The organism is Streptomyces sp. NPDC019396, assembly GCF_040632375.1.
Lineage (GTDB): Bacteria > Actinomycetota > Actinomycetes > Streptomycetales > Streptomycetaceae > Streptomyces.
The window spans coordinates 1-57671 of record NZ_JBEYBS010000027.1 but is presented as its reverse complement, the minus strand read 5'-3'; the positions used below and the strand labels follow the sequence as shown (position 1 = coordinate 57671).

Here is a 57671-nt window from a genome sequence, read left to right as displayed (position 1 = left end):
CCGGCCTCGGTGGCGTACGGGGTGTCGTGGCCGGTGCGCAGTACGTCGCCGGTGAACCGCTCGGCCTGGTCGCTGTAGTCGACCGCGTATGACCGGATGCGCTCGCCCGGGCCCTCGCGCCTGCGCAGTTCACCGGCGAGCAGCGCGGTCAGCACCGTGGAGTCGATGCCGCCGGAGAGCAGGCTGCACAGTGGGACGTCCGCCTCCAGCTGGCTGTGCGCCGCCGCCGCGACCAGATGGCGGACCCTGTCGACAGTGGTGTCCCGGTCGTCCTCGCTAGGGTGGGGCCTGGCCGCGAGCTGCCAGTAGCGGCGCTCGCGGACACCGTCGCGGTCCAGCACGAGGGTCCCGCCCGGCTCGACCTCCCTGACGCCCGACCACACCGTGGGGCCGGTGTTGAACAGCAGGCTGAACGCCTCCCGCAGTCCGTCCGCGTCGACGCGGGGCCGGATCCCTGGGTGGGCGAAGAGGGCCTTGGGCTCGGACGCGAAGGCCAGGCCGCCGTCGACGGCGGCCCAGAAGAGGGGCTTGACGCCGAGCCGGTCGCGGACCAGGAGCAGGCGCCGGGCACGTACGTCCCAGACGGCGAAGGCGAACATCCCGTCCAGGTGCTCGGCGACGTCCTCACCCCACTGCTGGTAGGCACGCAGAACCACCTCGGTGTCGCTGCGGGTGCGGAAGGCCTGGCCGAGGTTCCTGAGCCGGGCGCGCAGCTCGTGGTGGTTGTAGACCTCGCCGCTGTAACTGAGCACCACGGCCGGATCCTCGGGCTGGTCGGGCATCGGCTGGGCCCCGCCGGGCAGGTCGATGACGGCCAGCCTGCGGTGGCCGATCGCCGCGTGCTCGCCGAGCCAGACGCCGCCCGCGTCGGGGCCGCGCGGGGTGAGCGTGGACGTCATGGCCTCGATGACGGGGGCCTGGGTGCGGGGGTCGTGGTGAAAGGACACCCAGCCGGTGATTCCGCACATGGGCAAGCTCCTCGGTCGGTGCGGGGCGGTCAGTGGGGGCGGTCGGCGCGAGCCGGTCAGCGCGGGGCGGAGGTGGGCGCGGCGACCGCGGTCGCGGGCGCCCCGGTGGTACGGCTCGACGCGGGCAGGGCGAGCAGGGGTATGGAGAACGCGGCGGCGGTGGCGGCCAGTACGAGTCCGGCCCGGGCACCCTGAGCGGCCCCGGCCAGGCCCCAGACCGCCGTGGCGAGCACCGGGCCGAGGGTGAATCCGAGGCTGCGGGCGAGCTGCACCGTCGAACCGGTGGTCGCGGCCCGCTCCGGTGGCGCCGCGCTCATGACCAGGGCCTGGGTGGGGCCACCGTTCAGCCCCATGCCGGCACCGGCGAGCGCGAGGCGCCAGGCCACGTCGCCAGGTGACCAGCCGCCGTCCAGCGGGACCAGCAGGAAGAGCCCCGTCGCCGTGACCACGGCTCCGCTGAGAGCGACCGGTCTGGCACCGAACCGGTCGGCCAGGCGTCCGCCGAGCGGTCCGGCGACGCCCATGCCGAGCGGGAATGCGAGCACGGTCAGACCGGTGGCCGTCGCGCTGACACCGTCGTCACGCTGGAGGTGGAAGGCGATGACGTAGTGCACCGCGGCGAACCCGGTCGCCAGTGCCAGTACGGCGCCGTGCGCCGATGCCAGTCCCGGCACCCGCAGCACCCCCGCAACGGGCCTGCCGCCCTGACCGCGCAGCCACAGCCACAGCGGCGGTACGGCGGCCACGGCGAGGGCCAGCCACATGGTGTGGCCCGCCGCCAGGGTCAGCGCGACCAGCAGAACCGTTACTCCTGCGGCGGCGAGCAAAGCGTCCAGCAGCGCCCTCGGCCGCGGCAGCCGCAGCCTCGCCCCGTCGCCCGGCATCGCCCTCCACGCCACCACCAGCGCCAGCACACAGAAGGGGATCTTGACGAGGAACACCGCACGCCAGCCCATCGCGTCCAGCAGCAGCCCGCCGACAGCGGGACCGGTCACCGCGCCGAGCGGACCGAGTGTCGCGGGCACACTCATCGCCCGGCCCCGCAGCGCGGGCCGTACCGAGCCCATGGCCAGCACGGGCATCAGCACGAAGAGCACCGCGCCGAACGCCCCCTGCGCCACCCGGGCGGCGATGAGCAGCCCGGCCCAGGGCGCCGCGGCGGCCAGGGCGCTGCACAGAGCGAACCCGGTGATCGCGACCAGCACGGCGGGCCGCCGGCCCGAGCCGTCCAGCCAGCGGCCGACGGGCAGCAGCAGTGCCACGACGGGCAGCTGATAGCCGAGCACCACCCACTGGACCGTGGCGGCGGGCACCCGCAGGTCCCCGGAGATCGCGGCCAGCGCCACGTTGACGATGTTCATGTCGAGCATCGCCACGAACGCCAGCAGTCCCGCCACACCCACCAGGATCCAGCGGTCCCGGCCGTGATCCCGGCCGTTGGGTATGCCGTTGGATATGCCACCGGCCCCTGCCGGTCCCTGGCCGTGGTGCGTCACCCTTCCGCCCCGCCCTTCGTCGCCGGACGGCTGCCGGACGGCAGCCTCGTCCCACATGTCGGCGGCATGGCGCGTTGAGTTCCCGGCCGATGGCAGGAACCCCGGCCCACGCCGCTCATCCGGTGCGCGGCACTCCCATGGCGTGCGCCTCGACCACGGAAGACGCCACACCGTCCACCGGTGCCCTGTGGTCGAAGGCGATCAGCGGATCCCCCGTCAGCGGGTGCTCCACCACGGCCGCCCTGACCCCGAACACCTCCGCCATCAGCTCGGGCGTGATCACCTCACGCGGCGGCCCGGAAGCGACCACCCGCCCTGCAAGCAGCACATGCAGCCGGTCGCACACCGACGCGGCGGCGTTGAGGTCGTGCAGGGACACCAGGGTGGTGCGACGCCGCACCCGGAGCAGGGCGAGCAGCTCCACCTGGTGCCGTACGTCCAGATGGTTGGTCGGCTCGTCCAGCACCAGGACCTCAGGGTTCTGGGCGAACGCCCTGGCCAACAGCACCCGTTGGCGTTCACCGCCCGACAGGGCCGTGAAGCGGCGGCCGGCCGCGTCGTGCATTCCGACATCCCGTAGTGCCCGTTCGACCAGGTCCCGGTCGGTGGCGTCGTCGCCGGCGAACGCCCGCTTGTACGGCGTACGCCCCATCGCCACCACCTCCCGTACCGTCAGCTCGAAATCGCTGCCCCGCTCCTGCGGCAGCGCCGCCACATGGCGGGCCGCACGGGCCGGGGCCAGCTCCCGGATGTCCGTCCCCGCGAGCAGCACACGGCCCGCTACCGGGCGCAGATGCCGGTAGACCGTACGCAGGAGCGTGGACTTGCCGCTGCCGTTCGGGCCGACAAGGCCGGTGATCTCCCCCTCCTCGGCGATCAGCCCGGCCCCTGACACCACCGTCCGACCCGCGTAGGCCACCTGCAGGTCCTCGATGTCGATCCTCAACTGCCGCTCCCCAGCCTTCGGTCCAGCAGATACAGCAGGGCCGGAGCCCCGATCAGCGAGGTGACCACGCCCACCGGCAGCTCCTGGGTGTCCATGGCCGTGCGGCACACGATGTCCACGACCACCATGAGCAGCGCCCCGAACAGCGCCGAGACCGGCAGCAGCCGGCGGTGGTCACCGCCGATGACCAGCCGGCAGACATGCGGCACCATGAGCGCGACGAAGGCGATCGCACCGGACACGGCGACCAGTACCCCGGTCAGCACACTGGTGACCGTGAACAGCTCCCGGCGCAGCCGGGTGACGTCCACACCGAGCCCGGCCGCCGTCTCGTCCCCCATCAGCAGCGCGTTCAGACCCCGGGCACGCGCCTGGAGCCACAGCAGCGCGACGGGCACGGCGACCGCCGGTACGGCGAGCATCGGCCAACTCGCCCCGCCCAGACTGCCCATGAGCCAGAACAGCACACTGCGGGTCTGCTGCTCATCGCCCGCCTGGAGCACCAGATAGCTGGTGAAGCCGGACAGGAACTGCCCGATCGCCACACCAGCGAGCACCAGCCGCAGCGGAGCGAACCCACCGCCGCGCCGTGCCACCGCCCACACCAGCGCGAACGTCCCCAGGGCCCCGGCGAACGCGGCACCGGAAAGGCCGAGACCCAGCGCACCGCCCGTACCGGCGCCCAGCACGATCGCGGCGACCGCGCCCAAGGACGCTCCGTTGGAGATCCCCAGCAGATACGGGTCGGCGAGTGGGTTGCGTACCAGGGCCTGCACCGCCGTGCCGACCAGGCCGAGACCCGCGCCGATGAGCGCGGCGAGCAGGGCACGGGGCACCCGCAGCTGCCAGACGATCAGGTCACTCGTGCCGGGTCTCGGGGCCTTGCCGGTGAGGTGCCTGCCCACGGCGCCCCATACGTCGGCGGGCGGGATGGAGGTCGACCCCCAGGAGACCGCCGCCGTCAGCGCCGCCAGCAGTGCGACACCGATGCCGATCGCGAGCACCCCGGCGGGCACGCTGCGGGACTCCTCCGGAGCCGCGGAACCAGCGGCTTTGGTGCGGGACCCGGACAGCGTGTCCAGCACGGCTACTTGACCTTCCCGGGGTGGATGGTCCTGGCGATCTCCTGCACGACGGCGGCGTTCTCCACCCCCGCGATGGTGGTGCGCTCCGAGCCGATACGCAGGAAGCGGCCCTCCTTCACGGCCTTCAGCCCGCCGGTGGCGGGGTTGCCCTCCAGCCACTTCCGCGCCTCGTCGAAGGCCTTCGCGTTGGCGTCGCCGCTGCCCCGGTTCCGTACCCCGAGCTGGATCCAGTCCGGGTTCCTGGCCACCACGTCCTCCCAGCTCACCTGCTTGAAGTCGCCGTCGCAGTCGGCGAACACGTTGCGGGCCCCGGCCAGCGTGATCACGGCGTGGGCGACCTGGCGGTTGCACACGGCCATCGGCTGCTTGGTGCCCGCGTCGAAGTCGAAGAAGAAGTACGTCGGCCTGGCCGCCTCCGCCGTACCGCCGACCGCCTTCCGTACGCCGTCCACCTTCTCCCGCATGCCGGCGACGAGTTCCTTCGCCTTCGCGCTCGTACCGGTGACGGCCCCGAGCGCGGTGATGTCCTCCTCGACCGCGGTGAGGTCCTTCAGGGGGCTCTTGCTCTGCGCCGCGCATGCCGTGGACTTCAGGAAGACGTGTTTGATCCCGGCCGCCTCGAACTCCTCCGCGGTCGGCGCGTCGCCCATCCCGCCGCCGCCCATGTTGCCCATGGCGGCGAAGGTGTCGATGTACAGGTCGGCTCCGGAACCGAGGAGCTTCTCCTTCGGGATGACGGTCTCGCCGAGCACCGGGACCTTCTGCGCCATGGCGTCCAGCCCAGCCGGAAGAGTTCCCTCGCCGGGCGGGAATCCGGTGCCGGCCACCTTGTCGCCGGCGCCCAGACGGAGCAGCAGTTCCAGACTGGACGCGTTACTGGTGACGATCCTCCTCGGGGTGGTGTCGAAGGTGGTCTTGGCGCCCATGCAGTCGGTGACGGTCACCGGCGCCCCGCCGGCGGAGGCGTCCGAGCCCTCGTCCCCCTCTTCGTCGGTTCCGCCGCCACATCCCGCCGCGAGGAGTCCGAGCAGGGCGACCGCCGTACCGCACCACACACGAGAACGCATTCAACTCTCCAGAACTGTTCGGCACGGGGGCAGCACATCGCCCCCGGTCCACAAGTCGGGTTGAGCACGGTGTGAGTTCCCGTACCGGTGTGCGGGTTCCGGCGCGCGCTCGGGGCACGCGCCGGAACCCGGTCAGGGCGCGGCCTTCAGGCCACCAGCGCGGACGCGGCCACCGGCTCCTCGGCCTGCTCGATCAGCTCCGTCAGCGTCGCACGGGCACGCGCCACGCGGGACCGCACCGTGCCGATCGGACAGCCGCTCAGCTCAGCGGCCTCCGCATAGGGCAGGCCCAGCATCTGGGTGAGCACGAAGGCCTCCCTGCGTTCGGGCGGCAGTGACGCCAGCAGTTCGAGCAGCGCGACCCCGTCGTCGAAGCCCGGCAGGTCGCGGGGCTGGGCGAGTTCGACGGTGAGCTGCCAGTCGGGTACGTCGTGCAGCCGGGGCCTGGCGGCCGCGTACCGATAGCTGTCGATCACCGCGCGCCGGGCGATGGACAGCAGCCAGGCACGGGCCGACGACCGGCCCTCGAAACGGTGCAGGCTGCCGAGCGCACGCAGGAACGTGTCCTGGACGAGGTCGTCGGCCGACTGCGGATCACCGCACAAGTGGGCGACATAGCGCAGTACGTCGCGGTGCAGGGCGCGGACGAACCGCTCCACGGCGTCGGCGTCACCGCCGCGGGCGGCGAGCGCCCAGGAGGTGATCGACTCGTCGGCCGGATTCACCTTGTCCGTCGTGTCCCATGAAGCGGGCAGGGCGGAAGAGATCACCTGGTGTCCTTCTCGGGTCGTCCGGAACCAGGACCGGGGTGCACAGCGGGCGCCGCAGAGCCCTGGTGCCGGCGTGTGGGGGCCGGCCGCTCCCCACGCGCTCGCGGGTCTGCGGCCGGTGCCCGAGGGGCACTTGGGCCACCTCGGGATTCCGGCTGTCGTCAGGCGACAGCGGACCCCACGGGCGGCCCCCGGGAGACGATGACGTGGACCAGCGGGAGCAGCCGCGATGCACTCGACGGGCGGCGACGGCCACGCAGCCGCGGCCGGTGCCCAGGTGCCGGCAGGGCGAGCAGAAGCCGCAACGGCGCGGTCAGCCACCCGGCGACCGCGCGGAGGATCCGGAAGGCGGCTCGCTCTCCATGGGCGAGCCAGAGTCCGGTGAGCAGCGCCGCCAGCAGGTGGGCGGCGAGCATGCCGAGCGACCACGAGTCGCCGGCCAGCACGTCCGAGAAGCCCGAGTGGCCCATGTCGCTGGGGCCGGGACCCATGTCGGCGGAGGCCATGTGGTGCCCGGGGTGCTCTGGATACGCGGAGTGATCAATGTGTTCCGTGTGCTCAGGGTTCAGCGACTGCACGAGCGTGAACCCCGAGTGCAGCGCCGCCTGTGCGGCGACCACCACGGCCACCACAACCCCGCGCCCCCGCTCCCTGCCCGCCAGGCACCAGCCCAGCCCACCGGTCGCGCCGAACCCCCCGGCCAGCGTCCACCACGGGACGGACTCCCCTGACATCATGACGTGGCCGAGGGCGGCGAGCACCACGCATACGGCCGCGAACACCGCGGCCCGTAGCGTGCGTGAACACCACCCAGCAGTCATGGCGTCTCATCCTCGCATCCCGGGTCGGCGTCCCGGCAGACCGCCTTGCCGCGCGCACCTGTGTCGGCTCCCCACCGCCGCGACCGGTCCACACTTCCGACGGTCAAGGAATCCGGCGCTGGTGATGGAGGATCAGCGGTGGCGTCGGCCCCTGGACGTCGAGCCCGATGTTCGGCTGCGCTTTCGTCGGCACGCTCGCAGGGCCGCTCCCCAGAGCCAGCGGTCGCCGTGAGGTGCTGATGCTCGCGGTCCACGGCCGCTGTCCGCTGCCAGGTCACCCCGCAAGCCCGCCCGGCGGTTGAGGGCGGACACTGCCGTCGCCGCTGCGGCGTGCGGCACCACGCGAATCCAGCCGCCCCGCTGTGCCGCGACCCCTCACAACCCGGAGGGCTCCTCGGCGCGGGCTGAGGGGCCCGGCCGGATTCCGGACAGTGTTCGCCCGCAGCCGCGTGCCGCCCCGTAGGGTGGCCGGTGCAGCTGGTTCGCCCCGCCCTCCAGGCGGGAGGCGTCGTAAGAGGGAACCCGGTGGGAATCCGGGACTGCCCCGCAGCGGTGAGCGGGAACGACCGCCGTCATACGCACTGGACCCGCCAGGGTTCGGGAAGCGACGGCCAGTAGGTGTCCTCCCCCATGAGGACGTGCCCGCGAGTCCGAAGACCTGCCCGCTGCCCGCGCGCGAACAGCTCGCACGCGGACATCCCGGTGACCTCGTGGGTGGGTCGGCGCACATATCGGACGGCCGGACACCCGCGCGGCACCGCGCGCGGCACCGCGCGCGGACCCGCACCCGTCCGGTCCTTCGCCCTTCGCACCCGCCCGCGTTCCGTTCCGGGATCCCAGGGAACCATCTCGCGAAGGAGATTTCCGTGACCACCGAATCCGCGGCAGCACGGGCCACCGTGCACGGCTACCCGCGCCAGGGACAGCAGCGCGAACTCAAGAAGGCGATCGAGGGCTACTGGAAGGGCCGTGTCACCCCGGACGCCCTCAACGCCACGGCAGGGGATCTGCGCAGGACGCACTGGCGCCAGCTGGCCGATGCCGGTGTCCATGAGGTCCCGACCGGGGACTTCTCGTACTACGACCACGTGCTCGACACCACCGTCATGGTCGGCGCGATCCCCGGACGCCACCGCGCGGCCGTCGCCGCCGACGCCCTGGACGGCTACTTCGCCATGGCCCGCGGCACCCAGGAGGTGGCGCCGCTGGAGATGACCAAGTGGTTCGACACCAACTACCACTACCTGGTGCCGGAGCTCGGACCTGACACCGTGTTCGCCGCCGACTCGACCAAGCAGGTCACGGAGCTGAAGGAGGCGCTGGCGCTCGGGCTTTCCGCCCGTCCGGTGCTCGTCGGTCCCGTCACCTACCTGCTGCTCGCCAAGCCCGCGCCCGGCGTCACCGCGGGATTCGACCCGCTCACGCTGCTCGACCGGCTGCTGCCCGTGTACGCTGAGGTGCTCGCCGACCTGCGGGCGGCGGGTGCCGAGTGGGTGCAGCTCGACGAGCCCGCCCTCGTCCAGGACCGAACGCCCGCCGAGCTGGGCGCCGCCGAGCGCGCCTGCCGCGGGCTCGGTGTGCTCACCGACCGGCCGAAGCTGCTCGTCGCCGGCTACTTCGACCGACTCGGCGACGCCCTGCCGGTGCTGGCCAAGGCCCCGATCGAGGGCCTCGCCATCGACTTCACGGAGACCGCCGCCGCCAACCTCGACGCCCTCGCGGCCGTCGGCGGGCTGCCGGGCAAGCGGCTGGTCGCCGGGGTCGTCAACGGCCGCAACGTCTGGGTCAACGACCTGGAGAAGTCCCTGGCCACCCTCGGCACCCTGCTGGGGCTGGCGGACCGGGTCGACGTGTCCACGTCGTGCTCCCTGCTGCATGTGCCGCTCGACGCGGCCGCAGAACACGACATCGAACCCCAGATCCTGCGCTGGCTGTCCTTCGCACGGCAGAAGACCGCCGAAGTCGTCACACTCGCCCGGGGCCTGACCCACGGCACCGAGGCGATCGCCCCCAGCCTCGCCGCCAACCGGGCCGACCTGGCGTCCCGAGCCGCCTCCCCGCTCACTCACGACGCCGCCGTCCGGGCCCGTACCAGCACCGTCACGGACTCCGACGCCCGCCGCTCCAAGCCCTACGCCGAGCGGACCACCGCGCAACAAGCCCGCCTCGCACTGCCGTTGCTCCCCACCACCACCGTCGGTTCCTTCCCCCAGACGACCGAACTGCGCACCGCGCGCGCCGATCTGAGGGCGGCCAGGATCGACACGGCCGGATACGAGGAGCGCGTCAGGAACGAGATCCGGGAGGTGGTCGCCTTCCAGGAGAAGACCGGACTCGATGTGCTGGTGCACGGCGAGGCCGAACGCAACGACATGGTCCAGTACTTCGCCGAGCAGCTCACCGGCTGTCTGGTCACACAGCACGGCTGGGTCCAGTCCTACGGAACCCGGTACGTGCGCCCGCCGATCCTCGCCGGTGACATCTCACGCCCCGAACCGATGACGGTGCGCTGGACCACGTACGCCCAGTCACTCACCTCACGCCCGGTCAAGGGCATGCTCACCGGTCCGGTGACCATGCTCGCCTGGTCCTTCGTACGCGACGACCAGCCCCTCCCCGACACCGCCCGCCAGATGGCCCTCGCCCTGCGCGACGAGGTCGCCGACCTGGAAGCCGCGGGCACCTCCGTGATCCAGGTGGACGAGCCCGCCCTGCGGGAAACCCTGCCGCTACGCGCTGCCGATCGCGCCGCATACCTGGAGTGGGCAACGGAGGCCTTCCGGCTCACTACGAGCGGGGTGCGCCCGGACACGCAGATCCACACCCACATGTGCTACGCCGAGTTCGGGGACATCGTCGAGGCCATCGACGACCTCGACGCCGATGTGATCAGCCTCGAGGCGGCCCGCTCCCATATGCAGGTCGCCCGGGAGCTGGCCGCTCACGGCTACCCGCGCGAGGCGGGCCCCGGTGTGTACGACATCCACTCGCCGCGTGTTCCGAGCGCGGCGGAGACCGCGGAGCTGCTGCGCACCGGGCTCGGAGCCATCCCGCCCGAGCGGCTGTGGGTCAACCCCGACTGCGGGCTGAAGACCCGCGGCTGGCCCGAGACCCGCTCCGCGCTGGAGAACATGGTCGCCGCCGCCCGCACGGTTCGCCGGGAGGTGTCCGCGTCCTGACGGACTGACCGACCCGTCCCGGGCCGGGGGGCTGGAACAGACCCTCCCGGCCCGGGACGGGAAACCCGGAAAATCCCCCTGCACCGGCCGGCGAAGTGGGACATTCGACCCGGCACTGCCCACCTCGGCGCGTCGTCGTACGCGCCCCCGATGAAGGCGAGGCGATGTGAGGGGACTCTTCGGCCGCGTACGCATGACCGAGGCGAAGATCTCGGACGCCGAGCAGGAGTTGTTCGGCGGGCCCCTGAGGTACGACACGGGATGGGCCGAACACGAGCATTCCTGGCTGGACTTGACGATGGTCACGGCGCTCAAGGCCATGCCTCGTCTGGTACTGGGCACCTTACGCAGGGCCTGGGGCGCTGACCGGGGCTCGTTGCTGGGCGTAGGGGTGAGCGAGGTCGGGCAGGGCATCGTGGCGGCGGGGAACCTGCTCGCGGTGAACGTGGTCATGCATGCCCTGCTGGGGTCGGGGGAGCCCGCGGTGCGGCTGCGTGCCGCACTTCCCGCACTGGTGGTCATCGCGGCTCTGGCAGTGCTCAACGCGGGTCTCGCGGGCTGGTCCACCTCGCGGGCCGGGCGGCTTGAGCCGCTGGTGGAGCGGCTGGCGACCACCGAGTACCTCTCGGCGGCCACCGCGGTGGAGCTGGAGGCGATCGACGATCCGGCGTTCCGCCGCCTCATCGACGTCGCGCAGTACGGTGCGGCATCGGCCCGGCGCATGATCGGGGTCTGTGTCGCCGCGCTCAACGGCATCATCGCCCTGATCGCCACCGCCGGAGTCCTCACCGTGCTGCATCCGGCGCTGCTGCCGATGCTGCTGCTGATCGCCGCGCCACGGGGCTGGGGGGCGATGCGGGTGGCGCAGGAGCGATACGTGTCCGTGATGACCTGGGTCGAGCACGTACGGGCCAGCCGGCTCATCGGCAATCTGCTCACCGAACGCACCGCCGCACAGGAGGTGCGCATCCATGCCGTGGGAACCTTCCTGCTCGACCGGTACCGGAACATGGCCGAGAACGCCGAGAACGAGCAGAAGCGCCTCGCCAACGACAAGGCGCTCACCGAGCTGGTGGCCGCCGCGCTGTCGGGTCTGGCCATGGCCTTCACGTACGGGGTGATGGCCTGGCTGATCCTCGCCGGTCATATGGAGCTCGCCGTCGCCGGCACGGCGGTGATCGCGGTCAGGTCGGGCTCGGCGAGTCTCGGGGCGCTGGTGATGAACGTCAACCAGATGCACGAGGAGTCGCTGTACGTCCAGGACCACGACCGGTTCCTCAGCGAGGCGGCCCGGCACACCATCCCCCGGGACGGTGCCGACGTGCCGGTCAGGGTCGGCGAGGTGACGCTGGACAAGGTCAGCTACCACTACCCCGACCGGCTCGAACCCGCGCTGGACGAGGTGTCGCTGACCGTACCGATGGGCTCCGTGATCGCGGTGGTCGGCGAGAACGGCTCCGGAAAGAGCACCCTGATGAAGGTGCTCGCCGGGCTGCTGCTGCCCCAGGGAGGCAGTGTCCGCTGGGGTGGCGAGGAGCTGAACGGACTGGACCGGTCCCAGGTGTTCGAGCGAGTTGCCCTGCTCACCCAGGACTTCCAGCGGTGGCCGATGACCGCCGCGATGAACATCCGGATCGGGCGGCCGCACCGGGTCGCTTCCCAGGAGGAGCTCGAGCCCTCCGCCGACCACGCCGGGGCGGGCCCGGTCATCGCCAAGCTGCCGCAGGGACTCGCGACCCTGCTGGCCCGGATGTTCCGGGGGGCTTCCGAGATCTCGGGCGGTGAGTGGCAGAAGATCGGTCTGGCCCGTACCCACTGGCGGGCGTCGACCAGCCCGGCCGACAGCATCCTGATCGTGGACGAGCCCACCTCGGCACTGGACCCCGAGGCGGAGATCGAGGCGTTCGACCGCATCCGCCGGCTCGCCGGGCGGCACCGCGCCGTCGTCCTCGTCACGCATCGCATGTCCGGTGTGCGCTATGCGGACAGCATCCACGTCCTCAGCCAGGGGCGCCTGGTCGAGTCCGGCAGCCACGAGGAGCTGATCGCGGCGGACGGCCGCTACGCGGCGATGTTCCACACCCAGGCCGCCCAGTACGCGCCGGTCCCGGCAGCGGCAACCGCCCCGGCGCCTAAGCCGACCTCAGTCCCGGCTCCGGCTCCGGCCACGCTGCCGAAGCCGGCCTCCGCCCCTGCCGCCGAACCCTCGTGAGCGCGGGAAACCCGCAGGAAGGGCGCACCCCCGGTTCGATACGATGACGGCGGTCCACCCACCCCCTCCCGTCACCCAGCGTGACAGGAATTCGCACAACGCCACGAAATGGAGCATCCGAGGATGGCTCGACACCTGATCACCAGCGCGCTTCCCTATATCAACGGGATCAAGCACCTGGGCAACATGGTCGGGTCGATGCTTCCGGCGGATGTCTACTCCCGCTACCTCCGCCAGCGTGGTCACGACGTCCTCTACATCTGCGCCACCGACGAGCACGGCACCCCGGCCGAGCTCGCCGCCAAGGCGGCAGGGCTCTCCGTGGACGAGTTCTGCGCCCAGGCGCATGACGCGCAGAAGGCCGTGTACGACGGCTTCGAGCTGGCCTTCGACTACTTCGGGCGCAGTTCCTCGCAGCAGAACAGGGAGATCACCCAGCACTTCGCGCGCAAGCTCCACGAGAACGGGTTCATCGAGGAGCGCGCGATCCGCCAGGTCTACTCCCCCGTCGACGGGCGCTTCCTGCCCGACCGCTATGTCGAGGGCACCTGCCCGCACTGCGGTTACGACAAGGCGCGCGGCGACCAGTGCGAGAACTGCACCAGGGTCCTGGACCCGACGGACCTGATCGACCCGCGCTCCGCGATCAGCGGCTCCACGGAGCTGGAGGTGCGTGAGACCAAGCACCTCTTCCTGCTCCAGTCCAAGCTCCAGCACGAGGTCGAGGAGTGGGTGGCCCGGCACGAGGCGCAGTGGCCGCAGCTTTCCTCGTCCATCGCCCGCAAGTGGCTGACCGAGGGCCTGCACGACCGCGCGATCACCCGTGACCTGGACTGGGGTGTCCCGGTACCGGCCGACACCTGGCCTGAACTGGCCGCCGAGGGCAAGGTCTTCTACGTCTGGTTCGACGCGCCGATCGAGTACATCGGCGCGACGCGGGAGTGGGCCGACTCCGCGCAGGGCGGCGATGTCCGCGACTGGAAGTCATGGTGGTACGAGGCCGACGACACCGTCCGCTACACCCAGTTCATGGCGAAGGACAACGTCCCCTTCCACACGGTGATGTTCCCGGCCACCGAGCTCGGTGTACGCGAGCCGTGGAAGAAGGTCGACGTCGTCAAGGGCTTCAACTGGCTGACGTACTACGGCGGCAAGTTCTCCACCTCGCAGCGACGCGGTGTCTTCACGGACGCGGCCCTCGAGATCCTCCCCGCTGACTACTGGCGCTACTTCCTGATCGCCAACGCCCCCGAGTCCGACGACTCCTCCTTCACCTGGGAGCACTTCACCGCCACGGTGAACAAGGATCTCGCCGACACCCTCGGCAACTTCGTCAACCGCGTGCTGTCCTTCTCGCGCAAGCGGTTCGGTGACGAGGTGCCGGCCGGGCACGACGCCGGTGAGGCAGAGGCCAGGCTCGGTGAGGAGATCGCCCGGCTGCTCGCCGAGTACGAGGAGCAGCTGGAGGCCCTCCAGTTCCGCAAGGCCGCCACGGCGCTGCGTGCCCTGTGGTCCGCGGGCAACTCCTACTTGGAGGAGAAGGCCCCCTGGCTGGAGATCAAGACCGACCCGGACGGCGCCGCGCTGACGCTGCGTGCGGCGATGAACCTGATCCACCTGTACGCGGTGGTCTCCGAGCCCTTCATCCCCGCCACGGCCGCCGCCATGCGCGGAGCCTTCGCGCTGGAGAACGACACCGCGACCTGGGTGAGCCCCGAGCAGGCCAGGGCCCTGGCCGGTGTCCCGGCCGGAACGGCGTTCACCGTCCCGGCGGTGCTGTTCGCGAAGATCACGGAGGAGGACCTGGAGTCCTACCGCGCCCGCTTCGGCGGCGCCGAGGAGGCGTGACGGTCTACTCCGTGTCCCTGGGCGACGACGGCGCCGAGCTGCGTCCGCTCGAACCGTGGCAGGCCGAGGAGTTCCTGGCCCATGTCGACCGGGGACGGGAGTTCATCGGGCAGCACAACGGATTCCGGACGTCGCGAAGGACCTGGAGTCGAGCCGGGCCTCCTCCAGTCGCATGTGGTGGGTCTCGACGGAGAACACGCCCAGCATCGCGGTGGCCCGCAGGCTCGGGATGACCAAGGACGGTGTCCTGCGGGAGAGTTACCCGCACCAGGGCCAGCGGCACGACGAGAGATCTGGTCGCTACTGGCGCCCGAATGGCGAGCGGCGAGGTCCGGTCCGGGCGGGCTGTGAGCAGCGGCCCGCGGCGTCGGATGTACGAAGTCGCCCAGGGCTCCCAAGGGCGAGGGTCAGCGTCGCAACCTGCGAGCCCCTCCTTTGCGTGATGACGATCAATGGTGGATCGACCTGTCAGACCTCGCCGACACACTTCTGAGCTGACACCACCGTGAGCCGTGCGCGCCCCCCGGGATGACATGGATCCCGGTGCGCCGTCCCGTTGTCTGAAGAGGACCTTTCCGGATGCTTCACGCTGTTCTGCACGACCAGTTAACGTTTCTGCTCGTACTCACCGCCGCCACCGCGCTGGCCGGGGCGGCAGCCTTGGTCCTCGCGCGCCGCAGAGGGGCACGAGGGCCGTGGTGGGGGCTGACGGCGGCGTCCGCGGTGCCGGTGCTGGGTGCCACGCTCTTCTTTCCCGGCAGACAAACGGGAGCCTCAGCCCGCTGGTGCACCATCAACAAGCAGTTGCTGGAACCGATGGTCACCGATCAGGGCGTGCTGAACGCTGTCCTGTTCGTTCCGTTCGCGTTCTTCGGCGTGCTGGCCACGCGTCGGCCGGTGCCGGTGGCCGTGGCCGGCGCCGGAGCGTCTTTGGTGATCGAGGTCGGCCAGAGCCTGTCCGGCTGGATGGGCGGTGCTTGCGACAGCGGCGACGTGCAGATGAACACCCTCGGCACACTCCTGGGCGTCGGATTCGCGGCGGTGCTCGGCCGGGTCCGGGGTGTCCGTGTGGCCTGGAGAGCCGGGGCGCGCCATGCCGGGATGGCGGCGGTGGGAGTCCTGCTGGTGTGCGGCAGTGCGTTCGCCCTCTTCATCCGCCCGCAGGTGATGGATGGTACGGAACTGCGTATGGCTCTCAGCGGCGAGCGTGCGGCGGCCGAGCAAGCCGTACGGGAAGCCTTCGGCGACCGGTACCGGATCTCGGCGGTGCAGCATGCGCCCGGCATGGAGGGCTACGGAGCGTGGCTTCATATCACCTTTGCCGAGCCGGTGACGGCGATGCTGACATGGCCCGACAAGCAGGTGTTCACAGCGGAGTTGGACGAGTCGAGCATCACCGGGCCCACTGCCTTTCCCGTGAGCGCCCCCGAAGTGACACCGCTGACGCAGGGAGAGGCAGGGCGTCTGGCGAAGGCCTATGCGGCGCAGCACTATCCGTGGTCGGCCCGGGGGGTTACGCAGGTGGAGACCACCGCGGTAGGTGAATCGGCGGAGCAGGGGTGGATCACATCGTGGCGGTGGGCCGAGGACGGCGTGCTGATGCCGCGGGCCCTGGACGTCCGGATCAACCGGGCCGGCCGGGTGACACAGCTGGTGGTGAACAACGGGCCGGATCATGTGGACGGCCTGGGGGAGATGAAAGTGACGCGGGGAGCGGCCGAGGCGAAGGTCGCCGAGAAGCTGCGGGGAAGCGCGGACACGGTGGTGGCGCAGACGTGCAGGGTGTACCGGGTGGACGGGGAATGGCGCGCGCTGTGGCTGGTGAAGGTACAGGCGGCAGCGGCGAGTGATTCGATGGTGATGACCGTGGACGCGGTGAGCGGTCACGTGGGACACGGGCAACCGCTCGGCTGAGGTGCCCTCGGTGGGACACCCCGTTCCGCGTCATGAGGTACGCCGCTGTCATGAGGTACGCCGCTAGGCGCCGGGCCGCCCGGCCCGGGCACCCGGTGGCGTCCCTGATCGCCGCCACGGGTCCGCGGGCACTTCCGGTGGCCGCGGCCGGGCTCGCCGTCGTACTGCTCGGTGGTGTCCGGCCCTGCCGGGGCTTGTCCTGCGGCACGATGGCGTCCGGCAGCCAGGCCGTCCAGGACAAGGGAGTCACGGTGACGCGCTTTCTCACAGCGGCAGTTGACGGGGTACCGCAAGTCACCGCTCCGGACGGTGCGGCGGTGCGACCGCTCTGCGTGCTGCCGGGGGCCGCGAGCTTCGCGCAGTTCTCGCTGGCGCCGGAGCAGGTGTCGCGGGCGGTGTCACACGCCAGCGTCCAGGAGATCTGGTACGTCGTCTCGGGAAGCGGCGAGATGTGGCGCCGGCAGGACGGCCATGAGGAGATCACCGCGCTGGTCCCGGGCGTCTGTCTGACCATTCCGCTGGGCACGGCGTTTCAGTTCAGAGGCGGCCCGGAAGGGCTGTGCGTGGTGGCGGCGACCGTGCCGCCGTGGCCGGACGACCCGGGCGAGGCCAGGGCCGGGCAGGGGCCTTGGTGAACGACGTCGACCTCGTCACCAGGGCGGGCATGATAGGCCGGTTCCACCGGACCGGCCACCCGGCGCCCCAAGGTGATCGGAGCGGGGAGACGAGGGAGCCTGGAGTCATAGACAGAAAGGCGTGATCCGACCATGACCGATTCCGCCCCCACCCATCCCACGCCGGGCGACCGGGGAGTCCCGTCCGCACCACCCGTCGGCCGCGCGGGACTTCGCGTGTTCGTGCTGTCCGGATCTTCCCGTACCGGCTCCGTCAACGAGCTGCTGGCCGGGCTGGTCGCCCGGATCATCGGGCAGGCCGGCGCCACGGTCGACCTCGCCGGGCTGCGCGAGTTCGGCGTCCCCACGTACGACGGGGACGACGAGGAGGCCTCGGGTCCGCCCCCGGGGTCCCTGGCGCTGCGCGACCGTATCGAGGCGGCACACGCCCTCGTCATCTCCTCGCCCGAGTACAACGCCTCGGTGCCTGGCACGGTGAAGAACGCCGTGGACTGGGTCTCCCGCTTCCGGCCGCAGCCGTTCAAGGACAAGCAGACGCTGTTGCTCTCGGCGTCCCCCTCGATGGTGGGCGGCAATCGGGGCCTGTGGGCGCTGCGTGTGCCGCTTGAGCACCTCGGAGCTCGTGTCTACCCGGGCATGTTCAGTCTCGCCGCCGCCCACCAGGCCTTCACCGAGGAGGGCGAGCTGACCGACGGCGAGCTCCAGGAGCGGCTGGGGGCCACGGTGGACTCCTTCCTGGATCTGGTCGAGGCCGATGTCAAGTACCCGTGCGTCCAGCACCGCTGGTACGAGTTCCTCGGCGACCGCAGCAGCGCACCCGTCACCGACCGCGCCGAGGCCTGAGCGCAGCACGCTCAGGCGCGGCGCACCGACTCTGCTGGCGGACGCTCCCGCAGCGCCCCGTAGGCGAGGAAGTACGCCGGGACCCTGTTCAGCCAGCGGGAGGTGGTGATCAGCTCCGTCGCGTGCTTGGCGGCCGTGGCGCCGCCGAGGGGCGGGCGTCCCGCCAGCACCGGTTCGATCACCCGGCCGTGGGCGAGCCGCTGGAGGTCCTGGGTCAGGGCCGTGGTCGGCCATCGGCGGCGCTGGACGGCCCGCACGTCCCGGAGGCCGACCGCGCCTGCGCGCAGCGGGTCCACGAGATGGCGTGCGGCGGCGACGGCGTCCTCGACTGCAAGGTTGATCCCGATGCCGAAGACCGGTGACATCGCGTGTGCCGCGTCCCCGATGCAGAGCAGGCCAGGGCGGTGCCAGCGCCGCAGCCGGTCGAGTCGTACGTCGAGCAGCTTCACCTCGTCCCAGGACTTCAGCGTGTCCACGCGGTCGGCGAGCCAGGGCACGGCCGCGGCGAACTCGGCCATGAAGCGATCGAGACCCGCGGCGCGGCGCGGGGCGTCGGTGCCCTTGGGGATCAGCCCGGCGCACTGCCAGTAGTCACCGCGGTCGATCAGGGCGCACAGGAACCGGTCTCCGGCGCCGCCCACCAGTCCGTGCGGGTCGTCTTCGCGTCGGGGCAGACGGAACCACCAGGCGTCCATCGGACAGGTGAAGCGCCGCAGCCCCAGTTCTGGGAGTGACCGGGCCAGCGAGCCCCGGCCGTCGCAGGCGACGGTGAGCGTGGCACGCAGCTCGCCGGTGCGGCCGTCCGCGGTGCGGTAGCGCACCCCGGTGATCCGGCCGTTTTCCTGGAGAAACGCGGTGGCCGCGGTGCTCATCCGCAGGGAGAAGCAGGCTTCACGCCCGGCCTCGTCCACCAGCAGGTCGAGGAGGTCCCATTGCGGGACCATCGCGATGTAGTTGTACGCGCCCGGTAGCGCGCCGATGTCACCCACGGTGACCAGCGAACCCCCGGGTCCGAGCGGTAGCTGGACCGTGGACACCCGGCGCTGCGGCAGCCGGGCGAACCGCTCGGCGAGTCCGAGGTCGTCCAGCAGGGCCAGTGTGGACGGGTGCACGGTGTCGCCTCGGAAGTCGCGCAGGAAGTCGCCGTGCTTCTCCAGCACCGTGACCTGCACTCCCGCTCTGGCCAGCAGAAGGGCGAGGACCATCCCGGCGGGACCGCCGCCCACGACACAGCATGTGGTCCGCTCCATGGCCACCGTCCCCGTTCCTGTCGGCTTCTTCCCGGTCGACGCGGTCTTCGTACGGTCTCTCCGGTGCGAGCCGGTATCAGCCCGCACTGGCACATATACCCCGGGAGCCACCTGCCCCTCATGGACCATTCCGGACATTCGGAATATTCTGAAAGTCCATACCCATCAGGAGGCACCGATGAGCCAGCAGCCCGTCCTTCTGCCCTACGCCGATCCGGCCTTCGTCGCCGACCCCTTCCCGCTCTACCGCGAGCTGCGAGAGGACGGCCCGGTGCGCCGCGCCGTCATCGCGGGTGGCGTGGAGGCCTGGCTGGTCACGCGGTACGAGGACGGACTCGCGGCCCTGTCGGACCCGAGGCTGAGCAGTGACGTACGCGATGCATCCGACCCCCGCCTGATGGAGCAACTTCCGTCCACCGAACGGGAGTCCATGCTGAGCAACATGCTCCGCAGCGACCCGCCCGACCACACCCGGCTGCGCAGGCTGGTGTCCAAGGCATTCACCGCGCGTCGGGTGGCCGAGCTACGGCCCCGGGTCCAGGAGCTCACCGACCGGTTGATCGACGGCATCGCCCCGGCCGGCCATGCCGACCTGGTCGCGGATTTCGCCCTGCCCCTCCCGGTCACGGTGATCAGTGAACTGCTCGGGGTGCCCGTATCCGACCGGCATGACTTCCAGCGCTGGACCGACGACATGATCCTGCGCAGGGCCGAGATGCCCGATCCGGCCGTGGTGGACGGGGCATGGCAGCAGATGCACGCGTATCTCGCCAAACTCATGGAGTCCAAGCGGGCACGACCCGGAGACGACCTGCTCAGTGCGCTGATCACCGCCCGGGACGAGGAGCAGCGGCTGAACGAGGACGAGCTGATCGCCATGTCGTTCCTGCTGCTGGCCGCCGGATACATCACCACCGTCAATCTGATCGGCAGCGGGGTGGCCGCGCTCCTCGCCAACCCCGACCAGCTCGCACTGCTGCGAGAGGACCCCGAGCTGCTGCCGGGCGCGATCGAGGAGTTCCTGCGCTACGACGGTCCGGTGAACCCCGGCATCGCTCGGTTCGCGCGCGAGGACGTCGTCATCGGAGGTGTGAGCGTCCCGCGCGGCGCGACCGTGGTGATCGCGTCGGCCATCGCCGACCGCGATCCCGGGCGGTTCCCCGAACCGGACCGGCTGGACATCACCCGGCGCGACAACACCCATCTCGCCTTCGGGCACGGCATCCACTACTGCCTGGGTGCGCCGCTCGCCCGCCTCGAGGGCCAGATCGCCATCGGCACGGTGCTGCGCCGGCTCCCCGGCCTCGCCCTGGCGGTTCCGCCCGGCGAGCTGCGCTGGCGGCCCGGTGGGCTGCGCGGACCCCAGACCCTGCCGGTGACCTTCCGCCCCGGTGGACGCAGGTGAAAGCGCATCGCACCGCGTAACTGCTGGCAGCTGCGGGGAAGTTCGTGGTGGCGGCTCGGGCAGTCCACTCGCGTGGCGCCCGAGCCACCCCCTCCCCCGTGCACCGGCTGGACCAAGCCCCCGTTCGTCAGCCGGTTCTGCCGGGCCGCGGAGGTGGTGCGGCCTGGCACTCCGTACGCTAAAACCTCCCGTGCACTGGAGGTTCAAGGGGTTGTGAAGCGAATCACATGGTCCATCGGGGAGTTGGCACGTCACACCGGTCTTTCGGTGAAGACGATCCGGTACTACTCCGACATCGGGCTGCTGCCCATGGGGGAGCGCAGCAGCGGCGGCCATCGCCGCTACGCGCCGGAGGCGCTCGAACAACTGCGGCTGGTTCAGCGGCTGCGCGCCCTGGACACACCGATCGCCACCGTCGCCGAGGTGGCCACCGGCGAGCGCAGCATCAGCGACCTGGTGACGGACGAACTCAACCTCGTTCAGAGGAGGTTGACAGAGCTGCGCTGGCGTGAGGCCACGCTGAAGGCGCTTGACGACTGCTCAGGATCCGAGCGACTGAGACGCCTTGAGGTGCTGGCCCGGGTACAGCAGCTACCCGAGGCGCATGACCACCTCATCCGCTCCTGGGAGCGGACGATCCCGTCGTCCATACCTGCCCGGCTGGTCGACACCATCACCGCGCAGGCCGTGCCGGATCCGCCCGCCGACCCGACCGCGGAGGCCGTGCTCGCCTACGCCGAACTGCACTCACTGACCGCGCACCCGCAGTTCCCGCTGTACTGGGAGTGCCCGAACGTCCGCGACAAGGCCTCGCTGTACGCGGAGTTGCTCGACGCGTCCGAGCTGGCCGACTCGCTGGTCACCGAGGGGGTGCCGCCCCAGGCCGGTGCGGCGCTCGACCACTTCTCGGGTGCGTGTGCCCGGTCCCGGTACGAGGAGGACACACCGGGCTTCCGGGCCTTCATGGGAGCCCAACTGCACAGCACGATCCCGCTGTTCCAGCGCTACTGGCAGCATGTCGCCACACTGTCCGGGAATGCGGGGCCCAATCTGGGGCTCACACACTGCTGGCTGGTCGAGGCGCTCGCCGCTTCGCCGGGGGCTCTTTCCGGTCAGACCGCCGCAGCGTCGGGCACCAGGCCGGACACGGCCCCTTAGGCTCTGTCCGAGCCGGAGGGCCCCCGGTAGGGGAGGGTCACGCGCCCGGGTCGGCGACGCCGGACCGGCGGAACGCTCCGGACCGGGTACGCAGCAGGACGAGTGTGCTGCGTGCCTCGACCGTGACCCGGGCGCCGGCCTTGATCTCCGTCTCGTCGGTGTCGCCGGCCGGTGCCCCGGTGTCCACCTCGACGGACCAGCTCTCGCCGTGCGTGTGGTCCGGCACCCGGAAGTCGACCGGCTCGTGATGGCTGTTCAGCAGGATGAGGAAGGTGTCGTCGGTCACCGGCTCGCCGAAGGCGTCCGGCTCCGTGATGGCGTCGCCGTTGAGGAACACCCCCACGGCACGGGAGTCCGGCCGCGCCCAGTCCTCCTCCCGCATCTCCTCGCCGTCCGGGCGCAGCCACAGCAGGTCGGCGATGCCGTTGCCGTCGTTCCCGCCGTGGAAATAGCGCCGCCGGCGCAGGACGGGGTGGGCGGCTCGCAGCCGCAGCAGGCGCTGGGTGAAGCGCAGCAGTTCCCGCCGCTCCCCGTCCAGCTCCCAGTCGACCCACGACAGCGGGCTGTCCTGGCAGTAGGCGTTGTTGTTGCCCTGCTGGCTGCGGCCCAGTTCATCGCCGTGGGCCAGCATCGGCACGCCCTGGGAGACCAGCAGGGTGGTCAGCAGATTGCGCTGCTGCCGTGCCCGCAGTTCGCGTACGGACACGTCGTCGGTGGGGCCTTCGGCGCCGCAGTTCCATGAACGGTTGTGGCTTTCGCCGTCGTTGCCGTCCTCGCCGTTGGCTTCGTTGTGCTTCTCGTCGTAGGAGACCAGGTCGCGCAGGGTGAAACCGTCGTGCGCGGTGACGAAGTTGACGCTCGCCCGGGGTCTGCGGCGTCCGTCCTGGTAGAGGTCGGCCGAGCCCGTCAGCCGGGAGGCGAACTCGGCGAGGGATGACGGCTCGCCGCGCCAGAAGTCCCTGACCGTGTCGCGGTAGCGCCCGTTCCATTCCGACCACAGCGGTGGGAAGTTGCCCACCTGGTAGCCGCCCTCGCCGAGGTCCCACGGCTCGGCGATCAGCTTCACCCTGCTGATCACCGGATCCTGCTGGACCAGGTCGAAGAAGGCGGAGAGCCGGTCGACCTCGTGGAACTGGCGGGCGAGGGTGGCCGCGAGGTCGAAGCGGAAGCCGTCCACGTGCATCTCGGTGACCCAGTAGCGCAGCGAGTCCATGATGAGCTGCAGGACGTTGGGGTGCCGCATCAGCAGGCTGTTGCCGGTGCCGGTGGTGTCGTAGTAGTGGCGGCGGTCGCCGTCCACCAGCCGGTAGTAGGCGGTGTTGTCGATGCCCTTGAAGGACAGCGTCGGACCCCGGTCGTTGCCTTCGGCTGTGTGGTTGTAGACGACGTCGAGGATGACCTCGATTCCGGCCTCGTGGAGGGCTTTGACCATGCTCTTGAACTCGGTCACCTGCTGGCCGCGGCTGCCGGTGGAGGCGTAGGCGTTGTGCGGGGCGAAGAAGCCGATGGTGTTGTAGCCCCAGTAGTTGGACAGTCCGCGCTGCCGCAGGTGGCCGTCCTGGACGAACTGGTGCACCGGCATCAGCTCGATCGCCGTCACGCCCAAGCCGGTGAGGTGCTCGATGACCGCCGGGTGCCCGATTCCCGCGTAGGTACCGCGGATGGCTTCGGGCAGTTCGGGGTGGGTCCGGGTGAGGCCCTTGACGTGGGCCTCGTAGATGACGGACTCGTGGTACGGACGGCTGGGCGGGCGGTCGTTGCCCCAGTCGAAGAAGGCATTGGTGACCACGGACAGCGGGGTGTGGCCGAGGTTGTCGCTGCTGTCGGGCTCGTCGGGGCGGTCGTGCCGGTGGCCGGACAGCGAGGGATGCCCGTCGATCTGGCCGTCGACGGCCTTGGCGTAGGGATCGAGGAGGAGCTTGGCGGGATTGCAGCGGTGGCCGTCGGCGGGGCGGAAGGGCCCGTACACCCGGAAGCCGTAGCGCCGGCCCGGCTCCACGCGCGGCAGGTAGGCGTGCCAGACGAAGCCGTCGACTTCGGTCAGTGCGACACGTTCCTCTTCGGCGCCATCGTCGTCGATGAGACAGAGCTCGACCTTCTCGGCCACTTCCGAGAACAGGGCGAAGTTGGTGCCGGTGCCGTCATAGGTGGCGCCGAGGGGGCAGGGACGACCGGGGCGAGTCTTCACCTCGGGACCGTAGCCCGGTTTCCCGCCGGGGGCGGCTCACCGCCTCAGCGTGTCATAGAGGGGATGCCGCGAGCTGTACGGCCCGGCGGCCCGGCCCAGGGGTTGACCGGGGCCACCGGGTCGGGGCACTCCGAGGGGAGCGGAGTACCCGAAACAGAACACCGTGGGTCCGACGAGGAGGAGTGCCGTCCGGGGTGCCAAGGACAGTAAATAAATATACTGCCAAGTAAGCAAGCGTATGAAAAATTTCATGCTGCTCGGTGGCTGAAAACACCCATGCCCCGGCACGTCCCGACCGGTCAGTACTCGAGGAAGAAGTCGTGCTGCTCCGCCGCCTGCTCGTACTGCTCAAGCCGCGTTTGCGTGCGCTCGGGGTCGGCGTCCGCCATGGCCTGGAGCACGGCCGCGGACAGCACACCCGGCGCCGCGTACGAATCGAAAACAAGGCGTGATCCAGTCGCCGCGGTGAGGGTCACATCGGCCTCGTCGACCAGCGGCCCCAGCGTGAGATCGGTGATCAGGGCGGTACGCAGCCCCGTCCGGCGGGCCGCCCGCACCGCCGCAAGGGTCTCCTTCGCATGCCTCGGCATGGCGAAGGCGAGCACCCAGGTGCCGCCCGCCTCCCGGGACTGGAGCAGCGCGTCGAAGGCCACGCTGCCGCCACGCGAGACCAGGCGCACATCAGGGTGGATGCGCCTGGCGGCGTACGCGAAGTACTCGGCGAGAGAGGCGGAGATACGCAGCCCCAGGATCGTCAAGGGGACCGAATGGGCCAGTGCGCGCCCCAGCGCCAGCACCTGGTCGGTGTCGGCGAGGACGCGGCGCAGGCTCTCAAGATTGGCGATCTCGGCGTCCACGGCCGCCTGGAGCTCATTGCTGCGGTGTTCCTCGCCCGTGTCCTGGGCGCCGGCCACGGCACTCAGGGCGATGGGCTGGAGGGCCTCACGGAGCGCGGGATAGCCGCTGAAGCCCAGCGAGGACGCGAAGCGGGTGACCGAGGGCTGGCTCACGCCCACGCGCTCGGCCAGATCCGTGATGGACAGGAAAGCGGCCTCGGTCAGATGGTCGGTGATGTACTGCGCGATACGACGCTGCCCCGGAGACAGGCGGTGACCGCCGAACAGCGCACGGACCTTGTCCGCCGGCGAGAGTTCCGCGTCCGGGGTCTGGCGTCCCGGTGTGATCGCGGAGGCCTGTGCCCGCGCCTGCTGCTGCCCTGATGGCACCCTGTGCCTCCTTCTTGTCCCATTCGTGCTCAACATAGCGCTCCCGGCCCTGGCCTGGGGCAGGCGGCTGAAGGTGATCGGGCGCGAGCGACGGGTCACGAGGGGCGTCGCGATGGGCACGTGGGGCGATCGGGACGCATGCGGGGGCCGATCAGGGGAATTCTCCCAGGATCACGGCCCTGTCCCGATCCGCCCGCGGGGGGTGCGTGTCCATGGTCGCGGGGGGAATATGGAACGCGCGCGGCCAGGGGACAGTACGAGGACGCCGTGACGGCGGGAGGAGCTGCTTGGCATGGGTGGCACGGACGCGTACTCCGACGGCCCGGCTCCGGTCGGCCAGGTGGAGTTCGGCCCTGCCCCGCCCGGGGGCCTGCTGGACGTACTGCGGATGGCGGCGATCGTGCTCGACGACGAAGGCCGGATCGCCCTGTGGAGCCCGCAGGCCGAACACCTGCTGGGCTACGCCCCGGAGGAGGCACTGGGCCAGTACGCCGCCCGGCTGCTGGTCTCCGATGAGCACGTCGACCTCGTGGTGCATCTGTTCGCCCAGGTCATGGGCAGTGGTGAGAGCTGGGCGGGGGTCTTCCCGATACGGCACAAGGACGGCGGCATCCGGTATCTGGAGATGCGCAACATGCGCCTCCAGGACGTGCACGGCGGCTACTACGCCCTCGGCCTGGCCACCGAGCAGTCGACCCTGCGCCGTGTCGAACGGGACCTCGCGCTGTCCGTGCGGCTGGTGGACCAGTCCCCCATCGGGCTCGCCGTGCTGGACGCCGACCTGCGCTATGTCGCCGCCAACACCGCGCTGGAGCGGATCAACGGCATCCCCGCCGCAGAGCAGATCGGCCGCCCGGCCGACGAAACCCTGCCGTTCCGGGACGACGGCACCATCGAGATCTCGATGCGCAAGGTCCTGGACACCGGTACGCCGGTACTGGACCGGCAGGTCGTCGGGCGTACGCCGGCCGAGCCCGGCACCGAGCGGGCCTGGTCGGTCTCCCTGTACCGGCTGGAGGACCCCGGAGGGCGGATCCTCGGCCTGGCCGCTTCGGTCGTGGACGTCACGGACCGGCACCACGCCGCCAAGGTCGCCGAGCGCGCCAGACGGCGGCTGACGATGGTGGCCGACGCCGCGGTATGTATCGGTACCACTCTGGATCTCCGGCAGACCGCACGGGAACTGGCCGATGTCGCGGTTCCGGAGCTCGCCGACATAGCGGCCGTGGATGTCCTGGACTCAGCCGTCGAGGGCCGCCGTGAGGAGATTCCGGCAGGTGGCCGGGCGGTGATACGCGCACTCGCCGTCACCGCGGCGGAGCCCACCCCCGCGCTCCAGGCAGCCGACCAGCCCGGTGAACTGGCCCGGTACGACGCCGCGCGCCTGGTGACGAGGTGTGTGCGGACGGGCACCCCGGTGGTCATCCCCCACGTGGGCGAGGACGACCTGATCAGCATCGCGCGCGATGCGGATGCGGCCGTGCTGCTCGCCGAGGCGGGAGTGCACTCGTACCTGGCGGTGCCGTTGATCGCCCGGGGTGAGGTGCTCGGGGCGCTCGACCTCAAGAGGTTCCGCAACCAGGTGCCGTTCGACTCGGACGATGTCCTGCTCGCCTCCGAGCTGGCCGCCCGGGCGGCGGTGTGCATCGACAACGCACGCTGGTACCAGCAGCAGCGCAACACCGCGCTGACGCTCCAGCGCAGCCTGCTGCCCCAGCAGCCACCACCGGTGACCGGGCTGGAGGTCGCCTCGCGCTACCAGCCCGCTGGTGCCGCGGGCGAGGTCGGCGGCGACTGGTACGACATCCTGCCGCTCAGCGGTGACCGGACCGCGCTGGTGGTGGGGGACGTGATGGGCAGCGGGATCAACGCCGCCACCGCGATGGGTCAGTTGCGCACGGCCACCCGCACCCTGTCGGCCCTCGATCTCGACCCGGCGCAGGTGCTGCGGCATCTCGACGACATCACCATCGGGCTCGGGTCGTACATCGCCACGTGTCTCTACGCGCTCTACGACCCGCACCAGGGGCACTGCACCATCGCGACCGCGGGGCACCTGCCCCCGGTGCTGGTACGGCCCGAAGGCCCGCCGCAGCTGCTCGAACTGCCCACCGGCGCACCGCTTGGCGTGGGCGGGGTCCCGTTCCGCGCCGTCACCGTGGATGTCGCCCCGGGAGACCGGCTCGTGCTCTACACGGACGGACTGGTGGAGACCCGCGACGAGGACATCGACGTCCGGCTCGGGGTGCTGCTCGGGCTGCTCGACGGGCCACGCATGGGCCTTGAGGAGACCTGCGACCGGCTGCTCGAGTCGCTGCGTGCCGGGTCTGGCCAGGACGACGTGGCGCTGCTGATCGCGCACGTGCGGGAGTGACGAAGCCGGCCGGAGGGCCGGGCTGACGGGCTCTTGGACCGCGGGCCAGGGGACGGACCGCGGCCCAAGAGGTCTTGTGTCAGCGCTGTTCAGCCGGAGCTGAGCCAGCAGGAGGGGCGGTGCGTCAGCGCATCGATCCCAGACCGGAGCGGCGGGCGCCGGTCGCCCCGCCGCCGCTCATGGCGGCCATGGCCAGGCCGAGGCAGAGTGCCAGGACGCCGACGATGACGTTGTTGACGATCGTGCCCGTGGTGGCGACGCCTCCGGCGACGACCCATGGGCTGATGATCGTCCATGCCCCGATCACGATGGCGCACCAGGCCATGGCGTGCGTCCGCTCGTAGGCCGAGCCGACACCGCTCATGCACAGGACATAGGCGACGCCGGTGATCAGGTTGGTCACGGCCAGCGTGGTAAGGCCGTTGAAGCCCGCTATCCACGGCGATGCGGCGAGGTAGAGGCCCGTGAGCAGGGCCAGTGTCTCTATCGCCTGGGCGCGGGGGGTGGAGGTCGCGCGCTCGAAGCGGGCGCGCATCTCGGCAAGGTCGGGATGTTGTTCGATACTCGGATGGGTGGTCATGGGGCTGCCTCCTTTGGAAGCCTGGCGTGACCCTTTCACCTGCAATGAAACGCTTTTTGTACTGTTTTGGTCAACTTTGGCGACCAGTGAATTCCGTAAGCGGCGCTCACGGCGGTGGCTGTGCGGCCGGGGCGGGTACCCCGGCGGTCTCGTCAGGGGCCACCAGGGACTGGGTGAGCGGGATCCGCGCGAGCGTGACGGCACCCAGCCCGATCAGCGCGAAACCGAGCAGCTGCGGCAGCAGCCACCAGCCGGAGCGGACGTGCTCCTCGTAGACCACGACACCGAGGGCCAGGCTCACCATCGCGTCGCCGAGGGTGATCGCGGGCTGGGAGGCGACCAACGGGCCCGCCTGCATGGCGTTCTGGAGCAGGAAGAGCGCCCCGGCCCCGGCCGCAGCGAAGCCGTATGTCTGCCAGGCGGTGAAGAACGCCACGGCCCCCTGGTCGTCGAGGATGTGGGTGGCCTCCTTCATCAGGGCCGCAGTCAGGGCGAAGCAGATGGCGGTGGCGGTCCCCAGACAGGCCGCCCGCACCCGGCCCTCCGGGCGTCGCAGCGCCACCGCGGAGAGCACGATCACCGCCCCCACGCACCCGATGAGGGCGGGCAGCCAGCGGTCCAGCGGTACATGGGTGCGGTTGCCCGTGGGCGCGAGCGCGGCAAGGGCCACGCCCAGGCCCACCACCACACAGGCCACGGCGATCCAGCCGCCGCGGGCGAGATGGCGGCGCATCAGCAGCGAGGCCACGATCAGTGTGAGCGGCAGTTCGAGCACGAAAAGGGGCTGGACCACCGTCAGCGGCCCGGTGTTGAGGGCCAGTGCCTGGCAGACGCCCGCGACGATGACGGCGATGATCCCGGAAAGCCACACGGGCCGCCGCAGCAGATCGAGCATCAGCCCCGCGCGGAAGCCCTGGGAGCTCGGCACACTCGTCGCGGCCTTGCGCTGGAGCACGGTGGCGATGGCGTTGCTGAGCGCCGCTGCGAGCGCGAACACCACGGGGACGAGCAAGTACACCGTCCTGACCTCCTGACCGCCTGCCTCGGCCCCCGGAGCCCCGCCCCTGCTGCACCATGGTCGCCCCGGCCCCCGCTCCCCGCGATCCGGGCTCGCCCGGCCGCGCGCACTCCGGCCGCGTGACGACCGGCCGGGCTGCGGGGGCGACGGCCCCGTCCCACAATGGGATTCGTCCCGGTCCCGGCGCCCGGGACGGCGCCGCCGGCTGAGAGGAACATGCGCATGCGCGCTGAGTCGTCATCGGCCGCGAGGACGGCGGCCTTCGGCGGGGCCCCGCAGTGACCGGCAAGAGCAAGGCGGAGCGGACCGAGATCGTGCACCGTGCGATCCGGGTGACCGCCGCCACCAGCATCGGCTTCTACGTCTTCCTGTACGCGCTCCACCAGCCCGAGCTGGCGCTGTACGCCCTCTTCGCGCCCATCGCCCTCGGCGGTCTCTCCCCCATCCCGGGATCCGGGCGCCAGCGATCCGTGGTCATGCTCAAGTCGCTGCCCGTGGCGCTGCTGCTGGTCACCCTGGGCACGCTGCTGGCGGTACGGACCTGGGCCGCGGTGCTGGGGATGCTGGTCGTCGGCTTCTGCCTGGCCTTCTCGGCGGTGGCCGGCCCGCTCCCGGCCGGTGCCGCCCCGGGACTCCAGCTCTTCTACATCCTGGCCTGTTTCCCGCCCTACGCCCCTGACACGCTCCTGCTCCGGCTGGCCGGTCTGACCGTGGGCGTACTGCTGCTCGCCGCCTTCGAGATCTTCATGCTCCCCGCGCCCGCACCGCCCACTTACCGGACCCGGCTGGCGGACGCGCTCGACCTCGCGGCCACGGCCGCCCGCGAGCCGGGGTCGGTCCCGCCCGAGCGGCTCCGCGCGACGGGCCAGGAGCTGCGGTTCTCCAGGCTGCCGCCCGCCGAGCGGCCCGCCGGGCCCTGGCGCAGGGACCGGGGCATGTCCCAAGGGGGCAACGCGGTACGCCGCCTGCTCGACCAGCTCGCCCGGTACGGCGAAACGAGCCTCGCTCCGGTACCGGAGCGGGAAGGGACCCCGTGGGCACCGGGCAGCGGTCAGTCCCCGAGCGCCAGGGAGCTCGCGCGCACCTCCTGCGACACGCTGCTCAACCGGGTCGCCGGGCTCTGCACCACGACCGCGACGGCCCTGCGCGAGAACCGTCCACCCGCGCTGCCCAGCGTGCTCGAGGACGCCATGACCGATTTCCAGTCGCTGCGGATCGGACAGGCGATCGGTCCACCCGACGGCGTACCGTCCGTGCCCCTGCTGCGGCGGCAGGCTCTGGTACTGGGGATCGCGGAGTCGGCGCGGATCGTGGAAACCGCCATCCGGGTGGGTCTCGAGGGGCACAAGACAGGTCCGATCCCGCCGCAGGAGCTGTTCTGGTACGCGGACATGAGCGCCCCGCGCCTGTGGGCGCGGCGACTGCTCGGGAACATGACCCTGCACTCGGTGATGTTCCAGAACGCGGTGCGCATCGCCCTGGGCCTCGGCGCCGCACGGCTGGTGGCGGGATCGCTCGATCTGGCGCACGGGTTCTGGGTGCTGCTCGCCGTGCTGACGCTGGGGCGGACCACCGCCGGGGAGACCTGGTCCGCGATCCGTCAGGCGCTCGCCGGGAACCTCGTGGGCGCGGTGGCGGCCGGGGCGCTCCTCGTGGGCTTCGGCCAGCACTCCGCGGTGTACGCGGCGGCGCTCGTGCCCGGCATGCTCGCCGCCTTCGCGCTGGGGCCGCTGCTCGGGATCGCCTGGGCACAGGCACTGTTCACCCTGGTCGTGGCCTGTGCGTTCGCCCAGATCGCACCCACGTCCTGGCAGCTCGCCGAGGAACGGATCGTCGACATCCTCACGGGCAGCGCGGTCGGACTCCTGTGCGGGCTGATCGCCTGGCCCGCCGGTGCCAGACGTGAGGTGCGCCGGACCATGGCCGCCCTGCTGCAGTCGTTCCACCCCCTGGTCACGGGCACCGTCGAGGCGCTCCTGGCAAGTCCGCCCGGCTCGAAGGAGCCGCCTTCGACGCTGCCCGCCCTGCACCGGCTGCGGCTCGCGGAGACCGCGTACGCCCAGTACCGCAGCGAGCCGCCGCAGTCCTCGGGGCCCTACGCCGACTGGCACGGTGTGCTGATCGCCACGGAACACGTGCTGCTCGGCACCCTGTGGCTGCCCAGGATCGATCTGCCGGTGGTGAAGGTCCCGTACGAGGCGGCCAGCTGGGCGCGGGACACCGCGGCCCGGTTGAGCGAGACCAGTGACCATCTCGCCGAGCTCGCCGCCGACGACGGCGACGCCCTGCCGCGCACCACGGACACCACCCGGGTCCCCGCGCCGACGGACGGCCGTCCGCTGCCCATGCTCATCGACCTCGAGGTGTGGCTGAACGGCCTCCTGGCGCAGCTCTCCCGTATCGAGCCCTCGGTCGAGGCCTCGATGCGTCCCCGGCGAGGCCACGGCGAAGAGGACCGTATTACGGTCTGATCAAACGTGTCGGCGCCGGGTGCCGACTGCAGGACCATCGCCCGGTCCGGATGGGATCATGGACACCCGTTCGAGGCTCGCTTGATGCCCCGGACGGACTTATCAGCGTGTTTCCGTCAGGTGGTGCGAGCGGTGAAGCCGTGGAGCAAGCTGGGGTCACCGCCCCGCGAGGGGAGGAGGTGATCGTGTGGCAGCCGATCGCGGTGACTGGCCCCAGAGCCGTCGCGGACTCCGCACGTCCGAGGCCGAAGACCCCGGAACCCGGGGGCTCGATGACGCGGCCGGGACCTCCGACCCCGGGCCGCACGAAGAGCTGAGGCTGACCCGGACCCGCCTCGCGGCAGCCGATGACGCCGTCGACCGGATCGGGACCTCCCTCGACGAGTCGGTCACCTGCCGGGAGTTGGCGGAGTTCCTGAGCCCCAGGCTCGCGGACGCGGCGGCGGTGGAGGTCTTTCCCGCTCCGGCCCGCCAGCGGGCGCCGCACAGACCTGCCGTCCCGGCCGGGATGCACAGGGCAGCGGTCGCAGGGCCCAAGGACCTGTTCGGGGCGGAGGACCGCCTCTCCGGCGCGGTCGCCGCGCGCGCCGTCGCTTCCGGTCTGCCCACCACCGAGCGCGCGGCCGACGGCGACACCTCTGTGCTGGCGGTGCCGCTCGTCGTACCAGGCGGCACGGGAAGCAGGACCGGCGCGGTCGATGCCGGCGAAGCGGGCGACGTGAAAAGCGTGAAAGGCCAGGTCATGGGAGTCGCGCTGCTGGCCCGTCCACACGCCGGATTCAGCCGCAACGACGTCCTCATAGCCAGCCACGCCGTAAGGCTCGCGGCCGTCGGCATCGCGCACGCCAGACAGTACGCGGCGGAGCAGCGGACCACGGTCGAGTTGCAGCGCGCGCTGCTGACCGAACCGGGCAAGCCGCACCCCAACCTCGAGCTCGCGACCCGCTACCTGCCGGTCGGCACCAGAAATCTGGTGGGCGGCGACTGGTTCGAGACGGTGCGCCTCCACTACGGGCGGACCCTGCTCGTCATGGGAGACGTGATGGGCCACGGCGTCGAGGCGGCCGTGGAGATGAACACGTACCGCGCGATGCTGCGCGATGTCGCCGCCGCCGATCTGCCGCCGCACCGGGTGCTGCGCCAGCTCGACCTCGCCATCGCCGACACCAGTGCCCGCCCCGCGACCTGTCTGCTGGTCCGGGTCGACCCGGCGCGCGGGCTCGCCAGCTTCTCCAGCGCGGGTCACCTCCCGCCCGTGGTGTTCACCGACGCGGGTACCGCCGAGGTGATCGACGTACCCGTCGGGCCCCCGCTCGGTACCGGCCTCGGTGGCTATGAGCTGGTCACCCGCTCGCTCACGGCCGACGACACGCTGCTGCTCTACACGGACGGGCTGGTCGAGCGGCGCGGCGAGGACATCGACGAGTCCCTGACCCGGGTGCGCGTGCCCTGCCGCACTCCGGTGCAGGACCTGGCCGACGCGGTGGTCAGGGAGCTGGGCGAACGACGCCGGGGACGATGTGGCACTGCTGGCAGCCCGTATGCGCCCGCGCCGTCCGGCTCTCGGCGAGGAGCGGCCGGCAACGCAGCCGCCGAGGTAGCGCCCGCTCAGGACCTGTCTCCCGTCTGGCCGCAGTCCCTTGTCCGCCCGCACAGGCCCCGTCCCGGGCTGAGGAGCCGGGCTGTACTCCGCACGCGGCTGTGTGCACCGGTCGGCGAGCGGAGCGCCCGCCCGGGCGATCAGCCTTCAGCGGGGGCGGAGCTGGAATCAGGCGCGGGACGGGACTCCGGGGCCGGCTGCTGGTCGGGGATGTCGGGCAGCCCGGGTGGCGGCTCGACCGGGGGCGCGCTGCCGGGCGGGGTCTCCGGCTGCCCGGTGACGCCGGCCGAGGGGCTCCGTGTCGAGGGTCCGTCAGGCGGCGGGCTCCCCTCGGCGGGGCTCTCGGCCGGGGGCGAGACGGATGGGCAGCCCGCCGTGCCGGACCCCGGTGCGCAGCTCGCGGTGGATGCGGTCTCCCCCGGGCTGGTGGCGCGGTCCGGGGGCGTCGAGCCATCGGGGCGGCTGGAAACGCCGCCCTCCGGCGCTGACGGGACCTCAGTCGGGGTCGTGGGGTCCTTGGGTGGCGCCACGGGCTTGTCGTGGGTACCCGTGTCGGCGCGGTCGCGGGAGAAGTACGCGTGGTCCCCGAAGTCGAGGACGACGAAGGCGTCCACGGTTCGGGGCGCGGGCTGGACGATCACCACACGGGCCTGGTCGAAACCGCTCCAGGTCTTGCCCGTGCGTTTCACCGCGCGCTGGACCTCGACCGGCGGCGTCAGCGGATTGCCGCAGGCACACCGCACCCGGGGCACCCCTCGGTCGTCGACGAGGACGGCTGTACCGGCCTGTAGTACGGCCTGGTAGGAGGTCGCCTTGCCGTCCTGGTAGCCGTGGTTGGTGACGCGGGTGTCCAGCCTCAGCCGCAGTGAGGTCATCGAGCGGAGGTAGCCCGCGACGGCGGTCGGCTGAATGCCCAGGGCCGAGGCGAAGGCCCGGTTCTTCTCGGGCTGGATGGCGAGAAACCTCACTTGTTTCCCGGTGTCGCAGCTCGCGGTGTTGCGGCTGCCTCCGTAGAGGCCCGGGGTCGCCCCGTCCACCCCCCGTACGAAGGTCCCGGACGGCGACCGCGTGGCCGTCGCCGCGCTGGGCAGGGCGGCGGGCGGGGCATCGGCGGTGCCGTTCGCCGTGGACGCGGTGAACGGGTCGGGGCCGGTCTCGTTCGCGGGCTGCATGAAGATCTCGCCCGAGGCGACCGTGGGGCCACCCGGGCGGGTGAGCATGATGGCCAGCACGGCAGCGGCGACGATCGCCGCGGTGACCGCGGCGATCTTGGGAATGGACCGGTACCAGGGCTCGCCCGCGCTCTTCCCCTCCCCCGCGCCGCCCCCGGAACCGCGACCGCCGTCACCGCCCCCACCGTTCGGTGGGCCTTCGCCCGCGCCTCCACCGGACGGGCGGGGGCCGCCTCCGCTCGGCGGCCCCGCCGGGGGGCCTGACGGCGACGGCCGTGGCTCCGAATCCCGGCCGGAGAGGGGGCCGGTGGGAGGCCCTTCGGGTCGGTCAGGCGTCGGCTGATCGCTCACCCCCAATTGTGTGCCCCGGCTCCGTGCCGCCTGCAAGCCGTACGCGATCGGCCCCCTCCGGCGCGCGCCCCCACCGCACCGCTGGTTACCGTGGCTCCGTGAGCCAGCGAGCAGCCTCCCGGAGCGGCCTCGGTCATGCAGTCCGGGACTGGGCCGACGCGCTGGCCGCCGTCGTGGCGGGCCTGGTCTCCATGATCATCGTGGCCGCGCTCGGGCTCTGGGCGGCAGGCGGCACCGGACTTCCCGGGAACCCGTTCCCCCGTACCGTCGCCGCGATCGTCGTCATGGCGGCGGGCGGCACCGTGGACCTAGCCGGGGACGCGGGGGCGATCGCCGAAACCCAGGCCGAGTTCACCGTGGTGCCCCTGTCCGTGAGCCTTGTGGGCGCCCTGGTGACGGCCTGGCTCTTCCTGCGGCCGCTCCGGCACCGCGCGGTCGCGGGCACCGGCGAGCTGCTGCTCCGCTTCGGCAGGCTGGCCGTCTTCTGGCTGCTGGGGCTCGCCGGCCTGGCCGCGCTGGCGCACCAGACCTTCGAGATTCCGCTGGGCGACTCGCTGCTCAGTGACATCGGGGACCTGCTCGACGCCACGCCCGAGGTCGGCTTCGCCGCCGACGTCGGACCCACGTTGCTGTACGGCCTGCTGTGGCTGATCGGGGTGATCGCGATGGCACTGCTGGTGTCTCGGCGGGCTCCGCTGCCCGCCCGGCTCGTGCGCTTCCAGGCGTCGGTGCGCCCCGCGGCGTTCGCGATGCTGGCGCTGCTGCTCGCCTATGTGGCCGTCGGTCTGTGCGCCGGGCTGGTCGTCGCCGCGACTCAGGGGCATGCGGGCCGGACGTTCGCGGTGATCCTGCTCGGCCTGCCGAATCTGGCGTGGCTGGCGCTCACACTCGGTCTGGGCGCCTCCTGGGACGGCACGGTCAAGGGGCCGTTCGGGCTACCGGTGCCACCGGTACTGGACGAGGTGCTGCGTACACCGGGCGGTTCGACGCTCAACCTGTCCACGCTGTCCCAACGGGACGGGCGCGCGTGGTGGCTGCTCGTGGCCGCCGTGGTGCTGGTGCTCGCCTCGGCGTTCGTGATGGCCGCACGATCGCCGGCCCGGGTACGGCCCTGGGAGCACGCCGTCCACATGGGTGTCGCGCTGGCCCTGACCGTGCTGGTGGTGTGCCTGCTCGTCCGGATCGGCGCGCAGTACGGCCTGTCGGTCATCGGGATCGGCGACATCGGGAGCCTGGGCGGGGAGGTGTCGCTGCGACCGCGACTGTGGGGCGCGCTGGGTCTTGCGCTGGTCTGGGGGCTCGCGGCAGGGCTGATCGGGTCGCTGCTGGCCGGTCCCGTACGCCGTCGCGGCGGCGTACCGGGCGACGTGCCGGGCGACCGCACGAGGTAGCTCACCCGCGGTCGCCGTTGCCGGGCATGGTGCCGTCATGGCTGACGATCTGCGTGGGCGGACGGGCCGAGGGCCCGTCGTCCTCGGCGTCCGGTCGGGATCCGGGACCGCCCGGCGCCGCACCCCGGCCGACAGCACCCGGCCCCGGCGGGAACCCCTCCGTCACGAACACGGTCAGCTGGTCACCGTCGCAGTACACCCAACGCTCGTGCTCCGCCTCGTACAACCACATCGACTCCCCGTCCACGACCATCCCCACCCGCATGCCCTGGGTGGCCCTGCGGAAGGCCTCCCCGTCCGTGCGCTGCTCCGCCAGGTCGTCCACCGCCCGCCGGTAGCGCCCCAGCAGCTCCTCGGCGCGGTCGAGCAGGGGCCGCGGGTCCGCCGTCCGGGCGAGCGGCTGACCGGCCGGTGGCGGGGACTGCGGTACGGGGACGAGCAACCGCCCGTCGACCCAGGTGGACCAGCCGTTGGCGCACAGCACACGGCCCCAGTCACCGCGCCGGTCGAGGAGTTCCACCGGGAGGAAGGGGTCGAGCGGCGCGCTGGGCCGGGAGGCGTCCGGACTCTCCCAGGTGGGCAGCCCGTCACCGGGGACGACATGCGTCGGCCGGAAACCCGGCACGGCGGCGAATTCAGTCACCTCAGGCATATCCACCATGTCGCATCCTCCGCCGTCTACTTCCGCATGACCTCGGGTTCATGGCGCCTGAGCAGTCGGGCGAGCACGAACCAGAGGAAGACGCAGTACACCGCCATCACGGCCATGTTCTGCGCCCAGAGGGCGGCGGAGTGCTCGAAGAGCGGATCGTCGGTGTCGGGGCCTGGCACGATGCGGGCTATGTCCACGGTGTCCGACATCGCCGCGAAGGCCCAGCGGGCCGGGACCAGCCAGGCGATCTGCTCCATGCCCAGCACTCCGTCCAGATCCAGCAGTGCCCCGCAGAACACGATCTGGAGCATGGTGAGGAGCACCAGCAGCGGCATGGTGACCTCCTCCTTGGGCACGAGCGCGGAGATCACCAGGCCCATCATCATCGAGGTGAACGACAGCAGCGCGACGGCCAGGGTGATCTCGATCAGCGGAGGCATCAGCACCCCCATGCCGCCGGGGGTGCTCAGATCGACGCCGAGCAGGCCGACGAGGGTGAGCACCACGGCCTGGGCGACGGTGATCACGCCCAGCACCACGACCTTGGACATCAGATACGCGGACCTGGACAGCCCGACGGCCCGCTCCCGCTGGTAGATGACCCGTTCCTTGACGAGTTCGCGTACCGCGTTCGCCGCGCCGGTCAGGACCCCGCCCACGCACAGCACGAGCAGGGCGTCGAGCGCGGTCTCCTGGGTGAACTTGCTGCCGGCCAGGCCCCGCGCCATCGCACCCATGCCGAACGGCAGAGCGATCATGATGATCAGGAAGGTGCGGTCGGCACTCAGCACGGCCGCGTAGCGCCGTACGAGCGTGCACAGCTGGGCGAACCAGCTCTGCGACTTGGGCGGTGGCGCCACGTCCACCGACTGACGGTCCGTGTCCTGCGCCCGCGGCTGGACTCCCGCACCGAGGCTGCCGATGTGCTGGTGGAAGTACGGGGACGCGCGGTATTGGCCCGCCCAGTCGCGGCCCCGATCGTTCTCGAACGCCTCGAAGGCCACGGGCCAGTCGTCGAAGCCGAAGAACGACAGGGCATCCTCGGGGGCTCCGAAGAAGGCGATCCGCCCGCCCGGTGCGAGCACCAGCAGCCGGTCGCACACATCCAGGCTGAGCACGCTGTGCGTGACGACGATGACCGTGCGGCCGTCGTCGGCGAGCCCGCGCAGCATATGCATGACCGAGCGGTCCATCCCGGGATCGAGACCCGAGGTCGGTTCGTCCAGGAACAGCAGCGAGGGCTTGGTGAGCAGTTCGAGTGCGACGCTGACGCGTTTGCGCTGTCCGCCCGAGAGGGTGTGGATGGGCTGGTCGGCGCGCTGCTCCAGGCCGAGTTCCTGGATGACCTCCTCGACCCTGGCCTCACGCTCCGCCTCCGCCGTGTCCTCGGGGAATCGCAGCTCTGCTGCGTAGGACAGGGCCCGGCGCACCGTGAGCTGGAGGTGCAGGATGTCGTCCTGCGGTACGAGCCCGATGCGGCGGCGGAGCTCGGCGTAGTCCCGGTAGAGGTCACGGCCGTCGTAGAGGACCGTGCCGTGGTTGGCGGGGCGCAGTCCGGTGAGCGCGTTGAGCAGTGTGGATTTCCCCGCTCCGCTCGGTCCGACCACGCCGAGCAGGCACTTCTCGCCGACGGGGAAGGAGACATGGTCCAGCAGCACCTTCGTGCCGCCCTTGCCGTCCTCGACCGAGACCGCGAGGTCCTGGACGTCGAGCGAGACCTCACCGGAGTCCACGAACTCCTGGAGTTCGTCGCCGACGAGGCAGAAGGTGGAGTGGCCGATGCCGACGATGTCCGCTGCCGTGACGGCGGCGCGGGTGATGCGCTGACCGTTGAGATACGTGCCGTTGTGACTGCCGAGGTCCGCGATCTCGTAGCTGCCGTCGGGCAGGGCACGCAGCTCGGCATGCCGGCGCGAGACGATCAGGTCGTCGATGAGCAGGTCGTTGTCCGGTGAGCGGCCGATCCTGACGGTCCGGGTGGGCAGTGGGCGCACGGTGGTCGGCTGCCGGAAGGTGCCCGTGACGGCGGGGTACTGGACCGGTGCCGGCGCCGTCACGGCGTAGGGACCCGTCGGGGCGGCCCGCGCCGGCTCCGGTGGGGCAGCGGGTGCGGTGCCGACAAGGACGGCACGCGGACCGTCCTGCGGGCTGCCGAACCGAATGACGCTCCCGGGGCCCACGCCCCATTCCCGGATTCGACGGCCATCGGTGTAGGTGCCGTTGGTGCTGTTCTCGTCCTCCAGCGTCCAGTGGTCCGCCTCGGTCCTCAGCACCGCGTGGTGCCAGGAGACCCGGGCGTCGTCGATCACGATGTCGCTCAACGGGTCCCGCCCGACGTGGTAGACCCGGTCCGGGCTCATCAGCGTCGAGCCCCCGTCGGTTTCGATGACCAGCTCGGGCGCTGTGGGCGCTGCGGGCCGCTCAGCCATGCCCCCGATTTTAGCTATGTGTCTATTTACGCGCCTTTTCTGGGACCCGGCCGGGCGGCTTCCCGGAGCCCGGCCGGGCCGCCGGGTCAGGCCACCGAGCCCATGGCAGCGACCAGTCCGACGCGCGTACGCGGGACGTCGTGGTGGATCGGGGTGTGCGCGCCCGTCAGTGAGATGCCACTTCCGCCGCGGCGGTCCGCGACGATCTCCGCGGCGATCGACAGGGCCGTCTCCTCGGGGGTACGGGCGCCGAGGTCGAGGCCGATCGGGGAGCGCAGCCGGGCGAGGGCGGGCTCGGTGACCCCGGCTTCGCGGAGCCGCCGGTTGCGGTCCTCGTGGGTGCGGCGCGAGCCCATCGCGCCGATGTACGCCACCGGGAGCGTCAGTGCCAGTTCGAGCAGCGGCACGTCGAACTTGGCGTCATGCGTCAGCACGCACAGCACCGTACGGCCGTCGACTTCGGTCGAGGCCAGATACCGGTGCGGCCAGGCCACGACGATCCCGTCCGCCTCGGGGAAGCGCTGCCGGGTCGCGAAGACGGGTCGGGCGTCGCACACGGTCACGTGGTAGCCGAGGAACTTCCCCACTCGCACCAACGCGGACGCGAAGTCGATCGCGCCGAAGACGATCATGCGGGGTGGCGGCACGCTGGACTCGACCAGCAGGGTCAGCGGCTGTCCGCAGCGGGCGCCGTCCGCGCCGATGGCGGCGGTGCCGGTGCGCCCCGCGTCCAGGAGTGCGCGGGCCTCGCCGGCCGCGGTGCGGTCCAGTTCGGGGTGGCCGCCGAGGCCGCCTTCGTACGAACCGTCCGGGTGGACCAGCAGGGCCCGCCCCATCAGGTCGGCCGGTCCGTCGGTGATCCGCGCGAGGGCGGCCGCCTGCCCGCGCGCCGCCGCGGACAGCGCGGCCGCGAAGACCCTGCGGGCGGCCGTGTCGGTACGCCGGACCGGAGTCACAAGGATGTCGATGATCCCGCCGCAGGTCAGGCCCACGGCAAAGGCGTCGTCGTCGCTGTAGCCGAAGCGCTCGAGCACGGTCACGCCGTCCTCGAGCGCCTGCCGGCACAGCTCGTAGACCGCGCCCTCCACGCACCCCCCGGAGACCGACCCGATCGCCGTGCCCCCGCTGTCGACGGCGAGTGCGGCACCGGGCTGCCGGGGCGCGCTGCCGCCGACCGCCACCACGGTGGCCACGGCGAAGTCGCGTCCCTGCTCGACCCACCGGTGCAGCTCTTCGGCGATGTCCAGCATGTCGGTCTCCTCGGGGTCTGGTTTGCGTGCGTGGCCGGCGCGGCGCGGGGTCAGTGGACCCCGAACCAGCCCTCGATGGGGCTGAGGGCGAAGAAGACCACGAAGATCGCGGTCAGGCCCCACATGAAGGCGCCCACTTCCCGCGCCTTGCCCTGGGCGGCCTTGATGGCGACGAAGGAGATGACACCGGCGGCGACACCCGGCGTGATGCTGTAGGTGAACGGCATCAGGACCACCGTGAGGAAGACCGGGATGGCGACCGAGGGGTCGTTCCAGTCCACGTGCCGGGCGTTCTGCATCATCATCGCGCCGATGACCACCAGGGCCGCGGAGGCGACCTGGGGCGGCACGATCGCCGTGAGCGGGGTGAAGAAGAGGCAGGCGGCGAAGAAGAGGCCCGTGACCACCGACGCGAGACCGGTTCTCGCGCCCTCGCCGACGCCGGTGGCGGACTCCACGAACACGGTCTGTCCTGAGCCGCCCGCGACACCGCCGATGGCGCCGCCGGCGCCGTCGACGAAGAGGGCCTTCGACAGTCCGGGCATCCGGCCCTTGTCGTCGGCCAGCTTGGCCTGCGTACCGACACCGATGATGGTGGCCATGGCGTCGAAGAAGCCCGCCAGAACCAGCGTGAACACGATGAAGCCGACCGTCATCGCGCCGACGTCGCCCCAGCCGCCGAACTCGACATGGCCGAAGAGAGAGAAGTCGGGCATGGAGACCGCGCTGCCGCTCAGCTCGGGCGGGGACATGTTCCACGCCTTGGCATCGAGCCCTGCGACGTTGTGGACGACCACCGCGACGACCGTGCCGACGACGATGCCGATGAGGATCGCCCCGGGTATGCGGCGGGCCTGGAGCATGAAGATCAGCAGCAGGGTGACGCAGAAGATCAGCACGGGCCAGCCGGAGAGCACACCGGTGCTGCCGAGCTGGACGGGCGGACCGTACTCGGTGCCGTGGCCGACGAAGCCGGCCTTGACCAGGCCGATCAGGGCGATGAACAGGCCGATGCCCATGGTGATGCCGTGCTTCAGCGCAAGCGGGATCGCGTTCATCACCAGCTCACGCAGACCGGTGACGACCAGGAGGCAGATCACCAGGCCGTACACCACGCACATGGCCATGGCCTGCGGCCAGGTCATCTGCGGCACCACCTGCGAAGCGACGACGCCTGAAACGCTCAGGCCGGCCGCGAGGGCGAGCGGGACCTTGCCGATGAAGCCCATCAGCAGGGTGGACGCGGCCGCCGCGAACGCGGTCGCGGTGATGAGGCCGGGCTGGCCGAGGACGTTGCCCGCCGCGTCCTTGCCGTTCAGGATCAGCGGGTTGAGCAGGAGGATGTACGCCATCGCCATGAAGGTGGTGATGCCGCCGCGCACTTCGCGCGCGACTGTGGATCCTCGTTCGGAGATGTGAAAGTACCGGTCGAGCCAGGACCGCCCGGCGGGGACGGGCGAGCCGGGGCCCGCATCCTCCGCGGTGATCTTCGGCTCCACAGACGACTGGGTCATGGTTGCCTACTCCCAAGGTTCATAGGGGCACCCGCGCACGGCGTGGAAGCCGTGGGGAACTGCGGGATTTGGGATCTTGCGTTGGCTGCACGACCCGGGAGACGGCCCGAGACGAACGAACGACGCTGCTCAACCACTGGGCGGGGGTGACCGCGGGGCTGCCGTACCGCGAGCGGTGCGGTACGGGGTCCTCCGGACGGCGCGGGCGCGTGGACTGATGCGTACCGGGGCACGCACCGTCCGGAGGGTGCTGGTGGGCTGTCAGGTACCGGTGAGGTGCTCTGGCCGCACCGGTGTCCTGTTCAGCTCGAGTCCTGTCGCGTTCCGGATCGCCGCGAGGACGGCCGGGGTGGACGACAGGGTGGGGGCTTCGCCGATGCCGCGCAGCCCGTACGGAGCGTGCTCGTCGGCGAGTTCGAGCACGTCGACGGGGATGGTCGGCGTGTCGAGGATCGTGGGGATGAGGTAGTCCGTGAAGGAGGGGTTGCGCACCTTCGCGGTCTTCGGGTCGACGATGATCTCCTCCATCACCGCCATGCCCAGGCCCTGGGTGGTGCCACCCTGGATCTGGCCGACGACGGAGAGCGGGTTGAGCGCCTTGCCGACGTCCTGGGCGCAGGCCAGTTCGACCACCTTGACGAGACCGAGCTCGGTGTCGACCTCCACCACCGCGCGGTGCGCGGCGAAGGAGTACTGGACGTGGCCGTTGCCCTGGCCGGTGCGCAGGTCGAAGGCCTCGGTGGGGCGGTGCCGCCATTCGAGCTCCACCTCGACGGCCTCGTCCTCCAGCACGTCCACCAGGTCGGCGAGCACCTCGCCACCGTCGGTGACGACCTTGCCGCCTTCGAGCAGTAGCTCGGCGGTGGCCCAGGCGGGGTGGTACGAGCCGAACTTGCGGCGTCCGATCGCCAGGACCTGTTCACGCACGGCCTCGCAGGAGTTCCTGACCGCGCCTCCGGTGACATAGGTCTGGCGGGAGGCGGAGGTGGAGCCCGCGGAGCCGACCTGGGTGTCGGCGGGATGGATCGTCACCTGGGTGACGCCCAGCTCGGTGCGGGCGATCTGGGCGTGCACGGTGACACCGCCCTGGCCCACTTCCGCCATCGCGGTGTGCACGGTCGCGACGGGTGATCCGCCCACGACCTCCATGCGCACCCTGGCGGTGGAGTAGTCGTCGAAGCCCTCGGAGAAGCCGACGTTCTTGATGCCGACGGCGTAGCCGACCCCGCGTACGACGCCTTCGCCGTGGGTGGTGTTGGACAGTCCGCCGGGCAGCGCGCGCACGTCGGCGCCTTCGGTGGTGACCCACTGCTGCTCGGGTGGCAGCGGCATGGCCTTGACACGGCGCAGCAGTTCGGCGACCGGGGCCGGGGAGTCGACCGGCTGCCCGGTCGGCAGGAGCGTGCCCTGCTCCATGGCGTTGATCTGCCGGAACTCCACCGGGTCCATCCCCAGTTCGGCCGCGACCTTGTCCATCTGGGCCTCGTAGGCGAAGCAGGCCTGGACCGCGCCGAAGCCGCGCATGGCGCCGCAGGGTGGGTTGTTGGTGTAGAGCGCGATCGCCTCGATGTCGACGTCGTCCACGACGTACGGGCCGACGGAGAGGGACGAGGCGTTGCCGACGACCGCCGGGGAGGCGGACGCGTAGGCGCCGCCGTCCAGCACGATCCGGCACTTCATGTGCGTGAGCTTGCCGTCCCGGGTGGCGCCGTGCTCGTAGTACAGCTTCGCCGGGTGGCGGTGGACATGGCCGAAGAAGGACTCGAACCGGTTGTAGACGATCTTCACCGGCTTCCCGGTGCGCAGCGCCAGCAGGCATGCGTGGATCTGCATCGACAGGTCCTCGCGGCCGCCGAAGGCGCCGCCGACGCCGGAGAGCGTCATGCGCACCTTCTCCTCGGGCAGGCCGAGTACGGGGGCGATCTGGCGGAGGTCCGAGTGCAGCCACTGGGTGGCGACGTACAGGTCGACCCCGCCGTCCTCGGCGGGCACGGCGAGACCGGACTCGGGGCCGAGGAAGGCCTGGTCCTGCATGCCGAAGATGTACTCGCCCTTGACGATCACGTCCGCACGCCTGGCGGCCTCGTCGGCGTCCCCGCGGACGATCGGCTGGCGGTGGACGATGTTGGGGTGGGCGACGTGCCCCGCGTGGTGGTCGTCGCGGCCCGGGTGCAGCAGGGGCGCGTCGGGCGCGGTCGCGGAGGCCTCGTCGGTGACGACGGGCAGCTCGCGGTACTCGACCTTGATCTTCGCGGCGGCACGGCGTGCGGTCTCCGGGTGGTCGGCTGCGACCAGGGCGACCGGCTCGCCGTGGTGGCGTACCACGCCATTGGCGAGGACGGGGGTGTCCTGGATCTCCAGACCGTAGTTCTTCACCTCGGTCGGCAGATCGTCGTAGGTGAGTACGGCGTACACACCGGCCTGGGCGAGTGCTTCGGAGGTGTCGATGGACACGATCTCGGCGTGGGCGACGGTGGAGCGCAGGATCTGGCCCCACAGCATGTCCTCGTGCCACATGTCGGAGGAGTACGCGAACTCGCCGGTGACCTTGAGGGTGCCGTCGGGGCGCAGCGTGGACTCGCCGATGCCGCCCTTGGTCGGGGAGCCCTGGGTGACCTTGGTGGGAGCGCCGGCCGGGGTGGTGGCGGCTCGGGCGCTCGCGGTGACTCGGGGATTCAGCGCCATGGTGATCAGACCGCCTCTCCCTGACGCGCGGCCGCGAGACGGACCGCGTCGAGGATCTTCTCGTAGCCGGTGCAGCGGCAGAGGTTGCCGGACAGCGCCTCGCGGATGTCCGCGTCGGACGGGGATGCGTTGTGCTCCAGCAGCTCGTCGGCCGCGACCAGCAGGCCCGGGGTGCAGAATCCGCACTGCACGGCTCCGGCGTCGATGAACGCCTGCTGGATCGGGGCGAGCTCGGTACCCTCGCCGGTCTGCGAGTCGGTGCCACGAGCGCTCCAGCGCTGCGCGTCCTGGAGGGACGTACCGGCGGCGTCGCACTCGGCGGACGTACCGGCATCGCCGCAGGCGCCCGTGGCACAGGATGCGGTGCGCTGCTGGGCGAAGTCCGCGAGGCCCTCGACGGTGACGACCTCGCGGCCCTCGACCTGTCCGGCGGCCACCAGGCAGGCGCAGACCGGCACACCGTCGAGGCGGACCGTACATGAGCCGCATTCGCCCTGTTCACAGGCGTTCTTGGAGCCGGGGAGGCCTAGCCTCTCACGCAGCACGTAGAGGAGGCTCTCGCCTTCCCAGACGTCGTCGGCTTCCTGACGGCGGCCGTTGACCGTGAAATTGACGCGCATGATCAGGCAGCTCCTTCCAGCGTGCGGCCGGTGCCGCGGTACTGCTCCCAGGTCCAGCCGAGGGTGCGGCGGGCCATGATGCCGACCGCGTGGCGGCGGTACCTGGCGGTGCCGCGGACGTCGTCGATCGGGTTGCACGCGGCCGATGCGAGCTCGGCGAACTGCTTGGCGATCGAGGGGGTGATGATCCTGCCGCTGTCCCAGAAGCCGCCGTCTTCCAGCGCGGCGTTCAGGAACTCCTCGGCGGTCTTGGCACGCACCGGGGTGGGCGCGGCCGAGCCGATGCCGGTGCGCACGGTGCGGGTCGCGGGGTGCAGGGCGATACCGAAGGCGCACACCGCGATGACCATCGCGTTGCGGGTGCCGACCTTGGAGTACTGCTGCGGTCCTTCGGCCTTCTTGATGTGGACCGCCCTGATCAGCTCGTCCGGCGCGAGGGCGTTGCGCTTCACACCGGTGTAGAACTCGTCGATCGGGATGCGCCGGATGCCGCGTACCGACTCCACCTCGACCTCGGCGCCCGCGGCCAGCAGGGCGGGGTGGGCGTCCCCGGCCGGCGAGGCGGTGCCGAGGTTGCCTCCGACACCGCCGCGGTTGCGGATCTGAGGGGAGGCCACGGTGTGCGAGGCGAGGGCGAGACCCGGAAGCTCCGCCCGGAGGTGCTGCATGATCCGGGAGTACGGCACGGAGGCACCGAGACGGACGGACTCGTCGGCCACTTCCCAGTCGGACAACTCGGCGATGCGGCCCAGGTCCATGAGGTACTCGGGGCGCCGGTGGTCGAAGTTGATCTCGACCATGACATCGGTGCCACCCGCGATCGGCACGGCCGTGGGGTGCTCGGCCTTGGCGGCGAGCGCCTCCTCCCAGCTGCTGGGACGAAGGAAGTCCATGAGTGGCTCTCTTCTTCGTGATTCGGTCGTTCTCAGGGACTGGGTGCGGCCGGCCCCGGGTGGAGTGTCTGGATCCTGTAAAGAGCGGTGCCGCACCAGTACACAAGCACCGTCCTGGGCGGGTGCAGTCACCGAAACCATGAAGGAGTTGGCTGGTGGACACCCTGGTCTTGTAGATTCGAACGAAAGGTGGGCCCCGGTAACCTCCCCGCTTTCCTCCTGAAACCGGGGGCGCTGCCCCCGGATCACTCCAACGGCTACAACGAGACAGATCGGCGGCGACGAGATGCGGCTGCGCGCACTGCTGGAGACCGACGCGCTGGGACTGCGGCTGCTCGGCGGCGACGACGAGCTGGACCGTGGTGTGCGCGGCGTGATGACGACCGACCTGCGGGACCCGAGCCGGTATCTGTCGGGCGGTGAACTTGTCCTCACGGGGCTCGCCTGGCGCCGCTCACCCGAGGATTCCGAGTCTTTTGTCCGTATTCTCGCAACTGCGGGGGTCGCGGGGCTCGCGGCGGGCGAGGCGGAGCTGGGCGATATCCCGGACGACCTGGTCGAGGCCTGCCGACGGCACAAGATGCCGCTCTTCGCCGTCCATGAATCCGTTGCCTTCGCAACGATCACCGAGCATGTCGTCCGGCAGGTGTCGGGCGAGCGCGCCGGAGACCTGGCCGCAGTGGTGGACCGGCACCGCCGGATGATGACCTCGGGCCCGGCGGGCGGCGGCCCCGAAGTGGTGCTCGACCTGCTCGGCACCGACCTCGACCTGCACGCCTGGGTGCTCTCCCCCACCGGACGACAGGTCGCGGGCGCGGGCGAGCCGCTGCCCCGGGAAGTGGGCGCCACCCTCGCCGGCGAGCACCTGGCCGCCAGCCGGAGCGGACGGCGCGCCCCTTATCGCGCAACAATTGAAGGCTCAACCTATTCGCTCTTCCCGATCCGCAACACCGGAGGGACCCCGGGTGCCACGTCGCGCGAGGTGCGGGACGTCCGGGAGTCGGTGCTGTCCGACTGGCTGCTCGCCGTCGAGGCCGATGCATCGGACTGGCCGGCCGCCCGGCTCGATCTGCTCCAGGGCGTCACCCAGCTGATCGCCGTGGAACGGGACCGCCGCGAGGCAGCCCGCACCGTACGCCGCCGCCTCGCCCAGGAAGTCCTGGAGCTCGTCCAGTCCGGCGCGGCACCGCCCGAGATCGCCGCCCGGCTGCGGGTCGCCGCGCCCGTGCTGCTGCCCGGGCTGGGCACCGCCCCGCACTGGCAGGTCGTGGTCGCACGGGTGGACTGGGACGAGACCGGGGGCACCCCCGTCGAGTCGGGCCCGGTGGCGCAGTCGCTGCTCGAGGAGATCCTCGTCGACCCGGCGACCACGGGCCCGGACTCCGCCGACCGTATCGCCGTCGCCCACGCCGGCGACGAGGCGATCGCCCTGGTGCCGCTCCCCGCGGTCGCCGCGACGGCCGCGTCCGACGATTCGCCCGGCGATCTGCTCGAAGGCCCCGCCTCCGACGTCGGCACCAGCAGCGCGGGCCTCCACGCGGACGCCCTGCTCGCCGCCGTCCACGCCCCCCTGTCCGCCGGCCTCGACGGCGACGGCCGCCTCACCCTGGGCGTGAGTGCCGCCGTCCACTCCGCCGAGGGCCTCCGCGGCGCCCTGGAGGAAGCCCGCCACGCCCGCCGCGTCGCCGCCGCCCGCCCCGGCCGCGTCTGCGCGGCCGGCCACCACGAGCTGGCCTCCCACGTCCTGCTGCTCCCCTTCGTCCCCGACGACGTCCGCCGCGCCTTCACCGCCCGGCTGCTCGACCCGCTGCGCGACTACGACGAGCGCCACCGCGCGGAGCTCATCCCCACCCTGGAGGCGTTCCTGGACTGCGACGGCTCCTGGACGCGGTGTGCGGCACGGCTGCATCTGCACGTGAACACGCTGCGGTACCGGGTGGGCAGGATCGAGCAGTTGACGGGGCGTGACCTCTCCCGGCTCGAGGACAAGCTGGACTTCTTCCTGGCGTTGCGGATGAGCTGAGCCGGACGGGCGAGCGGACGAGCGCGCCCGGTGGGCGCAGTCTGCGGTGTGGCGACGCTTCTGTGATCTTGATCGACCGGAACCGAGCGATTGTGAACTGATTCACCAGAGGGCTTGGCCAGGCATACCTATCCATGCTGAGATTCGGTCTGTCCCAACAGCACAATGGCGCGCTAGGGGAGGGCAACGTGGCGTATACCGCCATGTCTGGTTCCGGAACCACCGCAGGTGACGAGCCGCTCCAGACCGCGGTATGGCGGCTGCGCTCGCGCGGCTGCTGGTCCGACGCGGCGGCCCTGCTGGCGCCCCACCCCTCATCCCCAGCGCTCAGCCTCCAGCGCACCGCGCTGCTGGTGGAGCGCTGCTTGTTCACCGGGACGGGCTGGGAAGACGCCGAGGACGCGCTGCGTACGGCAGAGGCGGCGGCGGGCAGTGATGACGAGCGGGGTGCCGCGGCCTGCGAGCGCGGACAACTCGCTTATTCCTCCACGGTGCTGGGCGTGCGCGACCGGGCGGACGAAGCCAGTGCGGCCCTTGGCAGAGCGGCGGCGCTGCTCGCGCCGGATGCTCCCGGGCGGGCTCTGCTGGACTTCCGCCGGGGCCTCGTCGCCGAACACCTCGCCGAGTCACCGCAGTCCGCCCGCGCCGCCTATCACCGCGCACATGCGGGGGCCGTCGCCCAGAACGACACGCTGCTGCTCTCCTTCACCTGGCGCCATCTCGCCGCGCTGGCACTGCGTGACGGTGAACTGGCCGAGGCCCGGGAGGGGTTCAGGGAGTCACTCCGGATCCGGGAGGAGCTGGGCTACCTCGTCGGTACGGCTCCCGCACTGACCGCGCTCGCCGACACCGAACCGGAGCCCGAGGCGGGGCGGCTGCGGGCCGAGGCAGGGCGGCTGTTCCGACTGCTGGGGGGCGTACCCACCTGGCTCGCCGACCAGTTGTCGCCGCCGACGCAGCCGGCACCGGCGGCCTGAACACGCCGGCAGCCGCTTCCTCGCGGCGGTCGCGCGAGGGGGCATGCGCAACCCGCGCCGACACCCGACGAGTTCGCGGTCCGCGTTGCCCGGATCCACGCCATGGGCCACCGCGACCGGGGAACCGCTCCGCGCCCGGGCCGGTCGAGGGCCGCAGGCGATGTCCCGGGTGAGCACGATCGGATCCGCGGCGGCCACATCGGGCTCCACCCGCACGGCGAAGACGGCGACGGCGACGGCGACGGCGACGGCGACGGCGACGGCGACGGCGGGAGCACACCATGGACATCGGACGGTACGGCTACCCGGTTCGGGCCTGAGACCTGGCGTTCAACAGCCTTGCCTCGCGGGTCCGTTGCTCAGAGGTCGGCGCCCGCGAAGTGCTCGTGCACCAGTGCGCTCACCACGGTCAGGTCCCGGGCGATCAACGCGTCGAGCAGGGCGGTGTGCTCGGCGGCATCGGCGATCAGCAGGGCGCGGGGCGGGGGTTGCGCGGGCTCGTGGCTGGTCCGAGGGGCCAGCAGCGGCCACTGGGAGCGGCGGTGCAGCTCGTCGGCGATGCCGACGAGCTGGCCGTTCCCGGCAAAAGAGAGGATCGCGCGGTGAAAGGCGCGGTCCGACTCCGCGTACACCGCCCGGTCGCCGGTGGCGGCGGCCTGGGTGGTGGCCTCGGCGAGCGGGCGCAGCTCGCTCCAGCGAGCGGCGGGAAGGGTGCGGGCGAGGCGCAGGACCACAGGGACCTCGAGCAGGGCACGGACCTCGGCGAGCTCGGTCAGCTCGCGCGCGTCGTGCTCGATGACCCTGAAGCCCCTGTTGGGGACGACCTCGACGGCGCCTTCGGTGGCCAGCTGCTGCATGGCCTCGCGCACCGGGGTGGCGGAGACCCCGAAGCGCTCGGCGAGCACCGGGGCCGAGTAGACCTCGCCCGGCGTCATCTCCCCGCTGACCAGGGCCGCGCGCAGGGCCTGGAGCACCTGGGCGCGGACGGAGTGACGGCGCACGACCGCGACAGGGGGGCGCGGCCCCGGGACGTGCCCGACGGGAGAGGCCCCCGCGCCGGGGGCCGGGGGCTCGCTGTGCGTATGCTCGCCGCGCACGGCCTCCGTGGCCGCGCGGGGGAACCCGAGCGGACGCGCCGCGGACGTACCGCGCGCTCTGCCCTGCTCCACTGGGATCCTCCTTCGGCGTCGGCGTCGGCGTCGGCGTCGGCGCCGGCATCGTGCGAGCCCGGCACATACCCACATACGCTGACACCGGGGACTTGGCGCCCTCAGTGTAAAGGGGCAAACACCGAGCGAGTCGGGTAAGGTAAGGCTTACCTACTAACGATCGCGATTTGGTGGTCTGCCATGACCGTCCCCGGAACCGTCCTCCCCGGCTCGCAACTCGCGCCTGCGATGGCCGACGCCGTCACGCCCGTCACGCCCGTCACGGACGCGTACGCCCGGCTGACCGAGGTGTTCCCCGGACTGAGGATCAAGGAACTGGCGGACGGCGAACCGACCCCGCGGGACGGCGGCTGGGTCAGGGCCGCCGACCTCGCGGCAGGCGGTCCCGCCCTGGACGCGTTCCTCGCCTGGGACAACGCCCAGGTACTCCGCGACTACGGCCGTCAGGCCCGCCCCGACGTGATCGCCAGCTTCGGGCTGCACCGCTACGCCTGGCCCGCCTGCCTGCTGATCACGGTGCCATGGTTTCTGCACCGCCGGGTGCCGCGGATGCCCGTCGAGGACGTGGCGCTCCAGCGCAGCCTGGGGCGGATGACCGTCCGGGTGCGCGACTTCGCCTGCCTGCCCGGCGATCCGGCCGCCATCCTGCCGGGAGCCCGGGTGGTCCCGGACGAGGAGGCGCTGCGCACCGAGGTTCGGGACGCGGTCGCCGGACATCTCGCACCCGTACTCGAGGGCTTCGGCCCGCGGATGCGGCGGGGCAGGCGAGCCCTGTGGGGCATGGCCACCGACGAGGTCGCCGAAGGCCTCTGGTACATCGCCCATCTGCTGGGCGAGGAGCGGCGTGCGATCGCGGAGCTCGACGCCCTGCTGCCGGGCACCACGAAGCCCTACGTCGGGACGGCGGGCTTCCGGGAGCTCACCGGTCCCGACGGCACGTCGCTGCCCACCCGCGACCGCGCGAGCTGCTGCCTCTTCTACACCCTCCGACCCGACGACACCTGTGTCACCTGTCCGCGTACCAGCGATGCGGACAGGCTCCACAGGGCCGCGTAGGACCGCGGAGGCGCGTTCCAGGCAGGCGCGTTCGGGGCAGGCGCGCCCACTCGAACGCATGCCCGCGTAAGCGGAGAGCCGTTCGAAAAGTACGCCCCCATTTGTCAGCTATTCGGCTGCGCTACCGCCTCGTTGGCCTTCTCTTGCCACGAAACCCACTGACCGCAAAGGGACTTCGGCCAATATGGCGCCCGAAAGGCCCTACCGCGATGCAGTAGCAAGGATGCAAGGGACCCCGATGAGACTGACCGACATATCGCTGAACTGGCTGCTTCCGGGCGTCGTGCTGCTCGCAGGTGCCGTGGCGGCGGTGGCGGTGCTCGCACGCGCCAAGCGTGCCGGCGAAGGCTCCGCGGCTGAGGACTCCTGGGAGCGCAGCGAGGAGCGCCGGCGCCGCAAGGAAGCGATCTACGGGACCGCTTCCTACGTACTCCTCTTCTGCTGCGCGGCGGTCGCCGCGGCGCTCTCCTTCCATGGGCTGGTCGGCTTCGGCCGGCAGAATCTCAACCTCACCGGAGGCTGGGAGTACCTGGTGCCGTTCGGCCTCGACGGCGCCGCCATGTTCTGCTCGGTGCTGGCCGTGCGCGAAGCCAGCCACGGCGATGCCGCCCTCGGCTCCCGGTTGCTGGTGTGGATGTTCGCCGGCGCCGCCGCCTGGTTCAACTGGGTGCACGCCCCTCGCGGCCTCGACCACATGGGTGCGCCGCAGTTCTTCGCGGGCATGTCGCTGTCGGCCGCGGTGCTCTTCGACCGCGCGCTCAAGCAGACCCGCCGGGCCGCGCTGCGCGAACAGGGCCTGGTGCCGCGTCCGTTGCCGCAGATCCGGGTCGTCCGCTGGATACGGGCACCCCGTGAGACCTTCGGCGCTTGGTCGCTGATGCTCCTCGAAGGCGTACGCACACTGGACGAGGCCGTCGACGAGGTCCGTGAGGACCGCCGGGAGAAGGAGCAGAACCGGCTGCGTCGGCGCGAGCAGGACAAGCTGGAGCGGGCCAGGCTGCGGGCGCTCAACCGGCAGCACCGCGCATGGAACCGCGCCCGCGGCGGTCGGCAGGTGGATGTCACCGCGATGGGCGGCTCGGCGAGCTCCCCACCGGCGGCCGTGGGATCCTCAGCGGAGCCTGCCCTATCCGAGACGGGACAACTGCCATCTCGCTCCCGACCCTCCCTCCAGGCCGTGCGGACCACTGAGGCCCGCACCCCCGTCACGGTCGATCTGACCGCCGAGGACGACACCCAGACGCTGCCGCGGCTGGACTCGCTGGAGCGCAAACTCCAGGACCTCGAGCGACAGTTCGGCTGATATGGCATCCACACCCGGCCCGGTCGGGGGCGGCCACCACGCCCCCGACCGGGCCGAGCGACGTCACTTCCGCCCCCCGTCCAGCTCGAACCACACCACCTTGCCCAGGGCATGCGCCCGCACTCCCCAGGCGTCCGCGAGATTCTGCACCAGCAGGAGTCCCCTGCCGTGCGTACTGTCATCGCCCACGGCAGGAACCGGCAGATGCGGATCGTCGGCTCCCGAGGTGAAGTCACGCACCTCGACCCGCAGCCGGGCGGGCGCCACGGTCGCCGTCACCACAGCGCCGTCGTCGGTGTGCACCAGAGCATTGGTCACCAGCTCGCTGACCAGCAGCTCCGCCACTTCGGCCGAGCCCGACCCGCCCCAGTCGCCGCGCCCCAGGAGGTCCCGCAGCGCCCGCCTCACTTCGGGCACGGCCCGCAGATCCGACCGCCCCACTCTTCGGCGCAACTGTCCTGGTTCGGACCTTCCCTGACGCTTTGTCATCATCCCCCACAACACGTCGGAACGGTCCCTTCGTCTCATCCTGTTCGCAGCCCGAACAGGCACCCTGGAATGCATGCCCCGCCCCCGCGCCGCCGACGCATGCGGATTTCACGGGGTGTGATGGAAGATGCACCCTCCGCTTGTCAAGGGCGCGGCATGTTCCGGAGGTTGGAACGGGCCATCTGAACCATCCTGCCGACGCCGCCGTCCAGCACGATCTTGCTGGCGGACAGCGCGAAGCCGGTGACCATCTCGGCGCTGATCTTCGGCGGAATGGACAACGCGTTGGGATCGGTGACGATGTCCACCAGGGCGGGTCCCTTGTGCGCGAAGGCGTCCCTCAATGCTCCCGCGAGCTGTTTCGGCTTCTCCACCCGCACACCATGGACGCCCACCGCGCGGGCGATCGCCGCGAAGTCCGGGTTGCGGTAGGTCGTCCCGTACGAGGGCAGCCCCGCCACCAGCATCTCCAACTCGACCATGCCCAGTGAGGAGTTGTTGAAGAGAACGACCTTCACCGGCAGGTCGTACTGGACCAGGGTGAGGAAGTCCCCCATCAGCATGGAGAATCCGCCGTCGCCGGACATCGACACGACCTGCCGGCCACGGTCGACGAACTGCGTGCCGATGGCCTGGGGCAGCGCGTTGGCCATCGAGCCATGGCTGAAGGAACCGATGATCCGGCGACGCCCGTTGGGCGTGAGGTAACGGGCGGCCCATACGTTGCACATACCGGTGTCCACGGTGAACACCGCGTCATCGGCGGCGAGTTCGTCCAGCACGGCGGCGACGTACTCGGGATGGATCGGCACGTGTTTGTCGACCTTGCGGGTGTACGCCTTGATCACGCCTTCGAGGGCGTCGGCGTGCTTCCTCAGCATCTTGTCGAGAAAGCGGCGGTCCGTCTTGGCGCGCACCCGCGGGGTGAGGCAGCGCAGTGTCTCGCGCACATCGCCCCAGACGGCGAGGTCGAGCCTGGAGCGGCGGCCGAGGTGCTCGGGGCGCACATCGACCTGGGCGATCCTGACGTCGTCCGGGAGGAAGGCGTTGTACGGGAAGTCCGTGCCGAGCAGGATCAGCAGATCGCACTCATGGGTGGCCTCGTACGCGGCTCCGTAGCCCAACAGTCCGCTCATACCGACGTCGTAGGGATTCTCGTACTGGATCCACTCCTTCCCGCGAAGCGCGTGACCGACGGGTGATTTGATGCGCTCCGCGAACTGCATGACCTCGGCGTGGGCGCCGGCCGTTCCCCTGCCGCAGAAGAGGGTGACGCGGTCGGCTTCGTCGATCATGCGGGCGAGTGCGTCGATCTCCGCGTCGCCGGGGCGGACCGTGGGACGGGTGGTGACCAGCGCCTGCGCGACGGGCGTGTCCGGGGCCGGCTCGGATGCGATATCGCCGGGGAGTGCCACGACGCTGACTCCGCTGCGGCCGATGGCGTGCTGGATCGCCGACTGGAGGATCCGCGGCATCTGCTTCGGGCTGGAGATCAGCTCGCTGTAGTGGCTGCACTCGCGGAACAGCTGATCGGGGTGGGTCTCCTGGAAGTAGCCGAGACCGATCTCGGATGACGGGATGTGGGAGGCGAGGGCGAGCACCGGGGCGCTTGACCGGTGGGCGTCATAGAGACCATTGATGAGGTGCAGGTTTCCCGGCCCGCAGGAGCCCGCGCAGGCGGCGAGCCGCCCGGTGATCTGCGCCTCGGCTCCCGCGGCGAAGGCGGCGGTCTCCTCATGGCGGACCTGGATCCAGTCGATACCGGGATTGCGCCGGATGGCGTCGACGACAGGGTTGAGGCTGTCGCCGACGACTCCGTACAGCCGTTGCACACCGGCCCGGACAAGGGTGTCGACGAACTGTTCTGCGACGTTCTGCTTGGCCATGGGTCCATCTATCCACGGCCCGTGCGCTCACGCCTCCCAGACCGCGCAGGCCGTACGGTCGTCGGCGTAACCCTTCACCCTCAGCTGGGTGTCCGCGAGGTAGCCGGCGATGCCGGGGGGCTCCGGTGCGGTCCAGCGCTCCGCGAGCCGGTCGGAGAGGGCTGGTTCGCCGCGCAGCGGATCGGCGAGGCCCACGCTGCACAGCAGCAGGGTGTCGCCTGGACGGGCCACGGATGCCCGGAAGCGGAAGGGCTCGGCGGGCGGCGGCACGGGGTCGTCGATATGCGGCGACGACGGATGCGCGGGCACGCCGAGGTCCATGGTGAGCCGGTCGCCGTCGGGTGTCTCCGCCGGCGGGGACGGCGCAGAGGGCGAGGACCGCCCCGGGGACGGTGAGGGCGGTGAGCCGTATCCGACGACGGGCTCACCACGCACGGCGGCCTCCGGTACGCGCGGGTCCAGGTCCTGCCAGGCACCGTCCCGAAGCCGGAACAGCCCGCCATCGCCGACTCCGAAGAACACCCGGGTGCGGCAGGCCGGGTCGGCGGACAGCAGCAGACAGCGCAGGCCGGCGGTGTACTCCTCCGGTGCCGCGCCGAGTTCGGTGGCACGGGCGCGGAGTTTGCCGAGGGAGCGGTCGGTGAGCCGGTGCAGTCCTGACTTGAGGTCACCCCTGCGACCTGTTCGTATGTCGTCGGCGAGCCGGACATGGCTGCGGCCCACGGCCGACCCGATCAAGCGGGTGAGATCCGCCGCGGCGAGATGGGTCCGCTCACCGGCACGTGCGCCGCTGGCCACGACCACCAGCACGAGAGCCCCTTCGCCGCTGCCGAAGCGGGCGGTGAGCAGGGCGTCGCGCCGCGGTTCGCCGCGGAAGCGCGCGGAGTCGCCGCGTACGGATGCGGCCCGCAGGGTGAACGTGCCGTACGAGGCGCCGTCGAGCACGGTGTCCGCCACGAGGGCGTCGAGTTCCCGGGGGTCGGCGGGTGGCAGTGCGGTGGGCTCGGCGTCGTAGGTGGGCGGGCGGTCACCCACATGGCCGAGCCCGGGGCGTGGTGCCGGGATGCTGCGCGGGTCGGGGGCGGCCCCGGCCGTGGCTGCGGGGTGCCGTTCCGGCGGCGGGGTGCCGGACGGTCCTCCGGCCGGGGACTCCCAGGGAGCCCGGGCACCGGGCAGCAGCGAGTCCCACCAGGCGCCCGGACGCATACGGGAAGGCAGGGCGGGCGCGGACGTCGGTAATGACGACGGCAAAGCTCCGGGTTCGCAGCCGAACGTGTCCACCGCGGACTCGAATCGGTCATCGACCGTGTCCCCCGCCGCGGGCGCGGGGCCGGTGTCCGGAGCGGACGCGTCGTACAGCCGGTGCCACCAGTCGTCGGCGGTGGCGGGCCTCTCCCCCTGCTCGCTCATGGCCCCCATTGTCCACCGAGGGGACCGGTCGGGGGTGTGCCAACGGGAGAATTTGTCGGAATAAGCGTAGGAACAGACATACGAAGAGACGCGTCAGGCCACCCTGCGTCATGGCCATGCACCGGCGCTGGGCGCTGATCTGATCCCGCGTCTGATGTGATGGGCGGTGGACCGGTCCGGGTCCTGGGGATGATGTACGCGGCGGGTTCGCGCCGTGGCCGGTTGCCGCCAGGACGGCCCGCCCGCGACAGGGGAAGAACAGGTCCGGGGAGGGGTCTGGGTGCTGGGAGCGATAGGTCTCGACGCAAGGCAGGAGTCGGCGTATCGCACGCTGGTGGCGCTCGGCGCCGCGGAAGTCACCGATCTGGCCCACCGGCTGGCGCTGCCCGAAATGGACACCGAGAGCACCCTGCGCCGACTGGAGCGGCGGGGACTGGCGGCGCAGTCCTCCGCCGGTACGGGGCGCTGGGTCGCGGCTCCGCCCGCAGCGGCCCTGGGGGCGCTGCTCACCCGGCAACGCCTTGAGCTCGAACAGGCGGAGCTCGCGGCGGACCTGCTCGCCAAGGCGTACCGCACGGAGGCGGCGGAACCCGCCGTGCACGACCTGATCGAGGTGGTCACGGGCACGAGCGCGGTGGCACACCGCTTTCTGCAACTCCAGCTCGGGGCCACCGCCGAGGTGTGCGCGCTGGTCACCGGAAGCCCCGTTGCCGTGGCGGGGCTGGACAACGAGGCGGAGCAGCGCGCCGCGCGGCGCGGTATCGCCTACCGGGTGGTGATCGAGCGCGATGTGCTGTCCCGCCCGTCGGGGCTGACCGAGCTGACGGCCGCGCTCGGCCGCCAGGAGCAGGTGCGGGCCGTGGACCGGGTGCCGACCAAACTCGTGATCGTGGACCGCGTGCTGGCGATGGTGCCGCTCGCGGAGCGGGGTGCCGAGCCGGCGGCGCTCGTGGTGCATCCGAGCGGGCTACTCGAGTCGCTGCTGGGCCTGTTCGAGACGGTGTGGCGGGAGGCCCTGCCACTACGGCTCGGTCCGCACGCCGAGGTGACGGAGGGCCAGGCACCGGGCCCCGACGCCGTGGACCTGGAGATCCTTTCGCTGCTGCTTGCGGGGATGACGGACACGAGCGTGGCGAAGCAGCTGGATCTGGGCCTTCGGACGGTGCAGCGACGGGTGAGTGGGCTGATGGAGCTGGCGGGGGTGACGACCCGTCTGCAACTGGGGTGGCACGCGTACGAAAAGGGCTGGGTAAGAACTCCTAACAAAGGCGTTGGACGTGTCGGTGGGTGATGAGGCAGGTGGCGAGTCCGAGGAAGGCTTCGTGGATGTCGTCGCGTCGTTCCCAT

The 57671-nt window shown here is 71.4% G+C and carries 40 protein-coding genes, 3 pseudogenes and 1 riboswitch (1 of these 44 running past the window's edge); of the genes and pseudogenes, 19 read left to right on the top strand and 24 right to left on the bottom strand.

Annotation, left to right across the window (positions count from 1 at the left end; genetic code table 11):
• The 7 genes from asnB to ABZ532_RS26430 all read right to left on the bottom strand — a co-directional run.
• Positions 1-968: the 5' portion of an asparagine synthase (glutamine-hydrolyzing) gene (asnB, locus tag ABZ532_RS26460; protein WP_361288678.1), read on the bottom strand. It extends 865 nt beyond the left edge of the window; 968 of the gene's 1833 nt are visible here — the first part of the coding sequence; it begins with the start codon at positions 966-968; its stop codon lies beyond the left edge, outside the window.
• A gap of 56 nt (positions 969-1024) precedes the next feature.
• Positions 1025-2521 (bottom strand): MFS transporter, encoded by a 1497-nt coding sequence (locus ABZ532_RS26455; RefSeq protein ID WP_361288675.1) that lies wholly within the window; start codon positions 2519-2521, stop codon positions 1025-1027.
• A 58-nt stretch (positions 2522-2579) separates the two neighbouring features.
• Entirely contained in the window at positions 2580-3410 is an 831-nt protein-coding gene (locus tag ABZ532_RS26450; protein WP_361288672.1) for an ABC transporter ATP-binding protein, read from the bottom strand.
• Positions 3407-4495, bottom strand: a complete 1089-nt coding sequence (locus ABZ532_RS26445) for an iron ABC transporter permease (RefSeq protein ID WP_361288669.1) — start codon at positions 4493-4495, stop codon at positions 3407-3409. Before ABZ532_RS26445 ends, ABZ532_RS26450 begins: the two co-directional genes overlap by 4 nt.
• 2 nt (positions 4496-4497) lie before the next feature.
• Positions 4498-5562: an ABC transporter substrate-binding protein gene (locus ABZ532_RS26440; RefSeq protein WP_361288666.1), complete on the bottom strand. Its 1065-nt coding sequence runs from the start codon at positions 5560-5562 to the stop codon at positions 4498-4500.
• Positions 5563-5708: 146 nt separating this feature from the next.
• Positions 5709-6332, bottom strand: coding sequence for a sigma-70 family RNA polymerase sigma factor (locus tag ABZ532_RS26435; RefSeq protein ID WP_361288663.1), 624 nt, complete (start codon positions 6330-6332; stop codon positions 5709-5711).
• 161 nt (positions 6333-6493) lie between these two features.
• A complete protein-coding gene (locus ABZ532_RS26430) occupies positions 6494-7153 on the bottom strand; it encodes a hypothetical protein (RefSeq protein WP_361288660.1) in 660 nt (219 codons plus the stop codon).
• 131 nt (positions 7154-7284) lie between these two features.
• Here ABZ532_RS26430 and ABZ532_RS26425 point away from each other — a divergent pair.
• From ABZ532_RS26425 to ABZ532_RS26390, 8 genes and pseudogenes are all read left to right on the top strand, one after another.
• A pseudogene (locus ABZ532_RS26425) lies at positions 7285-7410 on the top strand (ECF transporter S component); the annotation flags it as partial.
• Between the two features lie 254 nt (positions 7411-7664).
• A riboswitch (cobalamin riboswitch) is annotated at positions 7665-7813 on the top strand.
• 200 nt (positions 7814-8013) lie between these two features.
• Positions 8014-10332 carry a 5-methyltetrahydropteroyltriglutamate--homocysteine S-methyltransferase gene (gene metE, locus ABZ532_RS26420; protein WP_361288746.1) on the top strand — a complete coding sequence of 773 codons (2319 nt, stop codon included), beginning with the start codon at positions 8014-8016 and terminating at the stop codon, positions 10330-10332.
• Between the two features lie 193 nt (positions 10333-10525).
• Positions 10526-12544 (top strand): ABC transporter ATP-binding protein, encoded by a 2019-nt coding sequence (locus ABZ532_RS26415; protein ID WP_361288743.1) that lies wholly within the window; start codon positions 10526-10528, stop codon positions 12542-12544.
• Positions 12545-12652: 108 nt separating this feature from the next.
• Positions 12653-14392 (top strand): methionine--tRNA ligase, encoded by a 1740-nt coding sequence (gene metG / locus ABZ532_RS26410; RefSeq protein ID WP_361288657.1) that lies wholly within the window; start codon positions 12653-12655, stop codon positions 14390-14392.
• A pseudogene (locus ABZ532_RS26405) lies at positions 14389-14743 on the top strand (GNAT family protein). The gene metG and the pseudogene ABZ532_RS26405 overlap by 4 nt, the downstream one beginning before the upstream one ends.
• 228 nt (positions 14744-14971) lie before the next feature.
• Positions 14972-16306 (top strand): VanZ family protein, encoded by a 1335-nt coding sequence (locus tag ABZ532_RS26400; protein ID WP_361288654.1) that lies wholly within the window; start codon positions 14972-14974, stop codon positions 16304-16306.
• A gap of 50 nt (positions 16307-16356) precedes the next feature.
• Positions 16357-16941, top strand: a complete 585-nt coding sequence (locus ABZ532_RS26395; RefSeq protein ID WP_361288651.1) for a hypothetical protein — start codon at positions 16357-16359, stop codon at positions 16939-16941.
• A gap of 132 nt (positions 16942-17073) precedes the next feature.
• Positions 17074-17784 (top strand): NAD(P)H-dependent oxidoreductase, encoded by a 711-nt coding sequence (locus ABZ532_RS26390; RefSeq protein ID WP_361288648.1) that lies wholly within the window; start codon positions 17074-17076, stop codon positions 17782-17784.
• An 11-nt stretch (positions 17785-17795) separates the two neighbouring features.
• Here ABZ532_RS26390 and ABZ532_RS26385 read toward each other — a convergent pair whose 3' ends face one another.
• Positions 17796-19034 carry an FAD-dependent oxidoreductase gene (locus ABZ532_RS26385; RefSeq protein ID WP_361288645.1) on the bottom strand — a complete coding sequence of 413 codons (1239 nt, stop codon included), beginning with the start codon at positions 19032-19034 and terminating at the stop codon, positions 17796-17798.
• 178 nt (positions 19035-19212) lie between these two features.
• Between ABZ532_RS26385 and ABZ532_RS26380 the strand changes: the two genes are divergently transcribed.
• On the top strand, positions 19213-20439 hold the full coding sequence (locus ABZ532_RS26380) for a cytochrome P450 (protein ID WP_361288641.1): 1227 nt from the start codon (positions 19213-19215) through the stop codon (positions 20437-20439).
• Positions 20440-20652: 213 nt separating this feature from the next.
• Complete coding sequence (locus ABZ532_RS26375) at positions 20653-21597, top strand: MerR family transcriptional regulator (protein ID WP_361288638.1); 945 nt, start codon at positions 20653-20655, stop codon at positions 21595-21597.
• 37 nt (positions 21598-21634) lie between these two features.
• Here ABZ532_RS26375 and glgX read toward each other — a convergent pair whose 3' ends face one another.
• Together glgX and ABZ532_RS26365 are read right to left on the bottom strand one after the other, a co-directional pair.
• Positions 21635-23785 carry a glycogen debranching protein GlgX gene (gene glgX, locus ABZ532_RS26370; RefSeq protein ID WP_361288635.1) on the bottom strand — a complete coding sequence of 717 codons (2151 nt, stop codon included), beginning with the start codon at positions 23783-23785 and terminating at the stop codon, positions 21635-21637.
• Between the two features lie 299 nt (positions 23786-24084).
• Entirely contained in the window at positions 24085-25011 is a 927-nt protein-coding gene (locus ABZ532_RS26365; RefSeq protein WP_361288633.1) for a MurR/RpiR family transcriptional regulator, read from the bottom strand.
• A 292-nt stretch (positions 25012-25303) separates the two neighbouring features.
• Between ABZ532_RS26365 and ABZ532_RS26360 the strand changes: the two genes are divergently transcribed.
• A complete protein-coding gene (locus ABZ532_RS26360) occupies positions 25304-27385 on the top strand; it encodes a SpoIIE family protein phosphatase (protein WP_361288630.1) in 2082 nt (693 codons plus the stop codon).
• Between the two features lie 124 nt (positions 27386-27509).
• Here the strand turns inward: ABZ532_RS26360 and ABZ532_RS26355 are convergent, their stop codons facing one another.
• Positions 27510-27965, bottom strand: coding sequence for an SPW repeat protein (locus ABZ532_RS26355; RefSeq protein ID WP_361288627.1), 456 nt, complete (start codon positions 27963-27965; stop codon positions 27510-27512).
• A gap of 106 nt (positions 27966-28071) precedes the next feature.
• On the bottom strand, positions 28072-28983 hold the full coding sequence (locus tag ABZ532_RS26350) for a DMT family transporter (RefSeq protein ID WP_361288624.1): 912 nt from the start codon (positions 28981-28983) through the stop codon (positions 28072-28074).
• Between the two features lie 278 nt (positions 28984-29261).
• Between ABZ532_RS26350 and ABZ532_RS26345 the strand changes: the two genes are divergently transcribed.
• Positions 29262-31454 carry an FUSC family protein gene (locus ABZ532_RS26345; protein ID WP_361288621.1) on the top strand — a complete coding sequence of 731 codons (2193 nt, stop codon included), beginning with the start codon at positions 29262-29264 and terminating at the stop codon, positions 31452-31454.
• A gap of 508 nt (positions 31455-31962) precedes the next feature.
• A pseudogene (locus ABZ532_RS26340) lies at positions 31963-32904 on the top strand (PP2C family protein-serine/threonine phosphatase); the annotation flags it as partial.
• A gap of 290 nt (positions 32905-33194) precedes the next feature.
• Here the strand turns inward: ABZ532_RS26340 and ABZ532_RS26335 are convergent.
• A complete protein-coding gene (locus tag ABZ532_RS26335; RefSeq protein ID WP_361288740.1) occupies positions 33195-34226 on the bottom strand; it encodes a DUF6777 domain-containing protein in 1032 nt (343 codons plus the stop codon).
• Positions 34227-34675: 449 nt separating this feature from the next.
• On the opposite strand from ABZ532_RS26335, the gene ABZ532_RS26330 reads away from it, so the two are divergent.
• Positions 34676-35968: a streptophobe family protein gene (locus tag ABZ532_RS26330; RefSeq protein ID WP_361288618.1), complete on the top strand. Its 1293-nt coding sequence runs from the start codon at positions 34676-34678 to the stop codon at positions 35966-35968.
• A 1-nt stretch (position 35969) separates the two neighbouring features.
• Here ABZ532_RS26330 and ABZ532_RS26325 read toward each other — a convergent pair whose 3' ends face one another.
• The 7 genes from ABZ532_RS26325 to ABZ532_RS26295 form a co-directional block, all read right to left on the bottom strand.
• Entirely contained in the window at positions 35970-36620 is a 651-nt protein-coding gene (locus ABZ532_RS26325) for a hypothetical protein (protein ID WP_361288737.1), read from the bottom strand.
• 26 nt (positions 36621-36646) lie between these two features.
• Positions 36647-39049: an FHA domain-containing protein gene (locus tag ABZ532_RS26320; protein WP_361288615.1), complete on the bottom strand. Its 2403-nt coding sequence runs from the start codon at positions 39047-39049 to the stop codon at positions 36647-36649.
• Positions 39050-39135: 86 nt separating this feature from the next.
• Positions 39136-40299 (bottom strand): XdhC/CoxI family protein, encoded by a 1164-nt coding sequence (locus ABZ532_RS26315; protein ID WP_361288612.1) that lies wholly within the window; start codon positions 40297-40299, stop codon positions 39136-39138.
• A 50-nt stretch (positions 40300-40349) separates the two neighbouring features.
• Positions 40350-41813, bottom strand: coding sequence for an NCS2 family permease (locus ABZ532_RS26310; RefSeq protein ID WP_361288609.1), 1464 nt, complete (start codon positions 41811-41813; stop codon positions 40350-40352).
• A 261-nt stretch (positions 41814-42074) separates the two neighbouring features.
• A complete protein-coding gene (locus tag ABZ532_RS26305) occupies positions 42075-44498 on the bottom strand; it encodes a molybdopterin cofactor-binding domain-containing protein (protein WP_361288606.1) in 2424 nt (807 codons plus the stop codon).
• A gap of 5 nt (positions 44499-44503) precedes the next feature.
• Positions 44504-45118 carry a (2Fe-2S)-binding protein gene (locus tag ABZ532_RS26300; RefSeq protein WP_361288603.1) on the bottom strand — a complete coding sequence of 205 codons (615 nt, stop codon included), beginning with the start codon at positions 45116-45118 and terminating at the stop codon, positions 44504-44506.
• Between the two features lie 2 nt (positions 45119-45120).
• A complete protein-coding gene (locus tag ABZ532_RS26295; protein WP_361288600.1) occupies positions 45121-46011 on the bottom strand; it encodes a xanthine dehydrogenase family protein subunit M in 891 nt (296 codons plus the stop codon).
• A gap of 286 nt (positions 46012-46297) precedes the next feature.
• Here ABZ532_RS26295 and ABZ532_RS26290 point away from each other — a divergent pair, with 286 nt between their 5' ends.
• Complete coding sequence (locus ABZ532_RS26290) at positions 46298-48034, top strand: PucR family transcriptional regulator ligand-binding domain-containing protein (protein ID WP_361288597.1); 1737 nt, start codon at positions 46298-46300, stop codon at positions 48032-48034.
• A 203-nt stretch (positions 48035-48237) separates the two neighbouring features.
• Complete coding sequence (locus ABZ532_RS26285; protein WP_361288594.1) at positions 48238-49011, top strand: hypothetical protein; 774 nt, start codon at positions 48238-48240, stop codon at positions 49009-49011.
• 359 nt (positions 49012-49370) lie between these two features.
• On the opposite strand, the gene ABZ532_RS26280 is transcribed toward ABZ532_RS26285, so the two are convergent.
• Positions 49371-50108, bottom strand: coding sequence for a GntR family transcriptional regulator (locus ABZ532_RS26280; protein ID WP_361288734.1), 738 nt, complete (start codon positions 50106-50108; stop codon positions 49371-49373).
• 300 nt (positions 50109-50408) lie between these two features.
• Between ABZ532_RS26280 and ABZ532_RS26275 the strand changes: the two genes are divergently transcribed.
• Together ABZ532_RS26275 and ABZ532_RS26270 are read left to right on the top strand one after the other, a co-directional pair.
• Positions 50409-51236, top strand: a complete 828-nt coding sequence (locus ABZ532_RS26275; protein WP_361288731.1) for a (2Fe-2S)-binding protein — start codon at positions 50409-50411, stop codon at positions 51234-51236.
• Positions 51237-51474: 238 nt separating this feature from the next.
• Positions 51475-52539: a DUF2637 domain-containing protein gene (locus ABZ532_RS26270; RefSeq protein WP_361288591.1), complete on the top strand. Its 1065-nt coding sequence runs from the start codon at positions 51475-51477 to the stop codon at positions 52537-52539.
• 63 nt (positions 52540-52602) lie between these two features.
• Here ABZ532_RS26270 and ABZ532_RS26265 read toward each other — a convergent pair whose 3' ends face one another.
• The 3 genes from ABZ532_RS26265 to ABZ532_RS26255 all read right to left on the bottom strand — a co-directional run bounded on the left by ABZ532_RS26265 (position 52603) and on the right by ABZ532_RS26255 (position 56324).
• Complete coding sequence (locus ABZ532_RS26265) at positions 52603-53031, bottom strand: ATP-binding protein (RefSeq protein ID WP_361288588.1); 429 nt, start codon at positions 53029-53031, stop codon at positions 52603-52605.
• A 140-nt stretch (positions 53032-53171) separates the two neighbouring features.
• On the bottom strand, positions 53172-54914 hold the full coding sequence (locus ABZ532_RS26260; protein ID WP_361288585.1) for a pyruvate dehydrogenase: 1743 nt from the start codon (positions 54912-54914) through the stop codon (positions 53172-53174).
• A 27-nt stretch (positions 54915-54941) separates the two neighbouring features.
• A complete protein-coding gene (locus ABZ532_RS26255) occupies positions 54942-56324 on the bottom strand; it encodes a protein phosphatase 2C domain-containing protein (RefSeq protein ID WP_361288582.1) in 1383 nt (460 codons plus the stop codon).
• 280 nt (positions 56325-56604) lie between these two features.
• On the opposite strand from ABZ532_RS26255, the gene ABZ532_RS26250 reads away from it, so the two are divergent.
• Entirely contained in the window at positions 56605-57615 is a 1011-nt protein-coding gene (locus tag ABZ532_RS26250) for a helix-turn-helix domain-containing protein (RefSeq protein ID WP_361288579.1), read from the top strand.
• Positions 57616-57671: the final 56 nt, after the last annotated feature.

Coding starts and splice junctions, on each gene's coding strand:
- ABZ532_RS26360 (WP_361288630.1), top strand. CDS start 25,304: ATGGGTGGCACGGACGCGTACTCCGACGGCCCGGCTCCGGTCGGCCAG.
- ABZ532_RS26310 (WP_361288609.1), bottom strand. CDS start 41,813: ATGACCCAGTCGTCTGTGGAGCCGAAGATCACCGCGGAGGATGCGGGC.
- ABZ532_RS26390 (WP_361288648.1), top strand. CDS start 17,074: ATGACCGATTCCGCCCCCACCCATCCCACGCCGGGCGACCGGGGAGTC.
- ABZ532_RS26295 (WP_361288600.1), bottom strand. CDS start 46,011: ATGGACTTCCTTCGTCCCAGCAGCTGGGAGGAGGCGCTCGCCGCCAAG.
- ABZ532_RS26290 (WP_361288597.1), top strand. CDS start 46,298: ATGCGGCTGCGCGCACTGCTGGAGACCGACGCGCTGGGACTGCGGCTG.
- ABZ532_RS26305 (WP_361288606.1), bottom strand. CDS start 44,498: ATGGCGCTGAATCCCCGAGTCACCGCGAGCGCCCGAGCCGCCACCACC.
- metG (WP_361288657.1), top strand. CDS start 12,653: ATGGAGCATCCGAGGATGGCTCGACACCTGATCACCAGCGCGCTTCCC.
- ABZ532_RS26325 (WP_361288737.1), bottom strand. CDS start 36,620: ATGCCTGAGGTGACTGAATTCGCCGCCGTGCCGGGTTTCCGGCCGACG.
- ABZ532_RS26385 (WP_361288645.1), bottom strand. CDS start 19,034: ATGGAGCGGACCACATGCTGTGTCGTGGGCGGCGGTCCCGCCGGGATG.
- ABZ532_RS26320 (WP_361288615.1), bottom strand. CDS start 39,049: ATGGCTGAGCGGCCCGCAGCGCCCACAGCGCCCGAGCTGGTCATCGAA.
- ABZ532_RS26335 (WP_361288740.1), bottom strand. CDS start 34,226: ATGCAGCCCGCGAACGAGACCGGCCCCGACCCGTTCACCGCGTCCACG.
- ABZ532_RS26455 (WP_361288675.1), bottom strand. CDS start 2,521: ATGTGGGACGAGGCTGCCGTCCGGCAGCCGTCCGGCGACGAAGGGCGG.
- ABZ532_RS26285 (WP_361288594.1), top strand. CDS start 48,238: ATGTCTGGTTCCGGAACCACCGCAGGTGACGAGCCGCTCCAGACCGCG.
- ABZ532_RS26300 (WP_361288603.1), bottom strand. CDS start 45,118: ATGCGCGTCAATTTCACGGTCAACGGCCGCCGTCAGGAAGCCGACGAC.
- ABZ532_RS26400 (WP_361288654.1), top strand. CDS start 14,972: ATGCTTCACGCTGTTCTGCACGACCAGTTAACGTTTCTGCTCGTACTC.
- ABZ532_RS26265 (WP_361288588.1), bottom strand. CDS start 53,031: ATGATGACAAAGCGTCAGGGAAGGTCCGAACCAGGACAGTTGCGCCGA.
- ABZ532_RS26255 (WP_361288582.1), bottom strand. CDS start 56,324: ATGAGCGAGCAGGGGGAGAGGCCCGCCACCGCCGACGACTGGTGGCAC.
- ABZ532_RS26275 (WP_361288731.1), top strand. CDS start 50,409: ATGGCCGACGCCGTCACGCCCGTCACGCCCGTCACGGACGCGTACGCC.
- ABZ532_RS26440 (WP_361288666.1), bottom strand. CDS start 5,562: ATGCGTTCTCGTGTGTGGTGCGGTACGGCGGTCGCCCTGCTCGGACTC.
- ABZ532_RS26415 (WP_361288743.1), top strand. CDS start 10,526: ATGACCGAGGCGAAGATCTCGGACGCCGAGCAGGAGTTGTTCGGCGGG.
- ABZ532_RS26315 (WP_361288612.1), bottom strand. CDS start 40,299: ATGCTGGACATCGCCGAAGAGCTGCACCGGTGGGTCGAGCAGGGACGC.
- ABZ532_RS26270 (WP_361288591.1), top strand. CDS start 51,475: ATGAGACTGACCGACATATCGCTGAACTGGCTGCTTCCGGGCGTCGTG.
- ABZ532_RS26380 (WP_361288641.1), top strand. CDS start 19,213: ATGAGCCAGCAGCCCGTCCTTCTGCCCTACGCCGATCCGGCCTTCGTC.
- ABZ532_RS26395 (WP_361288651.1), top strand. CDS start 16,357: ATGAGGTACGCCGCTAGGCGCCGGGCCGCCCGGCCCGGGCACCCGGTG.
- ABZ532_RS26355 (WP_361288627.1), bottom strand. CDS start 27,965: ATGACCACCCATCCGAGTATCGAACAACATCCCGACCTTGCCGAGATG.
- ABZ532_RS26430 (WP_361288660.1), bottom strand. CDS start 7,153: ATGACTGCTGGGTGGTGTTCACGCACGCTACGGGCCGCGGTGTTCGCG.
- ABZ532_RS26260 (WP_361288585.1), bottom strand. CDS start 54,914: ATGGCCAAGCAGAACGTCGCAGAACAGTTCGTCGACACCCTTGTCCGG.